At 63.6% G+C, this 57399-nt stretch carries 47 protein-coding genes and 3 pseudogenes (1 of these 50 only partly in view); 35 read left to right on the top strand and 15 right to left on the bottom strand.

The features are described 5' to 3' along the window. The 5 genes and pseudogenes from ACTHN9_RS11270 to ACTHN9_RS11250 all read left to right on the top strand — a co-directional run. Nucleotides 1–34: pseudogene (locus ACTHN9_RS11270) on the top strand (type II toxin-antitoxin system RelE/ParE family toxin); it begins 324 nt to the left of the window's first position. Further along, nucleotides 31–372 (top strand): helix-turn-helix domain-containing protein, encoded by a 342-nt coding sequence (locus ACTHN9_RS11265; protein WP_440536839.1) that lies wholly within the window; start codon nucleotides 31–33, stop codon nucleotides 370–372. The pseudogene ACTHN9_RS11270 and the gene ACTHN9_RS11265 overlap by 4 nt, the downstream one beginning before the upstream one ends. Nucleotides 373–488: 116 nt before the next feature. After that, nucleotides 489–1643: an NHL repeat-containing protein gene (locus ACTHN9_RS11260; RefSeq protein WP_440536838.1), complete on the top strand. Its 1155-nt coding sequence runs from the start codon at nucleotides 489–491 to the stop codon at nucleotides 1641–1643. A 105-nt stretch (nucleotides 1644–1748) separates the two neighbouring features. Beyond that, nucleotides 1749–1946: an addiction module antidote protein gene (locus tag ACTHN9_RS11255; protein ID WP_440536837.1), complete on the top strand. Its 198-nt coding sequence runs from the start codon at nucleotides 1749–1751 to the stop codon at nucleotides 1944–1946. A gap of 446 nt (nucleotides 1947–2392) precedes the next feature. Continuing rightward, complete coding sequence (locus ACTHN9_RS11250; protein WP_440536836.1) at nucleotides 2393–3724, top strand: MFS transporter; 1332 nt, start codon at nucleotides 2393–2395, stop codon at nucleotides 3722–3724. Between the two features lie 61 nt (nucleotides 3725–3785). On the opposite strand, the gene ACTHN9_RS11245 is transcribed toward ACTHN9_RS11250, so the two are convergent. Then, on the bottom strand, nucleotides 3786–4550 hold the full coding sequence (locus tag ACTHN9_RS11245; protein WP_440536835.1) for an IclR family transcriptional regulator: 765 nt from the start codon (nucleotides 4548–4550) through the stop codon (nucleotides 3786–3788). A 209-nt stretch (nucleotides 4551–4759) separates the two neighbouring features. Between ACTHN9_RS11245 and sauS the strand changes: the two genes are divergently transcribed. From sauS to ACTHN9_RS11230, 3 genes are all read left to right on the top strand, one after another. Then, nucleotides 4760–6205, top strand: a complete 1446-nt coding sequence (sauS, locus tag ACTHN9_RS11240) for an acylating sulfoacetaldehyde dehydrogenase (RefSeq protein ID WP_440536834.1) — start codon at nucleotides 4760–4762, stop codon at nucleotides 6203–6205. Beyond that, entirely contained in the window at nucleotides 6202–7962 is a 1761-nt protein-coding gene (locus tag ACTHN9_RS11235; protein WP_440536833.1) for an AMP-binding protein, read from the top strand. The genes sauS and ACTHN9_RS11235 overlap by 4 nt, the downstream gene beginning before the upstream one ends. A gap of 126 nt (nucleotides 7963–8088) precedes the next feature. Further along, the gene (locus ACTHN9_RS11230; RefSeq protein WP_440536832.1) at nucleotides 8089–9471 is read left to right on the top strand and encodes an MFS transporter; all 1383 of its coding nucleotides are present in this window, start codon (nucleotides 8089–8091) and stop codon (nucleotides 9469–9471) included. Between the two features lie 141 nt (nucleotides 9472–9612). On the opposite strand, the gene ACTHN9_RS11225 is transcribed toward ACTHN9_RS11230, so the two are convergent. Then, nucleotides 9613–11250: a GMC family oxidoreductase gene (locus tag ACTHN9_RS11225; RefSeq protein WP_440536831.1), complete on the bottom strand. Its 1638-nt coding sequence runs from the start codon at nucleotides 11248–11250 to the stop codon at nucleotides 9613–9615. A gap of 372 nt (nucleotides 11251–11622) precedes the next feature. On the opposite strand from ACTHN9_RS11225, the gene ACTHN9_RS11220 reads away from it, so the two are divergent. Further along, nucleotides 11623–12642 carry an AAA family ATPase gene (locus tag ACTHN9_RS11220; protein ID WP_440536866.1) on the top strand — a complete coding sequence of 340 codons (1020 nt, stop codon included), beginning with the start codon at nucleotides 11623–11625 and terminating at the stop codon, nucleotides 12640–12642. Continuing rightward, entirely contained in the window at nucleotides 12639–14363 is a 1725-nt protein-coding gene (locus ACTHN9_RS11215; RefSeq protein WP_440536830.1) for a cobaltochelatase CobT-related protein, read from the top strand. The genes ACTHN9_RS11220 and ACTHN9_RS11215 overlap by 4 nt, the downstream gene beginning before the upstream one ends. Nucleotides 14364–14423: 60 nt before the next feature. Here the strand turns inward: ACTHN9_RS11215 and pta are convergent, their stop codons facing one another. The 3 genes from pta to ACTHN9_RS11200 form a co-directional block, all read right to left on the bottom strand. After that, nucleotides 14424–15464, bottom strand: coding sequence for a phosphate acetyltransferase (gene pta, locus ACTHN9_RS11210; RefSeq protein ID WP_440536829.1), 1041 nt, complete (start codon nucleotides 15462–15464; stop codon nucleotides 14424–14426). Nucleotides 15465–15606: 142 nt separating this feature from the next. Further along, complete coding sequence (gene xsc, locus ACTHN9_RS11205) at nucleotides 15607–17424, bottom strand: sulfoacetaldehyde acetyltransferase (protein WP_440536828.1); 1818 nt, start codon at nucleotides 17422–17424, stop codon at nucleotides 15607–15609. 173 nt (nucleotides 17425–17597) lie between these two features. After that, entirely contained in the window at nucleotides 17598–18002 is a 405-nt protein-coding gene (locus tag ACTHN9_RS11200) for a nuclear transport factor 2 family protein (protein WP_440536827.1), read from the bottom strand. Nucleotides 18003–18562: 560 nt separating this feature from the next. Between ACTHN9_RS11200 and ACTHN9_RS11195 the strand changes: the two genes are divergently transcribed. Genes ACTHN9_RS11195 through ACTHN9_RS11185 form a run of 3 tightly spaced genes read left to right on the top strand, consistent with a single transcriptional unit; the run spans nucleotide 18563 to nucleotide 21227 of the window. Further along, nucleotides 18563–19387: an ABC transporter permease gene (locus tag ACTHN9_RS11195; RefSeq protein ID WP_440536826.1), complete on the top strand. Its 825-nt coding sequence runs from the start codon at nucleotides 18563–18565 to the stop codon at nucleotides 19385–19387. A gap of 24 nt (nucleotides 19388–19411) precedes the next feature. Next, the gene (locus ACTHN9_RS11190) at nucleotides 19412–20431 is read left to right on the top strand and encodes a taurine ABC transporter substrate-binding protein (RefSeq protein WP_440536825.1); all 1020 of its coding nucleotides are present in this window, start codon (nucleotides 19412–19414) and stop codon (nucleotides 20429–20431) included. A 58-nt stretch (nucleotides 20432–20489) separates the two neighbouring features. Continuing rightward, on the top strand, nucleotides 20490–21227 hold the full coding sequence (locus ACTHN9_RS11185; protein WP_440536824.1) for an ABC transporter ATP-binding protein: 738 nt from the start codon (nucleotides 20490–20492) through the stop codon (nucleotides 21225–21227). Between the two features lie 15 nt (nucleotides 21228–21242). Here ACTHN9_RS11185 and ACTHN9_RS11180 read toward each other — a convergent pair whose 3' ends face one another. Then, a complete protein-coding gene (locus ACTHN9_RS11180) occupies nucleotides 21243–22058 on the bottom strand; it encodes an IclR family transcriptional regulator (RefSeq protein WP_440536823.1) in 816 nt (271 codons plus the stop codon). A 284-nt stretch (nucleotides 22059–22342) separates the two neighbouring features. Between ACTHN9_RS11180 and ACTHN9_RS11175 the strand changes: the two genes are divergently transcribed. The 6 genes from ACTHN9_RS11175 to ACTHN9_RS11150 all read left to right on the top strand — a co-directional run bounded on the left by ACTHN9_RS11175 (nucleotide 22343) and on the right by ACTHN9_RS11150 (nucleotide 30379). Then, nucleotides 22343–22480, top strand: coding sequence for a hypothetical protein (locus ACTHN9_RS11175; protein WP_440536822.1), 138 nt, complete (start codon nucleotides 22343–22345; stop codon nucleotides 22478–22480). A 2-nt stretch (nucleotides 22481–22482) separates the two neighbouring features. Continuing rightward, the gene (locus ACTHN9_RS11170; RefSeq protein ID WP_440536821.1) at nucleotides 22483–23895 is read left to right on the top strand and encodes an NAD(P)/FAD-dependent oxidoreductase; all 1413 of its coding nucleotides are present in this window, start codon (nucleotides 22483–22485) and stop codon (nucleotides 23893–23895) included. Between the two features lie 222 nt (nucleotides 23896–24117). Beyond that, a complete protein-coding gene (locus ACTHN9_RS11165) occupies nucleotides 24118–25545 on the top strand; it encodes an amino acid permease (RefSeq protein WP_440536820.1) in 1428 nt (475 codons plus the stop codon). A gap of 143 nt (nucleotides 25546–25688) precedes the next feature. Next, entirely contained in the window at nucleotides 25689–28640 is a 2952-nt protein-coding gene (locus ACTHN9_RS11160; RefSeq protein WP_440536819.1) for a molybdopterin-dependent oxidoreductase, read from the top strand. Further along, a complete protein-coding gene (locus ACTHN9_RS11155; RefSeq protein ID WP_440536818.1) occupies nucleotides 28637–29377 on the top strand; it encodes a 4Fe-4S dicluster domain-containing protein in 741 nt (246 codons plus the stop codon). Before ACTHN9_RS11160 ends, ACTHN9_RS11155 begins: the two co-directional genes overlap by 4 nt. Before the next feature lie 54 nt (nucleotides 29378–29431). Next, nucleotides 29432–30379, top strand: a complete 948-nt coding sequence (locus ACTHN9_RS11150; RefSeq protein ID WP_440536817.1) for a dimethyl sulfoxide reductase anchor subunit family protein — start codon at nucleotides 29432–29434, stop codon at nucleotides 30377–30379. A gap of 12 nt (nucleotides 30380–30391) precedes the next feature. Here the strand turns inward: ACTHN9_RS11150 and pdxR are convergent, their stop codons facing one another. Both pdxR and ACTHN9_RS11140 read right to left on the bottom strand, forming a co-directional pair. Continuing rightward, entirely contained in the window at nucleotides 30392–31924 is a 1533-nt protein-coding gene (gene pdxR / locus ACTHN9_RS11145; protein WP_440536816.1) for a MocR-like pyridoxine biosynthesis transcription factor PdxR, read from the bottom strand. Between the two features lie 93 nt (nucleotides 31925–32017). Continuing rightward, nucleotides 32018–33001, bottom strand: a complete 984-nt coding sequence (locus ACTHN9_RS11140) for a LysR substrate-binding domain-containing protein (protein WP_440536815.1) — start codon at nucleotides 32999–33001, stop codon at nucleotides 32018–32020. 218 nt (nucleotides 33002–33219) lie between these two features. Here ACTHN9_RS11140 and ACTHN9_RS11135 point away from each other — a divergent pair, with 218 nt between their 5' ends. Continuing rightward, nucleotides 33220–34560, top strand: a complete 1341-nt coding sequence (locus ACTHN9_RS11135; protein WP_440536814.1) for an MFS transporter — start codon at nucleotides 33220–33222, stop codon at nucleotides 34558–34560. Between the two features lie 71 nt (nucleotides 34561–34631). After that, nucleotides 34632–36197, top strand: coding sequence for a sulfatase-like hydrolase/transferase (locus ACTHN9_RS11130; protein WP_440536813.1), 1566 nt, complete (start codon nucleotides 34632–34634; stop codon nucleotides 36195–36197). Nucleotides 36198–36286: 89 nt separating this feature from the next. Here ACTHN9_RS11130 and ACTHN9_RS11125 read toward each other — a convergent pair whose 3' ends face one another. The 3 genes and pseudogenes from ACTHN9_RS11125 to ACTHN9_RS11115 all read right to left on the bottom strand — a co-directional run. Beyond that, a complete protein-coding gene (locus ACTHN9_RS11125; RefSeq protein ID WP_440536812.1) occupies nucleotides 36287–36412 on the bottom strand; it encodes a hypothetical protein in 126 nt (41 codons plus the stop codon). 346 nt (nucleotides 36413–36758) lie between these two features. Continuing rightward, nucleotides 36759–37268 (bottom strand): DUF1269 domain-containing protein, encoded by a 510-nt coding sequence (locus ACTHN9_RS11120; protein WP_440536811.1) that lies wholly within the window; start codon nucleotides 37266–37268, stop codon nucleotides 36759–36761. Nucleotides 37269–37479: 211 nt separating this feature from the next. Beyond that, nucleotides 37480–38409: pseudogene (locus ACTHN9_RS11115) on the bottom strand (bifunctional enoyl-CoA hydratase/phosphate acetyltransferase); the annotation flags it as partial. A 353-nt stretch (nucleotides 38410–38762) separates the two neighbouring features. Here ACTHN9_RS11115 and ACTHN9_RS11110 point away from each other — a divergent pair. Further along, nucleotides 38763–38975 carry a DUF2964 family protein gene (locus tag ACTHN9_RS11110; protein WP_440536810.1) on the top strand — a complete coding sequence of 71 codons (213 nt, stop codon included), beginning with the start codon at nucleotides 38763–38765 and terminating at the stop codon, nucleotides 38973–38975. A 6-nt stretch (nucleotides 38976–38981) separates the two neighbouring features. On the opposite strand, the gene ACTHN9_RS11105 is transcribed toward ACTHN9_RS11110, so the two are convergent. Continuing rightward, nucleotides 38982–39896, bottom strand: coding sequence for an LOG family protein (locus ACTHN9_RS11105; RefSeq protein WP_440536809.1), 915 nt, complete (start codon nucleotides 39894–39896; stop codon nucleotides 38982–38984). 329 nt (nucleotides 39897–40225) lie between these two features. Between ACTHN9_RS11105 and ACTHN9_RS11100 the strand changes: the two genes are divergently transcribed. The 10 genes from ACTHN9_RS11100 (at nucleotide 40226) to rbsD (ending at nucleotide 50039) form a co-directional block, all read left to right on the top strand. Further along, nucleotides 40226–41116 (top strand): LysR substrate-binding domain-containing protein, encoded by an 891-nt coding sequence (locus tag ACTHN9_RS11100; protein ID WP_440536808.1) that lies wholly within the window; start codon nucleotides 40226–40228, stop codon nucleotides 41114–41116. Nucleotides 41117–41261: 145 nt separating this feature from the next. Next, nucleotides 41262–42563 carry an MFS transporter gene (locus tag ACTHN9_RS11095; protein WP_440536807.1) on the top strand — a complete coding sequence of 434 codons (1302 nt, stop codon included), beginning with the start codon at nucleotides 41262–41264 and terminating at the stop codon, nucleotides 42561–42563. Between the two features lie 137 nt (nucleotides 42564–42700). Then, nucleotides 42701–43264 carry a hypothetical protein gene (locus ACTHN9_RS11090; protein ID WP_440536806.1) on the top strand — a complete coding sequence of 188 codons (564 nt, stop codon included), beginning with the start codon at nucleotides 42701–42703 and terminating at the stop codon, nucleotides 43262–43264. After that, entirely contained in the window at nucleotides 43261–43635 is a 375-nt protein-coding gene (locus tag ACTHN9_RS11085; RefSeq protein ID WP_440536805.1) for a hypothetical protein, read from the top strand. The genes ACTHN9_RS11090 and ACTHN9_RS11085 overlap by 4 nt, the downstream gene beginning before the upstream one ends. Nucleotides 43636–44005: 370 nt before the next feature. Next, entirely contained in the window at nucleotides 44006–44965 is a 960-nt protein-coding gene (locus ACTHN9_RS11080; RefSeq protein WP_440536804.1) for a sugar ABC transporter substrate-binding protein, read from the top strand. Between the two features lie 82 nt (nucleotides 44966–45047). After that, on the top strand, nucleotides 45048–46622 hold the full coding sequence (locus tag ACTHN9_RS11075; protein ID WP_440536803.1) for a sugar ABC transporter ATP-binding protein: 1575 nt from the start codon (nucleotides 45048–45050) through the stop codon (nucleotides 46620–46622). Next, nucleotides 46619–47617, top strand: a complete 999-nt coding sequence (locus ACTHN9_RS11070; RefSeq protein ID WP_440536802.1) for an ABC transporter permease — start codon at nucleotides 46619–46621, stop codon at nucleotides 47615–47617. Before ACTHN9_RS11075 ends, ACTHN9_RS11070 begins: the two co-directional genes overlap by 4 nt. Before the next feature lie 25 nt (nucleotides 47618–47642). After that, nucleotides 47643–48680, top strand: coding sequence for a LacI family DNA-binding transcriptional regulator (locus ACTHN9_RS11065; RefSeq protein WP_440536865.1), 1038 nt, complete (start codon nucleotides 47643–47645; stop codon nucleotides 48678–48680). Continuing rightward, nucleotides 48677–49627: a ribokinase gene (rbsK, locus tag ACTHN9_RS11060; RefSeq protein ID WP_440536801.1), complete on the top strand. Its 951-nt coding sequence runs from the start codon at nucleotides 48677–48679 to the stop codon at nucleotides 49625–49627. The genes ACTHN9_RS11065 and rbsK overlap by 4 nt, the downstream gene beginning before the upstream one ends. 13 nt (nucleotides 49628–49640) lie before the next feature. Then, nucleotides 49641–50039, top strand: coding sequence for a D-ribose pyranase (gene rbsD, locus ACTHN9_RS11055; RefSeq protein WP_440536800.1), 399 nt, complete (start codon nucleotides 49641–49643; stop codon nucleotides 50037–50039). Nucleotides 50040–50126: 87 nt separating this feature from the next. Here rbsD and ACTHN9_RS11050 read toward each other — a convergent pair whose 3' ends face one another. Together ACTHN9_RS11050 and ACTHN9_RS11045 are read right to left on the bottom strand one after the other, a co-directional pair. Further along, nucleotides 50127–50867 carry a sulfite exporter TauE/SafE family protein gene (locus ACTHN9_RS11050; protein ID WP_440536864.1) on the bottom strand — a complete coding sequence of 247 codons (741 nt, stop codon included), beginning with the start codon at nucleotides 50865–50867 and terminating at the stop codon, nucleotides 50127–50129. Nucleotides 50868–50926: 59 nt separating this feature from the next. Further along, nucleotides 50927–51568: an isochorismatase family cysteine hydrolase gene (locus ACTHN9_RS11045; RefSeq protein WP_440536799.1), complete on the bottom strand. Its 642-nt coding sequence runs from the start codon at nucleotides 51566–51568 to the stop codon at nucleotides 50927–50929. A gap of 573 nt (nucleotides 51569–52141) precedes the next feature. Between ACTHN9_RS11045 and ACTHN9_RS11040 the strand changes: the two genes are divergently transcribed. From ACTHN9_RS11040 to ACTHN9_RS11030, 3 genes are all read left to right on the top strand, one after another. Beyond that, nucleotides 52142–53146 (top strand): glycoside hydrolase family 26 protein, encoded by a 1005-nt coding sequence (locus tag ACTHN9_RS11040; RefSeq protein WP_440536798.1) that lies wholly within the window; start codon nucleotides 52142–52144, stop codon nucleotides 53144–53146. Nucleotides 53147–53310: 164 nt separating this feature from the next. Next, a complete protein-coding gene (locus ACTHN9_RS11035; RefSeq protein ID WP_440536797.1) occupies nucleotides 53311–54813 on the top strand; it encodes a hypothetical protein in 1503 nt (500 codons plus the stop codon). 550 nt (nucleotides 54814–55363) lie between these two features. Beyond that, entirely contained in the window at nucleotides 55364–57142 is a 1779-nt protein-coding gene (locus tag ACTHN9_RS11030) for a hypothetical protein (RefSeq protein ID WP_440536796.1), read from the top strand. Nucleotides 57143–57258: 116 nt separating this feature from the next. Here the strand turns inward: ACTHN9_RS11030 and sdhB are convergent. Then, nucleotides 57259–57399: pseudogene (gene sdhB, locus ACTHN9_RS11025) on the bottom strand (succinate dehydrogenase iron-sulfur subunit); the annotation flags it as partial.

Below are 57399 nucleotides of genomic sequence, written 5' to 3'. Positions count from 1 at the left end.
GGTAGATGCATTGGAAAGGGAGTCACGGACATGAGCAAGGTAGCTACGATCGACGGCATCGGCATTGAGCAAGGCAGTGACAATCCCTACGCGGACCTAGGCTATCCAGAAGCCGATGAGATGCTTGTCAAAGCGCGGCTCGCCCATGAGATCGGCGAAATCGTTAAGCGTCGCCATCTGACGCAGCAACGAGCGGCCGAGTTGCTAGGGATGCCGCAACCGAAGCTCTCGGAAATGCTGCGCGGCAAGTTTCGAGGCATCAGTCAAGCCAAGATGATCGAATGCCTGAACCGGCTCGGGCGAGACGTCGACATCGTGGTGAAGAAAACCAAACGGCGTACGGTGGGCCATACGCATGTGGTAGTAGCATAATGCGCGTCTTTTCGTAAGCTCGATTTGTGGCGGATCCCGTCAATCGACAGCCATTGCTCGTTACCTGTGGCATTGAGAGCAAGGCCACGCAGGCTTTTAACCCTTCGACAAAAAAAATGAATCGAAATCACACGCTTAATCCCCAACCGTTTCGCCTGATCGGCCAATTCGCCATGGCCGGCGCACTCGTTTTCGCACTGGCCGCCTGCGGCGGAGGAAATGCGAGCCCCTCGACCACCGCATCGACCACCGCACCGTCCACTGGTACGCCTTCGGCAACGGTCGTCGCGGCTCAGGTTTCCACCGTGGCGGGATCGGGCGCGCCAGGCTCGGCAAACGGCGCGGGCACCGCGGCGACGTTCAACGACCCGGCCTCCATCGCTATGGGTGCCAACTCGAACCTCTATGTGGCCGACACGGGCAATAGCCTGATCCGAAAGATCGATGCGAGCGGAAACGTCACCACGGTGGCGGGATCTAGCAGCCAAGGGGCGACGAACGGGCAAGGCACGGCTGCGTCGTTCGCTTTGCCGAACGGCATCGCCGTCGACGCAAGCGGCAATCTCTATGTGGCCGATTCCGGCAATAACGAGATCCGCAAGATCGACGTAAGCGGCAATGTCACGACGCTCGCGGGATCGGGCACGAGCGGTGCCGTCAACGGCCGCGGCGCGGCCGCATCGTTCAATTTCCCGACTGCGGTCGCGGTCGACACGAGCGGCAATGTCTACGTGGCCGACACGTTCAATCATGCAATCCGCAAGATCGATCCGAGCGGCAACGTCACCACGCTCGCGGGTTCCGGTGCCAAAGGTTCGGCCAACGGGCTCGGCACGGCCGCCTCGTTCAACACCCCGCGCGGCATTGCCGTCGACGCAAGCGGAATCGTGTACGTGGCCGATTCGGGCAACAACCTGATTCGCCGCATCGACGCGAGCGGCAACGTCACCACGCTGGCGGGGGCCGGGACCCAAGGCGCGGCTAACGGGCAGGGGACGGCGGCGTCGTTCAACGGTCCGTTCGGCGTGGCCGTCGACGCGAACGGGAATGCTTACGTGGCCGATGCGTCGAATAACCTGATCCGCAAGATCGATGCGAGCGGCAACGTGACTACGCTCGCGGGGTCCGGCGCGGAAGGTGCCGCGAACGGTCAAGCGACGGCCGCGTCGTTCAACTTGCCGCACAGCGTGGCGATCGATGCCAGCGGCAACGTGTACGTGGCCGATACGCCCAACAACCTGATCCGCAAGATCGCGCCAGCCCACTCCTAACGCGCGATCGCATAGCCAGCCGGGAAGGTGACAGCCTGGGAACGGTCGTTTTCAGGCTTTTCAATTCCCGCTCGCAGGTTTTAGCGAATGAACTGGGAGAGCGAAATGGCCGAAAAGTTGTCGACCTACGATCCCGCCGAGGATCTAGGCAGCGAGGAAGCGCTCGCGGTATTCATGGTGGAAGCGTTCGAAACGAACGATGCGGCGTATATCGCGCACGCCCTGGGGGTGGTAGCACGCGCCAAGGCCATGACCCAAATCGCAACGGAGACTGGGCTCTCGCGCGAACGGCCAAGTTGCTAGGGATGCCACCTGGGCTACGCATTACGAACTACAAGAAACGCACGGTGATCGCCTTCGCAGTAGAAGCCGAGTGCGTGGCTATCATCCTCGTGTTTTACGGTGGTCAGGACTACCAAGCAATCTTGCACGCCGATACCGGCTTCGAGCCGACCGTCGAGAGATGATGCAAGGTCCGTAAAACCGCGCTCCGTCCCCCATCCGTCCAGCCCGCTCCCCAACCCCCAAACTGAAACGTTTTTCCCTCTTTCGTCCCAGAACGCTCCCCCTTGTCCAAATTCCCTTGAACGGTCGATTTCGGCTCAGTACATAGAAACCAACGACCGAGTCGTGCCAAGCGGCGTCGAGCCGCAAGGTACGGCAACCGCCCCGGAGGAGACGACCAAGGGGCGCCCGTCCAGTCGCGCGAATGCGCGGCCTGGACACTATTGGACAGGAGGAGCCGTTTCATGACGTCCGATCCGCGTATCGATTCCCGCATGATTCGCCGCGTCGCATTCGCCAGCGTGATCGGCGCGACAGTCGAGTGGTACGACTTCTTTCTCTACGGCGTCGTAGCCGGCATCATCTTCAACAAGCTCTATTTCCCAGCCAGCGATCCGCTCGTCTCTACGTTACTCGCCTATACGACGTTCGCCGTCGGTTTCGTCACACGCCCCATGGGCGGCGTGCTGTTCGGACACTTCGGCGATCGCATCGGCCGCAAGTCCGCGCTCATTCTCACGCTGTTCATCATGGGCATCTCCACCGCGGGCGTCGCCTTCGTGCCGACGTATGCCCAAATCGGTATCTGGGCGCCGATCCTCTTGCTGTCGCTGCGCGTGTTACAAGGGATCGGCCTCGGCGGCGAGTGGGGCGGCGCCGTGTTGATGGCTTACGAATACGCGCCCCCCGACAAGCGCGGTCTCTATGCGAGCTTGCCGCAAATCGGTTTGTCCATCGGCCTGTGCCTCGCCTCCGGCATGGTCGCGGCCGTCTCGCATCTGCTCTCCGAACAAGCGTTCTTCGCATGGGGCTGGCGCGTGGCCTTCGCCGCGTCGTTACTGCTGGTGATGATCGGCCTGTACATTCGCCTCAAGGTGATGGAAACGCCCGAGTTCACCGCGCTCAAACGCACGCGGCGCGAAGCGAAGCTGCCGTTCGCCGAGATGCTGGCGAATTACCGCCGCGAGTTGGTGCTCGGCATGGGAGCACGCTATATCGATGGCGTCTTCTTCAACGTCTTCGCGGTGTTCTCGATCGGCTATCTCACGCAGCACATCAAGATGGACCGGACCGACGCGCTCCTCGGCGTGATGATTGCCGCGCTCGTCATGTGCTTTTTCATTCCGTTATTCGGCCGCCTTTCCGACCGCGTCGGCCGCGCACGCATGTATGCGTGGGGATCGCTGATTTGCGGCGTGTCCGCCTATCCGGCGTTCTGGCTTATCGAAAGCCAACCGGGCAACACGCTGCTGATCTGGATGGCCATCGTGATTCCGTTCGGTATCTGCTATGCGATGGTCTACGGGCCCGAAGCCGCGCTGTTCGCGGAGCTGTTCGATGCCAACGTGCGTTATACCGGCATCTCTTTCGTTTATCAGTTCTCCGGCATTTTCGCGAGCGGCCTCACGCCCATCGTCGCGACCGCGCTTTGGAAAGTCAGCGGCGGCAAGTGGTGGACGATATGCGCCTACGTGTTGTTCTCCGCGATCGTGTCGGCGTATTCGGCAAGGGCCATCGAACGCGGCCGGCGCGGGCGGTTGCCGTCGAGCGAAAAGCCCGTCGTTAGCGCATCGTGACGTGCGGTAAAGCAGCACGCGTGCATCGCGCCGTTCGATGCGGTGCAATGCGGTGCGGCACTCAAGCGCGAAACGTCTTGGCCGTCTCTTCGGCCGCGTGACGTAGATCGGGCTCGAACGCCAGCAGATCGTCGAGCGTCACGCGCCCGACCGGTGCCTGCACGGCGATCGCCGCGCAGGCACGATTGCGGTCCAGCATGACGGGAACCGCAATCGCGATCAATCCCTGCAAGTGCTCCTGATCGTTGATCGCGAGGCGCCGCCGGCGGGTCGCCGCGAGTTCTTTGCGTAGTGCGTCGCGATCGGTGATCGTCCGATCCGAATAGGCGCGCAGCGGCAAGGTTTCGATCATGCGCTCGCGTCGATCCTTCGGCAAGAAGCTGATCAGGAGCTTGCCGCTCGCCGAGCAGTGCAAGGGCACATGCGATCCGGGCCGCAAGTGCATCCGCAGCGGCCATTCGGTCTCGACGCGGTCGACGTAGACGACGTCGTTGCCCGAGAGCATCGTCAAGTTGCAGGTCTCGCCTACTTTCGCCACGAGCTGTTCGAGCAAGACGTGGCGCGCCGCGGCCGGGCCGGCGTGCATGAGCACGTTGACGGCCAGCATCCGCACGCGCGGAGAACATTCGTAGAGCCGATCGCCGGCGCCGCGGGTAACGAGCCACGCGTCGGTCAATTGCACGAGGATGCGGTGCACGGTCTGTTTCGGCAGCTCGAGCGCATTCACGAGGTCCGTCATGGAAAGCGGGTGCCCCGCTTGCGCCAGCGTTTCGAGCACCCGAAACGCCCGCACCGCCGCCGCATTCGATTGATTCGACGTGGACATCGTGTCTCCCGATTGTCGCGGTCGCTCCGCCGCGTCCCTCATTGTGTATCCGATCTTGCGTTTTTCGGGACTCGGGGAAGTCCCGAAATTTGCGCTTTTCGCCGCGCGATCGGGCGTAGTCGGCAAATGCTCGGGAAACGGGACTCGCCGCGCCGATGCGACGAATAGATTGGCACTACCGCCAATTCATTCGATCGGGAGTGCCGCGTATGAACGTTAGGGCCACAGCAGCCGAAACCGCCGGCGTGCCAGCACAGGAAGAAACGAACGAACGGATCGCCGCGCTCGTTGCCCGCGCCCGCGCGGCGCAGCGAGCGTTCGAATCGGCCGGTCAAACGACGCTCGATACGGCAGCCGCGGCTGCCGCTTGGGCCATCATGGAGCCCGAGCGCAATCGCCGCCTTGCCGAACTGGCGGTGCGCGATACTGGACTCGGCAACGTCGACGACAAATTCCGCAAGAACTACCGCAAGACGCTCGGGTTGCTGCGCGACTTGCACGGGCTGAAAACCTGTGGGGTCATTGCGCGCGATCCGCGCAAAGGGATCGTCGAAATCGCTCGCGCGGTGGGCGTCGTGGCAGCAGTGACGCCTTCCACGAATCCGGCGGCCACGCCCGCGAACAAAATTGTCAATGCGCTCAAGTGCGGCAATGCCGTCGTCGTTGCCCCTTCGCCGAAAGGGTATTCGTCGTGCGCGCTGTTGGTCGAGTTCATCCACGCGCAGTTCGAGAAGGCCGGGCTCGACCCGGCGCTCGTGCAGCTCCTGCCCGAGCCGGTCAGCAAGGCGGCCACCGCCGCGTTGATGCGCGAGGCGGATCTCGTCGTCGCCACGGGCTCGCAGGCGAACGTCCGCATGGCCTATGCGAGCGGCACGCCGGCGTTCGGCGTGGGCGCGGGCAATGTCGCGTCGATCGTCGAGGGCTCCGCCGATGTGGGCGAAGCGGCCCGCAAGATCGCGCTCTCGAAGACGTTCGACCATGCGACGAGCTGTTCGTCGGAAAACAGCGTGGTGATCGAGGCGGCAGTGTACGACGCGATGCTCGACGCGTTGCAACGCAACGGCGGCGTGCTGCTCGACGCCGCGCAAAAGGCGCGGCTACAAGCGGCGATGTGGCATGACGGCAAGCTGTCCGAACGCTGCACCGCAAAATCGGCCGTGCATATCGCGCGAACGGCCGGGCTCGACGAAGTGGCCGCGTGCGAACCCCGCTTCCTGTTGGTGGAGGAGACCGGCTTCGGCGCGGATCACCCATTCTCGGGAGAAAAGCTCGCGCCCGTGCTGGCGGTCTATCGGGCGCGGGACTTCGCCGACGCGGCGAATATCGTGCGCGGAATCTACGGCTACATGGGCGCTGGGCACTCGGTGGGGCTGCACACGGCGCAACCCGAGCTAGCGGTTGCGCTGGGCGAACGGTTGCCGGTTGCGCGCGTGATCGTCAATCAAGCTCACTGTCTCGCGACGGGCGGCAACTTCGATAACGGCCTGCCGTTTTCCTTATCGATGGGCTGCGGCACATGGGGCCGCAACAACTTCTCGGGCAATCTCGATTTCCGGTACTACCTGAACGTGACGCGTGTCGCCTATCCGATCGCGGAGCACGTGCCGGAACTGGAAGACGTACTCGGCGACTATTTTCGGAGGATCGGTCGATGAGCGCGCTCATGACAGTGCGCGCGCTGATCGACGCGCGCGCCATCCAATACCCGAACAAGCCGTTCTTGATTGCAACGTCAGAGAACGACAACGACAACGACATCGGCAACGACATCGACAACGGCAACGGCAACGGCCCCACGCAGCGGGAAGACGAGGTGGTGACCTTCGCCATGCTGCGCGAGCGTTGTCGCGAACTCGAGGCGCGTTTTCGCGGCGCCGGGATCATGCCGGGAGAGGTCGTCTCGGTGTTCATGGGCAACGGCCTGCAGACCGCCACGTTGCTGCTCGGCGCGATGTATAGCGGGTTGATTGCCCATCCGCTGAATTTGCTGTGCCAGCGATCGCAACTGCGCTATATCGTCGAGCATTCGGATACGCGGATGATTTTCTTCTGCGACGAGACAGCCGATGCGCTCGACGCCGTGCTGACCGAGCGGCGGCAGGAGGGTGCCGCGACGACATGTGCGCTCGTGCGGACGGCCCCCGACGCGCTCGAATTGCCCTCGTTGCCGGTGGTGCCGGTGGTGCCGGTGATCGAGCAAGTGCTGGCGGACCGATGCGCGGCGCCGGTTTCCTCCACGGGGGACGCGGCGGGCGCGTCGCACTCGAATGGTGCCGGCGATACCTGCCATACCGACGATCGCGACGATTGCGACGATTGCGACGATACCGACGATACCGACGATACCGACGATTCCGCCCGAGCCGCGTTGCTCATGTACACCTCCGGCACGACCGGAGCACCCAAGGGCGTGCTGCTGAGTCAACGCAATTTGCTGGCGAATGCGCGCCAGATCGGCATCGAGCATCGGCTAGGTGCCGAGGACCGCGTGCTCTCGTCGTTGCCGCTTTATCACATCAACGGTTTGGTCGTCACGCTCCTCGCGCCGCTGTACCACGCCGGGTCGGTGGCGATGACGCCGCGCTTCTCGGCACGCACGTTCTGGCGCGACGTGGCGCGTTACGGATGCACTTGGATCAACGTCGTGCCGACGATCGTCGCGTATCTGCTAGGTGGCGACGATCCGCACGGCTTCGATCTCTCGGCGCTGAAGTTTTGCCGCAGCGCCTCGGCGGCGCTGCCGGCCGATCACCACCGTGCGTTCGAGGCGCGTTTCGGCATCGGCATCATCGAGACGATGGGGATGACCGAAACCGCCGCGCCCGTCTTCAGCAACCCATACGAGCCGGCTCGGCGGCGCATCGGCAGCATTGGGCTGCCCTCGGGCAGCGAAGCGAAGGTCGTCGATCGCGAAGGGCGCGAATGTGCGGCGAACGAACCGGGCGAAATCGTCTTGCGCGGCGACCAGGTGATGCAGGGCTACTACAAGCGCCCCGAGGAGACGGCGAAAGCCTTCACCGCCGATGGGTGGCTGCGCACGGGCGATCTCGGCTATCGCGACGATGAGGGTTACTTCTACATCAACGGCCGCTCGAAGGAGTTGATCATCAAGGGGGGCGAAAACATCGCGCCGCGCGAGATCGACGAAGCGCTGCTGCGCCATCCGGGCGTCCTCGATGCCGCCGCCGTCGGCGTGCCCGATCCCGCCTACGGTCAAGAGATCGTCGCGTTCGTTGTTCCGCGCGCGCTCGCCGGCCCCGGCGCACCCGATGCCGACGAGCTGCGCGCGCATTGCCTGCGCGAACTCGGTCGATACAAAACGCCGAAGGAGATCCGGTTTGTGAGCGAGTTGCCGCGCGGGCCGTCGGGCAAGGTGCAGCGGCTGAAGTTGGTGGCGCCGGCGCCCGATTGACGGCGGCCGACGGAAGCACCGCCGAGGTGGCGGCAGGCGGCCCGTAGCCCATTAGCCGCCACCGATAGCGACATCGCAGTCGTCGAACACGACGGCTCAAGGACAAAGACGGTAGGAGACAACAGCATGAAACAGCGTGCGCAGCGCGTCAAAACGCGTCATATCATCTTGGCGGTGATGTGCCTCATGTACTTCATCTCTTATATCGATCGCGTCAACATCGCGGTCGCCGGACCGCTGATTCGCCATGAGATGGGGCTCTCGACCGTGCAGCTCGGCCTCGTATTTTCGGCGTTCGCCTATCCCTATGCGGTGATGCAGATCGTCGGCGGCTGGCTGTCGGACAAGTTCGGTCCGAAGCTCGTGTTGACCGTGCTCTCGCTGATCTGGGGCGCGGCGACGCTCGCGACCGGATTCGCCGGCAGCGTCGCGATGCTCGTGGCGCTGCGCTTTACGCTCGGCATCGGCGAGGGCGGGGCATTCCCCACGGCCACGCGCGCCTTTACTTACTGGATGCCGGTTTGCGAACGCGGCTTCGCACAAGGGATCACGCACAGCTTCGCACGCTTGGGCGGTGCGGTGACCCCGCCGCTCGTGCTCGCGGTGGTGGTGGCGGGCGGGTGGCGCGACGCCTTCATTTTGCTGGGCATCGTAAGCCTCGCATGGACAGTGCTTTATCTGTTCGTGTTCACGAATTCGCCGGAGCAAAACCGCCGCATTACGTCCGAGGAAACCGCCGAAATCGGCTATCGCGTGGGCGATTGCGAGCGGGCCAAACGCATGGCCACGCCGTGGCGCAAGCTGATTCGGCGCATGTGGCTCGTCACGTTCGTCGATTTCTGCTACGGCTGGCTGTTGTGGGTCTATCTCACCTGGTTGCCGTCGTATCTGAAAGAGTCCCGCGGCTTCGATCTAAAGCATCTCGCGCTATTCACTGCTTTGCCGCTGCTGGCCGGTGTCGTGGGCGACACGCTCGGCGGCGTGGTATCGGACCGCATTTTCAAAGCCACCGGGCGGCTGCGTCTCGCGCGTTGTTCGATTCTCGTGGTGGGCATGGGCGGCTCGCTCGCGTTCCTGTTGCCGATGATTTCGGTGTCCGATCCGTTGACGGCCGTGTGGCTTCTGAGTGGATCGTTCTTCTTTCTCGAGATCACGAATCCGGTCCTGTGGACGCTGCCGCTCGACATCGCCGGTAAGTATGCGGGAACGGCGGGCGGCATGATGAATACGGGCTTCGGCGTGGCGGGAATGATTTCGCCGGTCGCATTCGGCTATCTGATCGAGCACACGGGCAGCTACAACGTCCCGTTCACCGTATCGGCCGCGTTGCTGGCCCTGGGCATCGTCGCGGCGCTGTTTATCGATACCGATCGCACGGTCGAAGCCGACGAGGCGCGCGAGCGGCTCGAAGGGAGCGCGCAAAACGGCGCGTTCGCTTTTCTCGATGCGGTGCCTGCGGTGCGGATCGAGCGGCATACGCTGCGGCGCCCGCTTCGGTGGCGCCGATGAGCCGAAGGTGATCGACGCGGCCCGGATGCGGCGCGGATGCGATCGGTTTCCTACGAAGCCGATCGCATCGAATCGTGGATCGGCCGCGACAGACGCGGGGAGCGGCCAGTCGCGGCACGGGTACGCGGTGGCGGGGCAGGATCAGGTACTGGCTTCGGCGTGTTCGCGACTAGAAAGAGCAGGAGAGGTCGCGTCTTCGAGGATCATGTCCGCGGCCTTCTCGGCGATCATGATGACGGGCGCGTTCGTATTGCCCGAGACCAGCTCCGGCATGATCGACGCGTCGACCACGCGCAGATGGGCCACGCCGTGCACGCGCAGCCGCTCGTCGACCACCGCCGAGGCATCGCTGCCCATCTTGCAGGTACCGGCGGGATGGTAGATCGATTGGCTGAACTGCCGCGCCGCATCGAGCAATTCGGCGTCGCTCTGATACTGCGCGCCGGGGGTGAACTCGGAGACGATGTGCTTCGCGAGCGAAGGGGCGGCGGCGATGCGGCGGGCCACTCGAATGGCGTCGACGACGACAGGATGATCGCGCTCGTCGGACAAGTAACGAGCGTGGATGGCCGGGTAGGCCAGCGGATCGGCCGAACGAATCTCGACGCACCCGCGGCTGAACGGCCGCAACTGGCAGACGGACGAGGTAAATGCGGAGAACCGGTGCGCGCCTTGGCCCGGCTTGTCGGCGCTGAGCGGCTGCATGTGGAACTGGATGTCGGGGCGATCGACGTCGGGGCGCGAGCGCGTGAAGATGGCGACCTGGCTGGCGGCCAGTGTGAGCGGCCCGGTGCGCCACAGCGCGTATTGCATGCCGATCCAGGCTTTGCGCAACGGGTGATTGACTTCGTCGTTGAGCGTACGCTCGCGCGTACGAAAGACGAGCCGGACCTGCAAATGATCCTGCAAATTGCGCCCGACGCCGGGCAAGTCCAGCCGCACCGGCACGCCTGCGCGCTGCAGCAAGGGCGCGGGGCCGATGCCCGAGTGCTGCAGGATCTGCGGTGAGCCGATCGCGCCGGCCGCAAGGATGACTTCGGCTCGGGCCCGGACGACGTGACGCTCGGCGCCCCGTCTATATTCGACGCCGATGGCTGTCCTGCCTTCGAACAGGATTCGACAGACCTGCGCCTGCGTGACGACTTGCAAGTTGGCGCGCCTGCGTGCGGGTTTCAGAAAGCCCTTTGCCGTACTCCACCGAAAGCCCTGGTAGGCGGTTTGCTGATAGTAGCCGACGCCTTCCTGGCTGGCGCCGTTGTAATCGGCATTGGCGGGGATACCGACTTCCTGCGCCGCGGCGATGAAGTGCTCGGCGATGGGGCGGCGCAGCCGCAGGTCCGACACTTTCAATGGTCCGCCCACACCGTGGTAGGCATTCGCGCCGCGCTCCTGATCTTCGGATTTTTTGAAGTAGGGCAAGACATCGGCATAGCGCCAGCCGCGATTGCCGAGTTCGGCCCAGCGATCGCAGTCTTCGCGTTGGCCGCGCACATAGAGCAACCCATTCAACGAACTCGAGCCGCCCAGCACTTTCCCGCGCGGCCAATCGATGCGGCGGCCGGCGACGCTAGGATCGGGTTCGGTGCGATAACACCAGTCGAACCTTGGATCGTGCATGGTCTTGAAATAGCCGACGGGCACGTGAATCCACGGATGGGTGTCGGCGCCGCCGGCTTCGAGCAGTAGGACCGAGTGGCGCGAATCGGCGCTCAAGCGATTGGCCAACACGCATCCGGCCGAGCCTGCGCCCACGATGACATAGTCGACTTCCTGTTCCATGAAAAACGTCTCCTGACGAGCCGAAGTTGATCGGGAAACTGCATGGCATCGTGCTCGATGAATTCAATGTCACGGATGATGCGCGGCTTCGCAAGAGAGCCGGGCGTTTGCACCGCGAAGTGAAACGGAATGTGTCGATTTCGGATCAAAAACACCTGCGTAAGCAGGCTGGCCGCAGCGTGCCGGGTACGATGACACGGTGCCCGATTCGTTTGCGTTGCCGACACTGCCTACAAGGCGACCGGCCGTGCTGCTGGTCCAACCGAAAGGTCGCGTCTGGCGCTTTGACGCCGTTGCGCGCGACGCTACGCTCGAGATCGACTCGAAAATTGACTCTGGCGGCGATGCCGTTGCAAGGAGAATGCCGTGACGATGGATGGGATGCAGGAGGCGCCGCATCGAATGGTGTCGGTGCGCGATTGCTTCGGCCTCGATTCGAATTTGAGGGTGCCGATGTTCGATCAGCGCGACGACCACGTGCCCGAGATCGATACGGCTTACCGCTTCAATGCGCAAGTCACGCTCGCCATCCTGGCCGGCTTCACGAACAACCGGCGCGTGATGGTACAAGGCCTGCACGGCACCGGCAAATCGACTCATATCGAACAGGTCGCCGCGCGCTTGAATTGGCCCTGTGTGCGGGTCAATCTCGACGGCCATATCAGTCGCCTCGATCTCGTGGGCAAGGACGCCATCGTCGTACGGGACGATCGGCAAATTACGGAATTCCAGGAAGGCATCGTGCCCTGGGCGTTGCAGCGTCCCGTCGCGTTGATCTTCGACGAATACGATGCGGGCCGCCCCGATGTCATGTTCGTGATTCAGCGGATTCTCGAGCGCGACGGCAGCTTGACGCTGCTCGACCAGAACCGCGTGATTCGTCCGCATCCCTACTTTAGGTTGTTCGCCACGTCGAATACGGTCGGGCTCGGCAATCTCAATGGGCTTTACCACGGCACGCAGATGCTGAACCACGCGCAAATGGACCGCTGGAACGTGGTGGCGACACTGAGCTATTTGCCGCCGGAAGAGGAAGCGGACATCGTGCTCGCGCGCGTGCCCGAGATGGCCGACGAGGCCGGGCGCGCGCTCGTCGAATCGATGGTGGCGATGGCCGCGCTGACGCGCAAGGGCTTCGCGACGGGCGATTTATCGACGCTGATGTCGCCGCGCACGGTGATCTATTGGGCGGAAAACTATCAGATCTTCCGCGACCTTGAACTCGCGTTCGCGTTGACGTTCCTGAACAAGTGCGACGAGGCGGAGCGGTCCGTCGTGCGCGAGTACTACCAGCGGTGCTTCGATGTCGAGCTTGGCGATGAGGCGGCGAGAGCAGCGAACGGCGAGGCGGAGGGATTTTCCTCCCGCAGCGCGCCGCTGTCGGCGCCATGAAGCCGGGACGCGAGGCATGGGGTACGCCGGCTAGCCGCGAACAGCTATGCGCAGCGGTGGTGCGCGCGTGTACTGGTGACGCCGCATTGCACTATCTCGGCGGGCGTCTGTGCCGGCAACTGCGACCGTTGCCGTTGTTTGCTCCGCATCTGCGCAGCGACCCGCATCAAGACGATTTCGCCTCGTTGCGCGGCGCGGCCGACTGCGCCGCCATGCGGCTCGTGCATTCGGACGCCGCCTTGCATCGACGGCTATCGCCCGATGCGTATGTCGAGCGTCTGCTATTCGAGATGTTCGAGCAAATTCGTTGCGAATCGCTGGCGCCGCCGGGCATGTCGGGGATCGCCGCGAATCTGCGTTATCGCTTCGAATCGTGGTCGCGCGCCTATCATCGTTCGGGGCTCGCTGACGATCATCTCGGCATTCTGATCTATACGGTGCTTCAAATCGTATGGTCGCGCGTGACGGGCTGGCCGGTGCTGGAAGCGACCGAAGACGTCATCGAAGCGACGCGCGCAGGTATCGTGCCGACGATCGGTACGTATTTGGCGCGCTTGCGCCGGACCCGGCTCGATCAGGGCGCCTATGCGCAGCCGGCGCGCGAATTGGCGCATTGCGTGGCATCGATGCTCGACGATGCCGGCGCACGTTCGATGGCCGACGCGAAGGCCGATGCGCGCGACCCCGACGACGCGTTGACGTCGTTCTCGCTATGGGTCGATTTCGATGAATTCGACGGGATGCTGGGCGGCGGGCAAGCGCCGCAGGTCTCGCGCGCAACGCGTGGAGTCGAGCCGCATTACCGCGCCTACACGACGCAGTTCGACCGCGAGGTACGCGCCGGGGCGCTCGTGCGGCAGGCATTGCTGCGCGAATATCGCGACCGGCTCGATCTGCGGATCGCCGATTGCGGTTTTCATCTCGCGAGAATCGCGCGGGCGCTGCAGGCCGCCCTGGCGGCGCCGCAACGCGACGGGTGGTCGTTCGGCGAGGAGGACGGCCGTATCGACGGACGGCGGCTGGCGCAAATCGTCAGCTCGCCAGCCGAGCGGCGCGTGTTCGCGCGAGAGCGAACGAGGCCGCGCGGCGATTGCGCGATCGGGTTTTTGATCGATTGCTCCGCTTCGATGAAGGCGCATGTCGAAGCCGTTGCGATCCTCGTCGACACCCTCGTTCGCGCTTGCGAGCGCGCGGGACTGACCACCGAGATCCAAGGTTTTACGACGCTGGCTTGGAACGGCGGCCGCGCGCGGCAGCAATGGCTCGCGCAGGGGCGGCCGCCGCGTCCGGGACGTCTGAACGAAAGCTGCCATCTGGTGTTCAAGAGCGCCGACGACAGTTGGCGACGCGCACGCGAGCCCATTGCCGCCTTGTTCAAGGCCGATTTGTTCCGAGAAGGCGTGGACGGCGAAGCGATCGATTGGGGCTGCGAGCGGCTGAACGCGCACGCGGCGACGCGACGCATTCTCGTCGTCCTATCCGATGGCAGCCCGATGGACGGGGCGACGTCTCAAGCCAATGGGCCGTCGTATCTCGACGATCATTTGAAAGCGGTACTGGCACGTCACGAAACGCTGCGCGACGTGGAAGTGGTAGGCCTCGGCATGGGCTGCGATTTAAGCGCGTTCTATCGGCACTGCACGACGGTCGATCCGCACGCGCCGCTCGACACGAAGCGTTTGCTCGACATCGTCCAGTGGATCGGACGGCGGCGCGCTTAGCCCGTGGTTAGACCGCGGAGAGTCCGCGGTTAGCCTCTATCGCGCGCCGTTCCGGGAAGTTTATGCCGCGTGAGGTTCCGTCGAGTGCCGCGCGTCGCGTTCGCGAGCCGCTTGGGCCTGCACGGCAGTCACGGCGATTACGTAGACGATGTCCTCGCTGCTGCACCCACGCGACAGATCGTTGGCCGGGTAGTGCAGCCCTTGCAGCAGCGGCCCGATCGCCTTCGCTCCGCCGATGCGTTCCGCGAGCTTGTAGCCGATATTGCCGGCATCGAGGTTCGGGAAAACCAGCACGTTCGCATGCCCGCCGACCTGGGAGTGCTCGATCTTGCGCTCGGCGATCTCGGCCACGATCGCCGCATCCAACTGAACGTCGCCGTCGATCGCGAGGCCGGGGCGTAACGCCTTCACCCGCTGCGTCGCTTCGATCACCTTATCGACATGCGCGTGATGCGCACTGCCGCTCGTCGAAAACGAGAGCATGGCCACGCGCGGCTCCTCCATCAACAAGCTGCGTGCACTATCGGCAGCAGCCATCGCGATTTCGGCCAACTGCGCGGCGTCCGGATCGACGACGAGTGCGCAGTCGGAAAAAATCAGCCCGCCTTTGTAACGATGAAACGGCTCGCACAGCATCATCAAGAAAAAGCTCGATACGAGCTTGAACGACGGCTCGACGCCGATCAGTTGAATCGCCGTGCGCACGACATCGGCGGTCGTATGCACCGCACCCGCGACGGAGCCGTCCGCATAGCCGCAGCGCACCATGAGCGCGGCGAACACGAGCGGCTTGAGTGCTTCTGCTTGCGCGAGCGCTTCGGTCATGCCCTTGGCCGAGCGCAGTGTCACAAGTTCGGCAACGAAGCGCGCGCGCCAGTCCGATGTCGCGGGGTCGATCAGCGCGATGTCGTCGAGCGGTAGCGATTCGCGCGCCGCACTCGCGCGGATGGTATCGGGATTGCCGACGAGTGCGATACGCGCGATGCCTTCGCGGTGCGCGCGCACGGCGGCCGCAAGTACGCGCGGATCCTCGGCTTCGCACAGCACGATACGCATCGGCGAGATGCGCGCGGCTTCGATGATGCGGTTCAGGGCTTTCATAACGTCTCGACTCGAAAGAAGGGAAGCACGTCCGTTAAAAAAAATGCGGCCCGAGCGGGCGGATCGAACCGCCGTTCCGGCCGCACGCCGCGGACCGCGGCGGCCCGCTAGGCGGGCGCGCGGCGATCCGAAGATCAGACGATCAGACGTAATCCTTGTATTTATCGAGCAGGCGCACCGGCTTGGCCAACGCATCGCGACGGAACGGATCGCCCAATTCGCGCGTACACATGATTTCGATAATCGTCGTCTTGCCGTCGTTCATTTGCATGTCGATGGCGCGTTTGAGCGCCGGCCCGACGTCTTCCAGCCGGTCCACGACGATGCCTTCGGCGCCCATGGCCCGCGCAATGGCCGCGAAGCTCTGGTTGTCGAGTTCGCCGGCCACGAAGCGGCGGTTGTAGAAGTCGACCTGGTTCTTCTTTTCCGCACCCCACTGCCGGTTGTGGAACACCACAGCCGTGACGGGAATGCCATGCCGCACGCACGTCATCGTTTCCATGAGGCTCATGCCCCATGCGCCGTCGCCCGCATACGAGACCGCCGGGCGATGCGGGGCCGCCACCTTCGCGCCGATGATGGTGGGGAACGCATAGCCGCAATTGCCCCAGCTCATGGCTGCGAAGAAGCTGCGCGGCTTGTTGAAGCGCAGGTAGCTATTGGCGACCGAGTTGATGTTGCCGATGTCGGTCGACACCATGACGTCTTCGGGCATCGCCTTCTCGAGTTCGCGCAGCACTTGCCGCGGGTGCAGGTATTGGCCGCCGTTGAAGGTGCGCTCGTGCTTCTGCTCCTCGATCATGTCGAGGCTGTAGGCATCGAGTTCGTGCGTCCAGCCGTCGAGTTCTTTTTCCCAAGCGGCTTTTTCGGTGGCGATTTGATCGGCGCGCTCGCTGCGGGTGGCGTCGCTGGCGAGCTGACGATCGGCCAAGCGCTGCGTCAGCGCAATGGCCGAGGCTTTTGCGTCGCCGCAGATACCGACGGAGATCTTCTTTACGAGGCCGAGCATTTTGTGATCGGCATCGATCTGGATAATCTTCGCTTCCTTCGGCCAATAATCCATGCCGTGCTGCGGCAACGTGCCGAACGGCCCGAGGCGCGAACCGAGCGCGATCACGACGTCGGCGCGCGAGAGCAGCTTCATCGCGGCCTTCGAGCCTTGGTAGCCGAGCGGTCCGCACCACAACGGGTGGTTGGCCGGGAACGAATCGTTGTGCAGGTAGCTGTTGACGACAGGCGCGCCGAGCCGTTCGGCGAGCGCCTTGCATTGTTCGATGGCATCGGCCATCACTACGCCGCCGCCCGAGATGATCACGGGAAACTTCGCTTGCGCGATCAGATCGGCCGCTTCATTGAGGCTTTGTTCGCCGCCGGGGCCGCGATCCAGTTTGCGCGGCTGCGGGATGTCGACTTTGACTTTGCCGTAAAAGTAGTCGCGCGGGATATTGAGCTGCGTCGGGCCCATTTCGGCTTGGGCGCGGTCGAAGCAGCGGGCCGTGAATTCGGCCATCCGTGCCGGATGCGTGACATGGCCCTGGTATTTGGTGAATTCCTGGAACATCGGCAACTGGTTCGCTTCCTGGAAACCGCCGAGCCCGATACCCATCGTCCCGGCTTCGGGCGTGACGATCACGACGGGACTGTGCGCCCAATAGGCGGCCGCGATCGCGGTCACGCAATTGCTGATGCCGGGGCCGTTTTGACCGATCACGACGCCATGGCGGCCCGACACGCGGGCATAGCCGTCGGCCATATGGCCCGCACCTTGTTCGTGGACCACCGGGATCAGGCGAATGCCGGCCGGCGCGAAAATGTCCATCGCGTCCATGAAGGCGGAACCCATGATGCCGAACATGTCGGTGACGCCATTGGCGGCAAGCGTTTCGACGAACGCTTCGGAGGGCGTCATGTCCTGGGGGCCGTTAGCGGTCGTGCGTTGGGGGCGGGTTTGGTCGCTCATGGAGTGTCTCCGGTCGTCGTTTAGCGGAATGGATGATTTCCGATCCTATGCAACGCTTAAATCGGGTCAAGCCGTTCCGCCCTGCGATGACGAAATTGGAATGAAATGAAATGATTCGTTTCAAAAGAGGCGGCCGCGCGGTGTACCGCATGCGGCCGCGCAGGGGTGGTGGCTCAAGCGGGTTGCTTTGGCCGCTCTTTGCGGAACGCCCGCTTCACGGCGATGAGCCCATCGCGAAACTCGAATAGATCGCAGCCTTCGGCTTCGATGCGCCAGCCTTCCGTGTGCGTGCCCGTAAAAACCCATTCGGAGACGCCGCGCTCGCCGATGACGGAGTGACGCCCACGTCCCCAGTGCGCATCGGGGAATGCGGTAAAGACGGCTTCGAAAGCCATACGGACGGCGTCGCGGCCGACGAAGCGGGTCCCATGAACATCGGGCCCCGCGGCGGCGTCGAACAGACAGTCCTCGGTCATGAAGCCCATCAGCGCGTTGGTGTCGTGTCGGTTGAAGGCGTCGGAAAACGCGGCGAGCGTGTCGGCCGTGACGGCGCTCGGGGCGAGGGACGTTTCTGTCATCAGTGTCTCCAGAAGGATGGTGGCAGGCCGTAACCGCAGCAACACACGGCGGGCCCATTGGATAGGGAATACGTTAATGGCCGAGCGCACACGCCGGTAGCGCCAGTTTTGCGCTTTCGCTTGGTCCAGCGCGGGCCGGGCGGCTGGGCGCCGGTGCGGTCGGCGCGGTCGGTGCGCCGGTGCGCCGGTGGCGACGCCCTAGGGTGTGCTGGACCCATCGGATTCTTTCGCCTGGCACTACCGGCTCTTTTAATGATTGACAATGCTTGACTAAACGGGCGGACCGGCCAATGCGTAGGCCGGCTCGCGGCAAGGCTGCCATTCGCCAATGTGGGCGCTGACTATACTTTTGGATACAAGCGAATCCGTTGCGGTGGAACGCCAGCAAGCCGCCCCCGTTCATCGATTTTTATGTTGGTATGGGCACACAGAGGCCCAACTAGCTCACGCGTTCGCGCGACCGTTTGCATGACACAGCGCATCGAACGTCGCGAGTCCGATATCTGCAACTCTAGGAGACAGCAGTGAGAGCGAGAGCACTATTTGAGCATGGCAAATCGATGAAACGGCCGGCGCGGCCCCCCGGCGAATCGAGCCTGAAGGTGCGTTTGGCCCATTCCAGCGCGAAATCCTATGGATTGACGGCCGCCGTCTTGGCGGTTGCGGTGCTGTTGTGGCAGGCCGTATCGATGGCGGGCATCTTCCCTTCGTTCGCCTTGCCTTCGCCCGTTGCCGTCTGGCAGTCGTTCGTCGAAATCGTGCGCAACGGATATGGGGGCCAGTCGCTCATCAGCGACATTCTCATTAGTTGCTTTCGCATCGTCATCGGCTTTGTCGGCGCGGTCGCGATCGGCGTGCCGGTGGGGCTCCTGATGTCGCGCAACAAGTTCATCTTCGACATCATCGATCCGTTGCTTCAGTTCGTGCGGCCGGTCCCGCCGCTCGCCTATATCCCGTTGCTCGTCGTTTGGTTCGGTATCGGCGAGTTGCCGAAGGCGATCCTGATTCTCGTCGGCACGATCCCGGTCATCATCATCGGCACGATGTCGGGGGTCAAAAGCACGCCGGGGCTACGCATTGCGGTGGCCCGCACCTTGGGCGCAACCAACGCGCAAATCTTCCGACGTATCGTGCTGCCTTCCGCCATGCCCGAGATTTTCACGGCGATGCGCGTCGGGATCGGCGTGGCCTGGACCTGTCTGGTCGCCGCCGAGCTGATTGCCGCGAGCAGCGGGCTCGGGTGGCTCGTTCAGTTCGCGGGGCAGGCGCTGCAAGTCGGCATCGTGATCGTGGGCATCGTCATCATCGGGGTGATCGGCTATGCCATGGAGCTGGCGATCCGCCAGCTCGAGAAGTGGGTCGTGCCCTGGCGTGGGCATGACTGAATTCACCTATCGAGGAGACAAGACATGAAAACGAAATTCGCCATCCAAGGCGCAGCCGCATCGCTGCTCGTGGCAAGCGCCCTGGCGGCCGGCATCGCCGCCGCTCAAAGCAAGCCGCAAGTCATCATCGGTTACGAGGACAACGGTGCGGACCCCTACATGGTGTCGATGGCCGAGCATATGTTCGAGCGCCACATGAACGCCGACGTCGAGTACAAGATGTTCAGCTCGGGCCCGGCGGCCATGAGCGCGCTCGCATCGAACAGCCTCACGTTCATGTGCGGTATCGGCGTGCCGCCGCTCGTCACCGCCATTGCACAGGGCTTGCCGATGACGATCGTCTACAACCAGGAGCGCTATACGAATGCGGCCGGCATCGTGGTCAAGCCGGAGAGCGGGATACACGACGTCGCTGGGCTGCAGGGCAAGAAGATCGCGATCGTTGCCGGATCGCAAGCGTCGTTCGAATTGGCGACGTTCTTGGCCGAGGCGCATGTTCCGTATGCGTCGGTGACGCAAATCAACATGGCGCCGCCGCAGATGCGCACCTCGTGGGTGACGGGCGCGATCGACGCGGCGATCGTATGGGATCCGGTGTTCAGCGCACTGCACACTGCGGGCGGCAAGGTCATCAAGACCGACGGCGATCTGCCGCGCGGCGCATCGAGCTACAACGTCTGTATCGCCAACGGCGACTGGGCCAAAGCCCATCCCGAACTCGTGCGCGGCTTCGTCGCGGCGCTCGACGAAGGGTATCGCGTCACGCAATCGAATCGCGATCGTGCGATCGCCGAAATGGCGCACCAAACCGGCGTCACGGTGCCTGTCGCGCAAAGCGAACTGGCCGGCTACGAGCTGTTCTCCGGCGCCGACCAAACGACACCCAAAGTCATGGGGTCGGGCGCGGGCGTGACGAAATCGGCGACCTACGAAACGTTGGTCAATACGGCTAAGGTGCTCAATTCGATCGGCCGGATTCAGACCGTTCCCAGCAGTTTCGAGGCGAACGTTGCACCGCAGTATTCGCAACCGCTTGCGCATTGAATCCGTCGAATCCATCGAATCCATCGATTCCATTGAGCCTGTCCCGTAGGAGACGAACTTGAACATCGTCATCGATTCTCTGTACAAGACGTTCGGCGCCACGGCTGCGCTCGAGAACATCAATCTTCAGTTCCAAGGTGGGGAATTCGTCACCGTGCTCGGCGCGTCGGGGTGCGGGAAGACCACCTTGCTGCATTTGTTGGCGGGTCTCACGTCGCCTTCGAGCGGCAACATCTTCGTCGACGGCGAGGTGAAAAACGAGCCCGGTGCGGACCGCGTCGTCGTCTTCCAGCAGGCCGGGTTGTTCCCCTGGCTCACCGTCGAAGAGAACATCGAGTTCGGACTGTCGCTGCATGGCGTTCCCAAGGCGGAGCGTCATCGCGCCTCGGCGGACATTTTGCATACGATCGGACTCGAGGCCTTCGCGCGGCACAAGCCCTATGAGCTGTCGGGCGGCATGCAGCAACGCGTCGCGATTGCGCGTGCGCTCGTCATGCGCCCGAAGGTGTTGCTGATGGACGAACCGTTCGGCGCCTTGGATGCGCAAACGCGCAGCGCGATGCAGACCTTCTTGACTGCGCTGTGGGAACAATTGCAATGCACGATCGTCTTCATCACGCACGACATCGATGAGGCCGTGTTCATGGGCACGCGCTTGGTGGTGCTTTCCTCGCGGCCCGGGCGGGTGGCGCTCGATGTGCCGATCGAACTTGCGCGTCCGCGCACGCCCGAGGTCGCGTTCGAGCCGCATTTCCTGGAACTGAAAAAACGCGCGATGGACATCCTCGCGCATTAGGGCGATTTTGTCTCGCTAGCCCGGTTCGTTCGCATGCAGTAGCGGAGCGAGGCGGCGCGCGGCCTCCTTCATTTTCGGCACGGTCTTGAGCAGATCGTCGAGTGTGGCGCGCGCAGTCGGGGCATGAACGGCCAGCGCCGCAAGCGTATGACCGGCGCTCGGGTCCTTGATCGGCACGGCTACCGCGACCATGCCGCGCACGAACTCTTCGTTGTCGATACCGACGCCGCGCGTGCCGAGGCGGTCGAGTTCGGTCGCGAGCGAAGACGCGTCCGTCAACGTCCGATAGGTCATTTTCTTAAGCGTCATGCGCGAGAGCATCGCCTTGCGTTCGAGGGGCGACATCTGCGCTAAGAACAGCTTGCCGCTGGCCGTGCAATGCAGCGGCACGCGCATACCCGGCCGCATTTCCAAACGCAATGGTTCATTCGTTTCCACGCGTTCGATATAGAGGACCGAATCGTTGTCGAGCGCCGTCAGATTGCAGGTTTCGCCGAGCACTTCGACCAGTGCGCGCAACACGGAACGGCATCCGCGCGTGAACGTGTTGTTGGCCAATGCCGCCAACGCGAACTGCGCCGCGCGCGGGCCGAGCGCAATGGAGCGATCGTGGCCGCGCGAGTCCGGCATATGCAGCACATAGCCGCGCTGTTCGAGCGACTCGATCATCCTGAGCAGCGTGGCTTTGGGAATATGCAGCCTTGCCGACAGTTGCGACAAGGTATAGGGCTGTCCGGCCGAAGCGAGCGTTTCGAGGACGGCGAGGGCGCGCAATACGCGTGCGTCATCGACGGGCGCGGCATCGGACGTTCGATCGGAAGGGGCGGCCATACGTCATCCGTGCGTGGAAAGCGATCGCGAAAATGAACCATTTCGTTTCGGATTCATAGCGTGAGCCAGGAAACGCGGCCTGCCTATGCTCGTTTATGCCGATGCCGCATCGAGCAAGCGGCGTCTCGACGGGTTGGCATGGCAAGCCGCTGCGCACTGGTCCAAGCGAATGGCGCCCACTGGTCCTACCGAGCCGAAATTGGCCTCACTAGACTTTCTTCAACCGATCGCGCATCGAAGCAGCGCTCGCGCGAAACACAAAAGAGACCGATCAGGAGGAAGGCATGGCCAACAGGTGCTCCGCAGCGCCCGCCGACGCGGTGAGCGTTCACCGCCCGCCCGCGCGCTCGATGCGGTTGAGCGATGCCGTCGTGCCGCGCAAAGTCATGGGCGGCGCCTCCGTCAATCATCAGGAGCCCTAAGCATGGAATACAGCACAGTCGAACGGACCGCGAACGGGTTTGCCGCGCGCACGACGGACCGGCGTTACGATCCGACCTACGATCCGCTCGTTTCTCCGGGGCCGGGTCATGGCAAGGACTATGCGCCGACCTACTGGGTCGCGACGGCCGGCCCGGCGCCGGCCGACGACGGGCCGATCACGAAGGATGTCGACGTCGACGTGGCGATCATCGGCGGCGGCTATACGGGGCTGGCCACCGCGCTGTGTCTCGCGCGCGAGCATGGCATCAAGGCGGTGGTGCTCGAAGCGAACAAGACCAGTTGGGGCTGCAGCAGCCGCAACGGCGGGCAGGCGCAGAACGCGTCGGGGCGCTTGTCGCGCTCGCAATGGATCGAGCGCTGGGGCAAGGACGTGGCGCTCAAGATGCACGACGAGATACTGGAAGGCTTCAATCACTTCAAGTCGTTCCTGGGCGAGATCGATTGCGATCCGCAGCCCGGCGGCCATTTTCTGATTGCACATCGCCCGCGTATCATGGAACAGCTCGCGGCCGAAGCGAAGGTATGGCGGGACGTGTTCGGCTATCCGTCCGAACTGATCAGCGCTCAGACGTTTCGGCGCGAGTTCCTCGACGATCACGAGGCCGCCGGCGCACTGCACGAGCCCGAAGGCATCGGCATTCATGCGCTGAAGCTCGCGTTCGGCTACCTGCGGCTTGCGCGCGCCGCAGGCGCGAAAGTCCACACGAGCAGCCCGGTGGTCGGATGGGAAACGATCAATGGCGTCCATCATTTGCATACGCCGGGCGGCATTGTTCGCGCCCGTGCGGTCGGCATTGCGACCGGGGCCTACACGGCGCAGACGTTGCACCCGTCGCTGCGCAGCAAGGTGATGCCGATCTTGTCGAATTCGATGGTCACGCGCGTGCTGACCGACGCCGAGATCGCCGCATGCAACTTCCGCACGACGCAGGTACTGACCGATACGCGGACGCTGCGTTTTTACTATCGCTTTTTGCCCGATCGTCGTCTGCAGATCGGGAGCCGCAGCGCGATCACCGGACACGATGCGCCCAATCCGCGGCATCTGGATTTGCTCAAGGAAGGGATGGCGCGCAAGTTTCCGGCGCTGCGCGGGGTCGACATCGATTTCTCGTGGTGGGGCTGGGTGGATGTCAGCCACGACATGATGCCGCGTGTCTGCCAGCCCGATCCGAGGCAATCTGTCTATTACGCGCTCGGATACGGCGGCAACGGCGTGTCTTACTCGCAGCAGGCGGGGCGCAGGCTGGCCGAGCACATCGCGGGAAAGGGCCGGCGCCTGACGCTGCCGATCTTTACGAGCCCGTTGCCGGGACATCTGTTTGCGCCGTTCCGCCGGATCGGGCAACGCATGTTGTACGCGCAATACTTCAGGCGCGACGAACGGCCTTGAACCGAGTGCGCCGTTGAACGCCAATCTTTCGCGCACGCCCGGCGCATGATAGCCGGGCGTGCCGCCCCCGATTACAACACCAATGAGTTCGTAGACCTATCCATGCGGCGGCGTGCGCAGGCGCGCTTGCGCGCTTATCGCGAACTGCGGTCAGCCGCGCTCGACCGGCAGTTCGGCGCCTTCGCATGAACGGGGTACCGATCGATACGATATGGAGAAGACATGCAACCCTCGATGGACCGAAGTGACCTCAAGTGTGGGCTCAAGCAGCGTCATATGACGATGATCGCGCTCGGCGGCGTGATCGGCGCGGGCCTGTTCGTCGGCAGTGGCGTCGTGATTCAGCAGACCGGCCCCGCGGCGATCTTGTCTTTCTTGATTACGGGCGCGCTGGTAGTGCTCGTCATGCGAATGCTGGGTGAAATGGCCTGCGCCATGCCCGCGGTGGGGTCGTTCTACGAGTACGCGCGGCTGGCGTTTTCCAATTGGCGCGGGCCCGGCCGCCTCGCGGGTTTTGTCACGGGCTGGATGTACTGGTATTTCTGGGTCATCGTCGTGGCGTTGGAAGCCGTGGCCGGCGCCAAGCTTGTCCAGTTCTGGCTGCCGGACATGCCGGCATGGCTCATTAGCCTCGTGCTGCTCGTTGTGCTCACTGCAACGAATCTGATATCGGTTGCGAGCTACGGCGAATTCGAATTCTGGTTCTCGTCGATCAAAGTCGGCGCCATTATCGTTTTTCTGTTTCTCGGCGGCCTCTATGTCTGCGGCCTCTGGCCCGCCGCGTTACACACGAGCGCCGTTTTACCGACGTTGCTGGGTCATGGCGGCTTCATGCCGCTCGGCATCGGGCCGGTACTGAGCGGAGCGGTGGCCGCGACCGGGTTCTACTTCGGCGCCGAGATCGTGACGATCGCCGCCGCCGAAGCGCGCGAACCCGCCCGGGCGGTGGCGAAGGCGACCAACTCGGTGATCACGCGCGTCCTGGTCTTTTACGTCGGCTCGGTCGCGCTGGTAGTGGCGCTCGTGCCGTGGAATTCCGCACGCATGGCCACGCCGTATGTCAGCGCGCTGCAAGTCATGGGACTGCCCGCTGCCGCGCACATCATGAATGCGATCGTGTTGACGGCCGTGCTGTCGGCGCTGAACTCGGGCCTTTATGCGGCATCGCGCATGTTGTTTGCCTTGACGCGCAACGGCGATGCGCCCGTATGGATCGCCAAGGTGAACAAGCGCGGGGTGCCGGTACGGGCGATCCTGCTCGGCACGCTGTTCGGTTACGTCTCGGTGGTGATGTCCTACCTATCGCCCGATACCGTGTTCGCCTTCCTCGTCAATTCGTACGGCACCGTGGCGATCTTCGTCTATGTGCTGATTGCTTTTTCGCAGTTGCGCCTGCGCAGCCGCCTCGATGCAGCCGCCGCGAACAACCTGCGCGTCAAAATGTGGGCTTTCCCGTATCTGACGTGGCTCTCGATCGCCGGCATGATCGGTATCCTAATCGCCATGGCGTTCATCCCCGATCAGCGAAAACCGCTTTGGCTCGGCGTCGCGAGTTTGGCGCTGCTGCTCGTCGCCTACGCGCTGTTCATCGGCCGTCGCCGAACAAGGCAAGTCGATGAGCACGAACTCGCCACTTATCCACCCCGTTGAACTATCGCTGCCGCCGATAGTTTCGATCGTCGAATACGACTTTTAGCGAACGGCGCCGCCTCATACCATAGGGACTTCGAAGGGCGGTGCCCGTGCGTCGAGATCGACGTCGGGGCGCCGCCGGCCGCGAACGAGGAAGCACGATGGACCACCAAGCCCGCACGCAGAACGAGAAGCTCGAGATCAAGACGACCACCTGCTATATGTGCGCTTGCCGCTGCGGCATCCGCGTGCATTTGCGCGATGGCGAAGTGCGCTATATCGACGGCAACCCCGAGCATCCGCTGAACCAAGGCGTCATCTGCGCGAAAGGCTCGTCGGGGATCATGAAGCAGTATTCGCCGGCACGGCTGACGCGGCCGCTGTTGCGCAAAGCCGGCACGGAGCGCGGCGAAGCGCAGTTCGAGCCCATATCGTGGGACCGCGCGTTCGACATGCTGGAAAAGCGCCTTGGGCATCTGCGCGCCACCGACCCGAAAAAGTTCGCGCTGTTCACGGGCCGCGATCAGATGCAAGCGCTGACCGGTCTGTTCGCGAAGCAATTCGGCACGCCGAACTACGCGGCGCACGGCGGCTTTTGCTCCGCGAACATGGCGGCCGGGATGATCTATACGATCGGCGGCTCGTTCTGGGAATTCGGCGGGCCCGATCTCGACAGCGCGCGTCTGTTCTTCATGATCGGCACGGCCGAGGATCACCATTCCAATCCGTTGAAGATCGCTTTGTCGAAATTCAAGCGAGCGGGTGGGCGCTTCATTGCGATCAATCCCGTGCGCACGGGCTACGCGGCGATTGCCGACGAATGGATTCCGATCCGGCCCGGCACCGACGGCGCCTTGTTCATGGCCTTGATTCGCGAGCTGATCGAGAGCAATGCCTACGACCGCCCCTTCGTCGAGCGTTATACGAACGCCGGCGAACTCGTGGATCTGCGAGAGGAGAGCGACACGTTCGGGTTATTCGTCCGCGATGCCGAGGCCCCGGAAGTCAATCCGTTGTTTCCGCAGAATCATCTTTGGTGGGATAAGCGGACGAACCGCGCCGTGCTCCATCATGCCGAAGCGGCGGAGCCCGCGCTCGACGGTCGCTTTGCGCTTGAAGATGGCACACCCGTCGCGCCGTCGTTCGCTTTGCTGCGCGAGCAAGTGGCGCATTGCACGCCGCAATGGGCGGCCGAGATTACCGGCATCGACGCCGAAACGATCTCGCGCATCGCACGCGAGATGGCGACGGTGGCGCGCGAGCAGCGGATTGTGTTGCCGATCCAGTGGACCGACTCGTGGGGCAAAACGCACGATACCGTGGAAGGCGCGCCGATCGCTTTTCACGCGATGCGCGGCCTCGCGGCGCATTCGAACGGCTTTCAGACGATCCGCGCGATGGCCGTCTTGATGTCGCTGCTCGGCACCATCGACCGGCCCGGCGGCTTCCGTCACAAGGCGCCGTACCCGCGTGCGGCACCGCCGTCGGCTAAACCGCCCAACGATCCCGCGGTGATCAAACCGAATACGCCGCTCGCGACGGGCCCGCTCGGCTGGCCCGCGGCGCCAAGCGATTTGTTCGTGCACGAGGACGGTTCGCCCGCGCGCATCGATAAAGCGTTTTCGTGGGAGTATCCGCTCGCGGTGCATGGGCTCATGCATTCGGTCATTACGAACGCATGGCGCGGCGATCCCTATCCGATCGACACGCTTTTGATCTTCATGGCGAACATGGCGTGGAATTCGTCGATGAATCCGGAGCAAGCGCGCAAGATGCTCGTCGACAAGCGCGAGGACGGCGAATACAAGATTCCGTTCCTCGTCGTGTGCGATGCATTCGAATCGGAGATGACGGCGTTCGCCGATCTGATCCTGCCCGATACCACGTACCTCGAGCGTCATGATGTGATGTCGGTGCTCGACCGTCCGATTTCCGAATTCGATGGCCCGGTGGATTCGGTGCGGGTGCCGGTGGTGCCGCCCACGGGCGAGTGCAAGCCGTTCCAAGAAGTGTTGATCGAACTCGCCAGCCGGTTGAAGTTCCCCGCATTCACGACGCCGGAGGGCGAACGCAAGTTTCGCGATTACCCCGATTTCGTCGTCAACTTCCAAACCGCGCCGAATTCCGGTACGGGCTTTTTGATCGGTTGGCGCGGCAAGGACGGCACCAAAGCTGTCGTCGGCGAGCCGAATCCCAATCAGTGGGAGCAGTACGCGAAGCACAATTGCGTGTACCACCACCGCATGCCCGAATCGCTGCAGTACATGCGAAACTGGAACGGCCCCTATATGCAATGGGCGGTCGATAACGGCATGCGCAAATTCGGCTTGCCGATCATCATCCAGCTCTACTCCGAAGTCATGCAGACATTCCGTCTGGCCGCGCAAGGCAAGACGAAAGGGCGTCAGCCGCCCGATCATTTGCGTGGGCGCATCGAGCGCTATTTCGATCCGCTGCCGTTTTGGTATGCCCCGCTCGAGCGCGACACGACCGATCTCGAGCGCTACCCGCTCGCGGCGATTACGCAGCGGCCGATGGCGATGTATCACTCGTGGGATTCGCAAAATGCTTGGCTGCGCCAGATTCACGGCGAGAACCATCTATTCGTGAACCCCGCGATGGCCGTGCAAGCGGGTATCGAAGACGGCGGCTGGATCTACGTCGAATCGCCATGGGGCAAAGTGCGCTGCCGTGCGCGCTATAGCGAGGCGGTGGAGCCCGGTACGGTTTGGACGTGGAACGCGATCGGCAAGGCGGCCGGCGCGTGGAACTTGGCGCCGAACGCGGGCGAATCGCAACGCGGCTTTTTGCTCAATCACGTGATCACCGACGAACTGCCGAGCGATACGCGTGCGGGCGAGCGGATGTCCAATTCGGATCCTGTCACCGGGCAAGCGGGTTGGTATGACGTGCGCGTGCGCATCTATCGGGCCGAGCCCGATGCCGCCACCACCTTGCCGCAATTCGCGCCGATGCAGCCAATGCCCGGCTCGACAAGCGTGCTGCAGCGCGTGCAGGCCTATTTCGCCGGCAAGGGCGAATTCGCGGCGCGGTTAAAGCGCGCGGCCCGCTTCGATGGGGTGCAAAACACCGGAAATGGAGACCCACAATGACCCAAATGGCCCTCGTCATCGATCTGAACGTCTGCGTGGGGTGCCATGCGTGCGTGACGAGCTGCAAGGAGTGGAACACGTCGGGCGAGGCGGGTAGCCTGACCGACATCCGGCCTTACGACGACGATCCTTCCGGCACGTTCTTCAACCGCGTGCAGACCTACGAGGCGGGCGTGTTTCCGATGACGGACACGATCCACTTTCCGAAATCGTGCCTGCATTGCGAAGACCCGCCCTGCGTGCCGGTGTGTCCGACCGGTGCGAGCTATAAGCGCAAGTCGGACGGCCTGGTACTCGTCGATTACGACAAATGCATCGGTTGCAAATATTGCGCATGGGCATGCCCCTACGGCGCGCGCGAACTCGACGAAGGCCGCAAGGAGATGACCAAGTGCACGCTGTGCGCCGATCGGATCCACAACGAAGCGCTGCCCGAGCGCGATCGCAAGCCGGCATGCGTGCTGGCCTGTCCGACCTCGGCGCGGATCTTCGGCGATATCCACGATCCCGAATCGGACGTGTCGCGCGCGATTCGCGAGCGCGGCGGCTATCAGCTGATGCCGGAGTGGGACACCAAACCCTCGAATCATTACCTGCCGAGGGTGAAGACCGAACCGTCGTGCGGCTGCGGCAAAAGCGGCGGCTGCGGCGGCGGGGCAACAACGGCCGAGGGGTCGTTCGAAGCACGGTTCGAGCGCGGCGAGGTCGATCTCGCGGCCTTGGCGGTGCAGCGCTGAACCGAGCGCGACACGAGCGCGACACGTTTCATTCACCGTATCGACGGAGTGCCCATGCGGCCTGCATTTTCAGTCATTTTTCTCACGACGCTCTGCGGCGCGGCCCAAGGGCTGCTGCTCGCCTTGGTCGCGGTCGAAGCGAGCGCGCGTCTCGCGAGTCTTTACGTGCCGTCGGGGTTCTATGTGTTCGGCGCCGCGCTGGCGGTCGTGCTTGGGACGCTCGGTCTGGCCGCGTCGTTCTTCCATCTCGGGCATCCCGAACGCGCGTGGCGCGCCATCGCGATGTGGCGCACGTCGTGGCTCTCGCGCGAGTGCATCGCGCTACCGGTGTTCTTGTCGCTTTGCACCGCCTACGGTGCCGCGCATTGGGCAGGCATGAGCGGGACGCTGGCGATCGGCGCGCTCGCCGCGCTAGCGAGCCTCGCGCTGTTCGTCTGCACCGGCATGATCTACGCATGCTTGCGCTTTCTGCAGGAATGGGCGAGCCCGCTGACGCTCGTCAACTTCGTGCTGCTCGGCTGTGCGTCGGGCTGCACGTTGGCGACCGCCTGCGCGGCGTGGCTTGCGCCGGCACTCGTCGGCAAGCTGGCGTTATGCGCATGCGCGCTGACGCTGGTCGGATGCGCGACGCGTCTTGCCTCGCTCCTGCGCAATGCGCGCCTCAAGCCTAAATCGACGGTGCAGAGCGCGACGGGGATTCGCCAGGCGAAGGTCGAGCAAAAGTCGCGCGGCTTCACGGCCAGCGCGTTCAACACGCGCGAATTCTTTCACGGACAAAGCGGCGGCACGCTAAGGCTCGTCAAAATCGGCTTCTTGATGGGGGCGTTCGCCGTGCCGTTCGTTCTGACGGGCGCGGGGGCGCTCGCGCCGCAATCGGCTGCGGCCGCTGTCGCGTTGGGCGCCGCGTTCGTCGTTCAATACGCGGGCCTGCTCGCCGAACGCTGGTTCTTCTTCGCGGACGCGCGTCATCCGCAGAACATCTACTATCAGCGGGCCTCCTAGCCGCGTCCCCGCTCAGGCGTTGCGTTGCTGGGCGTGCACGCATTGCGCGAGCGCTCGCACGCCGGGCTCGATCTTCTCGGTTGCGATCGCCGAGAATCCCATGCGGAAGTAGCGGCGTGCCTGCGCGTCGTCGTTCATGAAGAACACGTTGCCCGGTTCGATGAGCACGCCGACCGCCTGCGCATCCGTGGCAAGGCGTTCGGCATCGAGCCACGCCGGGCCCTGAACCCACGACGACGCACCGCCCGTAATCGGCACATAGCGCGCCTCGGGAAGATGCCGATCCAGCGCCGCCATCAGCGCTTGCGAGCGTTCGCGGTACGCATGCGCGAGCCGCCGCAGCAGCGCATCGTGGTGCCCCAGCGCGAGGAACGTCGCGAATGCGCGCTGCACGTAGCCGACCGGATGCCGCACCATCAACCGCCGCAGTGCGCGCAACTCGCGTATCAGCTCGCTCGGCCCTACCACGTAACCCAGCCGCAGCCCCGGCGCGAAAGTCTTCGATAAGCTGCCGACGTAAATCACGCGGTCGGCCGTGTCGAGACTTTTCAACGCGGGGTGGGGCGTGCCGGAAAACGTGTTCTCGCTCTCGTAGTCGTCTTCCACGATGACAAAGTCATGCCGCTGTGCGGATTCGAGCAGCGCACGGCGGCGTTCGAGCGGCATCGTCGCGGTGCTCGGGCATTGGTGGCTGGGCGTCACGTACAGGTAATCGCAGCGGGCAAGTTCGCCCTCGAGCGCCTCGGGCGCCAGGCCGTTGCTGTCCACGGGCAGCGACAGCAGTTGCGCGTTGCGATTCTCGAAGATGTTGCGCGCATCGGGATAGCCCGGGTTTTCGAAACCGACCGTCGTGTCTTCGTCGCACAGCAAATCGGCGATCAGATACAAGGCTTGCTGGCAGCCGTTCGTGATGATGATTTCCTCGGGCTTCGCGAAGACGCCGCGCCGCGGCAGCACGCGCGTGCGGATCTGCTGAATCAGCGATTCGTCGTCGCGTTCGATCAAGTCGGGTGCCCAGTTGCGGATCTCCATGATCGACAGCGCTTTCATGCAGCACTCGCGCCAATCGTTGGTGGGAAAGAGCGATTGGTCGAATTGGCCGTAGATGAAGGGGTATTCGTAGTGCTGCCAATTCGCGGGCTTGACGATATTGCGCTGCTGCGAGGGCGGATGCGCGATGCGCTGCCGCCAAACGGGGCGGTGCTCGGTGTCTTCCTCGCCGGCAGAGGGCGCGAGCTGAGCGGTGCCGCTCACGTGCGGTAAGCCGCGCTGCATCTCCGGGTTCACGAAGTGTCCGCTGCGTTCGCGCGAGATCAGATAGCCTTCTTCGACGAGCATCTGATAAGCGAGCACGACGGTGTTGCGGGCGACACCAAGCTGATCGGCGAGGTCTCGGCTCGAAGGCAGGGCGACATCGGGCGGCAGTTGCCCGTCGAGCACGGCGGCTACGAGCATCTGCCGGATCTGATCTTGCAGGCTTGTTTTCGACGCCGGCGACCGCGTGAATCGCTGGGCCCACAAGGCGGTCGGGGTACGGCTCGGCATGTTGGCTCCAATGCTCCAATGCGTAGGGGCAAACGTTGCTCGTCGACGCGAAAGCCCGGCGTACGAGCATGATAAATCCGGCACGCGGCCGCTTCAAACCGGCGCCTGCTTGGCCGCGTCGCTCAGGCAAGCGCGAAACAGCGCGGCGGCCGGCGTGTCTCTCGCACCGGCGCGCCAGGTGGTGCTCACGGGGCCGAGCGCGGCGCCGAGGCTCAGCGGCAAGACCGTCAACGTACCGGCCGCTTCGTGATGCCGAGCGAGCGACCGCGGCAGCAAGCCGAGCATCGGATACGACTGCAACATGCCGACGTTGGCGTCGATCACGACCGATTCGACGATGTTCAGCGGCGAGGCGATGCCATGCGTCTCGAGCACCGACAACAAATGCCGATGCATTGGGGCGCCGGCACTCGGCACGATCCACGCTAGCCCGGCCAGGTCAGCCCACTTGAGGCGCTTGCGGCGCGCGAGCGGATGCGTGCCTGCCACGACGATCACCGTGGGGTCGTCGTACAACGCTTCGCTCGCGAACTCGGGCGCGGCCAGCGCGCGGGTCGAGCGCCCGACGATCATGTCGAGCCGGCTCGCGCGCAGCGCCGGCACGAGTTGATCGAGCGTGCCTTCGTGCAAAGAGACCGTGGCGGTGGGCGCGCGCTGCTTGAACAGGGCGATGGCCGCGGGTATCAGGATCGGCGCGGCAACGGAGAGCACGCCCACTTCCACGCGCCCGCCGGTGCCGCTGGACATGGCGTGCAATTCGTCGCCGGCACGCTGCGCCAGCAAGAGCAGTTCGCGCGCATGACGGATCAGGCATTCGCCATGGAGCGTGGGGCGAATGCGGCGGCCATCGCGCTCGAACAGCGGCACGCCGATGCCTTTCTCCATCTCGCCGAGCATCTTCGATACGGCGGGCTGGGTGACGTTCAGCGCGGTCGCCACCTTGCCCACCGTTTGACGCTCGGCGAGCGCCACGAGCAACTGCAGATGACGCAGCTTCAGCTGACGGGAAAAGTAGCTTTCGATGGCGGCGCGATCGAGCGGCGCGAGGGCGTTGGCGCGAGGAACGGCTGAAGCCACGACATATAACCTTTATCTCATAATTGCACGGCAATATCTCATTGGACCGTCGCCGTGTAAATCGGGAAAATCGACGAGGCCTGCCAAGACGGGCATGGCCAAGGCGGGTAGCTGGCGCGATCGACCGCTCGAGGCGGCCCCATCATGAAAAGACGACACGACAAGACAAGACATGCCGTTGCCCGCGAGGGCTCGGCCGTCGCCAGGAGGACAGCCCCATGCCGAGCCATCCCGCGCTGCCGCGCGCGAACCGCCGCGCGATCGTCGCCAGTACGATCGGCAATGCATTCGAGTGGTACGACTTCATCGTGTTCGGTTTCCTGTCCGTCGTCATCGCGCGGCAGTTCTTTCCATCGTCGGATCCGACGGTATCGATGCTGCTGACGACGGCGACCTTCGGCAGTGCCTTCTTGATGCGCCCGATCGGCGGCATCTTGCTCGGCATCTACGCCGACCGCGCCGGGCGCAAGGCTGCGCTATCGCTGGTGATTCTCTTGATGACGTTGTCCTCGGCGATGATGGCGTTCACGCCCGGGTACGCGACGATCGGCATCGCCGCGCCGATCATCGTCGTGTTGGCGCGTTTGCTGCAGGGCCTCTCGGCCGGCGGCGAGTTCGGTAGTGCCACGGCGATGTTGATCGAATACGCGCCGCCGCATCGGCGCGGGTTTTACGGAAGCTGGCAGAACTTCGGGCAGTTCGTCGCCGCGGTAACGGCCGCGCTGATGGGCGCGCTCGTCACGCGCGGCCTGAACGCCGACGCACTCGATGCGTGGGGGTGGCGCATTCCGTTTCTGTTCGGGTTGCTGATCGGCCCCGTCGGTTTTTATATCCGCACTCGGCTGCACGAACCGCCGGCCTACGAGGAGAGCGCCGACGCGCGCTCGGCTTATGCGGCGCCGCCGCAAGCTTCATCCACGTTGGCCCGGGTATGGCGGGAGCACCAGGCGGCGCTGTGGATCGCATTTGGGCTCGTCGTCGCGAGTTCGGTCGCGCAGTACGTGTTGAACGTGTACTTGCCCGTGTATTCGGTCCGGCAACTCGGGCTGCCGGTGTCCGCCCCGTTTACCGTGCTCGTGGCGACCGGCACGTTGCGGATGATCCTCACGCCGCTGTTCGGCCTACTCTCGGATCGTATCGGGCGCAAGCCGGTGATGGGGACGTCGATGGCGCTGTACGTGCTCACGATCTATCCGCTCTTCGTGTGGTTGGTGGCGGGACCGAGCTTGTCGCGCTTGCTCGGCGTCGAACTCGTCTTCGCCGTGTTGATGGCCGCCGCGTTGGGACCGGCATCCACCGCGCTCGCCGAACTCTTCCCGGCGCCGGTACGTGCAACGGGGCTGTCGATCTCGTACAACGTGGCGACCACGTTGTTCGGCGGCTTCTCGCCGTTTCTCGTCACGTGGCTCATCGCCGTCACGGGCAACAAGATGATGCCTGCCTACTTTGTTACGGCGGCCATGATCGTCGGGCTCGTCGCGCTATGGCCGATGCCCGACCGCGTGCGGCGCACAGCCCACGCGCGGCTCGAGGCGCGCGACGGCGCGCTGGGGCGCTGACAACGCGGCGGTTTAGTTTGTTTGCTTGTTGCCCCTTCGTTTTTCGATTCCCGCTGATTTAGGTCCCTACGATGTCGTCGATTCGCAACGTGCTGTTCGTGATGTGCGACCAACTGCGCGCGGACCATCTGTCGTGCTACGGCCATCCGTATCTCGCCACGCCCAATATCGATTACTTGGCGCGGTACGGCGTGAAGTTCGATCGCGCGTTCGTGCAGTCCGGCGTGTGCGGTCCGTCGCGCATGTCGTTCTATACGGGGCGCTATGTGGCCAGTCATGGGGCGACGTGGAATCGCGTGCCGCTCTCGGTCGACGAAATCACGCTCGGCGAATACCTCGCCGAACGCGACATGCAGCTGGCGCTCGTGGGCAAGACGCACGTCATGCCGGACGATCGCGGGATGAAGCGTCTGCAATTGGATGGCGGCAATGCGTTGAGCGCCTTGCTGCGCGAGGGCCATTTCGCTTTGGTCGATCGCTACGACGGGCACCATGCGGAGCCGGCCGGCGGCTACGCGCGCTATCTGCGCGAGCGAGGCTACGACAGCCGCGATCCGTGGAGCGATTACGTCGTCTCGGCCGAAGACGAACACGGCCGCATCGTCAGCGGATGGCAAATGCGCAACGTGCATTTGCCGGCGCGCGTGCGCGAGGCGGATTCGGAAACAGCGTATGCGACCGATCAGGCGATTCGATTTATCGAGGCGCAGGGCGAGCGGCCGTGGACGATGCACTTGTCGTATGTGAAACCGCACTGGCCGTACATGGCGCCGGCCCCGTATCACCGCAAGTACTCGTTCGACCAATGCTTGCCCGTGCGGCGCGCGCAACGCGAGCGCGCGGCGCCGCATCCGGTCACACGCGCCTACTTCGAACAGGAGGAATGCGCGAACTTCATGCGCGACGAAGTGATCGCGAAGGTACGGCCCGCGTACCAAGGCCTCATCGCTCAACTCGACGATCATCTGGGCCGGCTCTGGGAAACGCTGGAGAGGCTCGGGCGCTGGCAGGACACGCTGATCGTCTTCACGGCCGATCACGGCGATTTTCTTGGGGACCATTGGCTCGGAGAAAAGGAATTGTTCTACGACACCGTGCAGCGCGTGCCGTACATCGTCTACGATCCTTCGCCCGAGGCCGACGCCACGCGCGGCAGCAGCGATAGCCGTTTTGTGGAAGCGATCGATACGGTGCCGACGATCCTCGACGCGTTGGGTATACCGATTCCCGAGCATCGTATCGAAGGGCGTTCGTTGCTGGCGCTGACACGCGATATCGACCCGCACTTGCCGTGGCGCGACGCGGTGTTCTCCGAACTCGATTACGGCTATCGGCAGGCGCGGCAAATCCTCGGGCGCCGCCCCGACGCGTGCCGCGGCTGGATGGTGCGGACCGATGCCTGGAAATACATTCATTGGGAAGGCTATGCGCCGCAGCTCTTCAACCTACGCACGGATTCGGAAGAGTTCTTCGACCTGGGAACCGAGCCTGGATTCGAAGGCGTGCGGCGGGCCATGCGCGAGCGCTTGCTGAGTTGGCAACTGGGTTTGCGCAACCGCACGACGGTCACGCTCGACGATGTCGAGCGCGGCACGCACCAGTACAAGAACGCCGGGGTGTTCTACGGGGTATGGTGAACGACGGTGCGTCGTTCGCGAATCGCAACGTCCGCAACGAATGCCTGATCGGCTGTTAACGACGCCGCATGACAGACCGCCTCGTGTTTTCAGCCTCCAATGTGTTGCAGCAGGAAATGCAGCGCTTGCATCACTGCATCCTGCATTTCGGTGGGCCTCAATTTGTACGCGAGCATGAGCGGACTGCTCAATATGGCAATCAATAGATATTTCATGTTGTCCTCCTCACGGTGGGGGGATCGTGAGGTTATGCGCCGAATGACAGCATCTACCGTGCCATTGGCTCGCCCGCTATACGGGACGCGCCATCGCGGTCGATGACCCTGCGCGAGGGCGCGAATCGCCACGCGAGACGTTTCGGTCGCGAAACGTTAGGTCGCGACGCGGGCGGTCTTCGCGTGACGTCGACGACGACGGCTCGCGCAGCGCGTGCACGTCATCGGGAACGTCCGCGGGAAATCAGGCGTGGTGCGGCTTTGGGGAAATCGCGAGCATGCGGTCTTTAGGTCACGTCGCGCACGAAAGCGTCGCAACGACGAAACGTCGAGGCCGCACGGTATCTCAAGGAAAGATCGGCGTCGTGGGCTCGGCGCCGCGCAGGTCGGCTTGCGGGAAGTGCTGCGCCACCAATTGCTCGATTTCGTGCTCGCGCGAGGCCGGTACGTCGGCCATCAACAGCAGTTGCCCGTCGCGGATCGCGTCGCGGAAACGCGCGAGGCGAGCGTTGGGTTCGTCCACCCCGATCATCGCCGCCGTCCACGCGCCGAAACCGGCTCCGGCAAGCGTCATCGCCACGACGGCGCCGCCCGCGATCGTCAATCCCGCCGGCGGAAAGGCCAGTGCGACGAGGCCGAGAAACGCGCCTGTTGCACCGCCTAGCGCGACGCCGCGCTCCAATGCATGGACCACGTCGCTGCGTTGCAGCAGCGACGCCTCGGGCAACGCTTCGAGCGCGACGCTGTGATTGGCGAGAACGTGAATATGGTGCCAGGTGATGCGGGCCCGCAGCAGATCGTCGACGATGGCCTTCGCAATCGCCGGATCGGGCACGAGAAAATAAAGGCGCCTCATGATGATGTGCTCCTCGATCGAGCGCTCATCGTCCGAAGCGGGACGATGATATTCATCATAGGCGTTATCGGCGCATTTAAAGGTGCTCGGACGTACGTGGAAGGCGATGGGCTTTAACGCTGTCGATGCATAGAGAGAGTGTCGGCGTTTCGTCGGCTTCGGATTGCGTCGTTCATTGCGTTCACGGTTGCGCGCCTTAACGCGCGACTCCTCAGACAGAATTTCTCGAATGCATGGCGTGTTCGGCGACGAGCTTGGCCAGCGCAGCCGACGCCAAGCGTACCCGCAGCGAATCGGCGCGGCTCGTGAGAATGATCGGCAAGCGCGCGCCGAGGACGAGCCCGGCGCCGTCGGCACCCGCGAAATACATCAGCTGTTTGGCGAGCATATTGCCCGCTTCGAGATCGGGCACGAGCAGAATGTCGGCGTGGCCCGCGACCGGCGAGACGATGCCTTTCGTCTCGGCCGCGGCCAGATCGACGGCATTGTCGAACGCTAGCGGTCCATCGACGATACCGCCCGCGATTTGTCCGCGCATGCCCATGACCGTGAGCGCGGCGGCATCGAGCGTGGCCTGCATCTTGGGATTGACCGTTTCGACGGCGGCTAGGACCGCGACACGCGGTCGATCGACCCCCATCGTCCGAAGAAAATCGATCGCGTTCTGGCAAATGTCGCGTTTGTGCTCGAGCGTCGGCGCAATGTTGATCGCCGCGTCGGTGATCACGAGCGGCCTTCCGTAGGCCGGGACGTCCATGGCATAGACGTGGCTGATGCGCCGCTGCGTGCGCAAACCCGAGCCCGGGGCGACCACGGCGCAGAGCAATTCGTCGGTATGCAGGCTTCCCTTCATCAACGCCGCGACTTCCCCGGCCGCGCCTAACGCCACCGCGCGCGTGGCGGCGGCATGGCTATGTTCCACCGCTTCGATCGCGATGCCCTCCAAGCTGAGCCCCGCCGCGTCCGCAGCCGCGCGGATCTTCGCCTCAGGGCCGATCAACACGGGATCGAGCAGGTTTTCGTCGCGAGCCTCCACGCTGGCCCGAATCGCCTCCGGGGTACACGGGTGCACGACCGCGGTGCGCAGGGCGGGGCGGCGGCGCGCCTCGCGAATGAAGGCTGCGTAGCGGTCGTGGCCGTGCCCCGCTGCCTCGCGGCGCGCCAAATGGTCGAACAAGCGGCCGCGCAACACGTTCTCGTCCGCGGCATCCGTCTTCTCGTGCGCGTCCATCTGGCGTCCTCAGGTGTAGTACGGGGCACCGGCCCACTGTACCGATCCCACGGCGCATCGATCTGACGTAAATCAAGGGAAACCGGCGAGGCGATGGCAGGCGCGATTGACCCATGTCAATCGCGCGGCCGCGCATGCGCAGACGATAGAGCCTGAGGCTCGGGCGCGGGTGTCGGCGACAGTGCTCAGGAACAATGGCCTTGCGCGGTCCGACGATGCCGGCACTGTCTCAACCCGAGAACGTCTAAGAGAAAGGTGCGATTATGCGAGCGAAGTATCGGATCGGTTTGTCGACGGCGGCGATATTCGTGGCGATCCTGGGCATCGGGGCCGCGATCCACGGTCTCCTGTTCGATCGGGAAATCGTCCTGCGCTATGGCGCGGCAGCCGTGATCGGCGGCGTGGCCGCATTCGTCATGCTGCTCAATCCGTTGTCGGGTATCGACGACGAACCCGGCAACGATCCGAGGAAATAAGCGCGCTCAACCTTCGCCGCGATCGCTTGCCGGCTCGTTCGAGTCGTACCACGCTGAAATCGCCTGCCAGATCGCGTCGGCGGATTCGGCAAACGTCAGCAAGGCGGCATCGGTCGGCGCGATCATGCCTTCGTCGACGAAAAACTCGAAATCGATCGCCCGCCGCCAATAGGATTCGCCGACGAGCACCACGGGCAGCGCCGCGATCTTGCCGGTCTGGAGCAGCGTCAACACTTCGAACAGCTCATCGCAGGTGCCGAAGCCGCCGGGAAAAAACACGGCCGCCTTGGCGCGTTCGAGTAAATGCAACTTTCGAATGGCGAAGTAGTGCAGTTTGAAGCACAGGTCGGGGCTGATATACGGATTCGGATGCTGTTCGCGCGGGAGCGAGATGTTCAGGCCGATGCTCGGCGCGCCCGATTCGAATGCGCCGCGATTGGCCGCTTCCATGATGCCGGGGCCGCCGCCCGTCACCACGGCGAGCTGCGGCAGGCCCCGCGTGGCGCGCCGGCTGCCGACGAGGCGGCCGAATTCGCGGGCGATCGGGTAGTACCGGCTCGTGTCGAGCAAGCGCTTGGCGATGCCGACTGCGCGTGCGCGATCGGCGTTGGAGGGCTCGCCCGCTAGGGTCCGCTCGGCGGCCTCGAGCTGTCGTTTGGCAGCCTGCGGCTCGATCAAGCGCGTGCTGCCGTAGACGACTACCGTGTGCGCGATGCCTCGGCGCTGCAAGATCTCCTCCGTCTTCCAGAAGTCGAGCTGCAAACGCACGCCGCACATCTCGGGGCGCAACAGAAAGGCTTTGTCCTCGTCGGCTTGCCGGTAGCTGGGGCTGGCCATCAGCCTTCGCACGCGCTCGCCGGCTGCTGCGTCGGCTTCGGCTGCTGCTTCGGCTTCATTTTCATAGGGGGTAGGCTCGCTCATGGGCCGCCTCGCGCATTCGGTGAACCGGATAGACGGCGCTCGGTTGCGGTCGCCGTCGGTTCATCATCGCGTGGCAGGGCCGCGCTCGCCTGACCCAGATCAAGGTAGCGTCACGCCGCGAACGCCTATTACCAGATTCATGTCGATGCGTAACCTACTAGTTTTGACAGGTCGCGAGTTCCGAAAAGGTGGGTAATGATCCGCATATTTTTCGGCACTATGCCGATTGCGTGGCGGCACGCCTATGCGGTCACGGGACAGACCGCGGCGTGCCGAGCGCCCGGCGCCGCATCCAAGCGGCGCGGCTGCCCGACTGGTCGACGATAAAGATGAAAATCAATCCACTCCCACCGCTTCAATATCTGGTCGCATTCGACGCGGCCGCAAGGCTCGGCAATTTCACTCGAGCGGGCGACGAGCTGAACGTCACGCAAGGCGCGGTCAGCAAATCGGTCATGAAATTAGAGAACTTCCTCGGTGTCGCTTTATTCATTCGCGATGGCCACTCGTTGCGCCTCACGATGGCCGGTCAGCAATACGCGCAATTCGTGCACGACATGCTGGTCGACTGCTCCGAGTTCACCGCCAAACTCATGAAGGACCCCGGGCCGCAAAAGTTGACCATCGCCTCGGCGGCGGGCACCGCGAATATGTTTCTGACAGACCGAGTGACGTCGTTCGGTCGCGCGTACCCCGACATCACCGTCCGCATTCTCGTTCGCGATGGCTTATTGCATCTGAATACGTCCGAATTCGATGTCGGCATCTATTACGTTCGCGACGTCATGCCGCCGGGCCTGGCCGGCACGCGGATCATCGAGGAAGAGGTCGGCGCCTACTGCGCACCGTCGTTTCTGAACGGCGCGCAGCTCCACCCCGACGAATTGCTCGAGCAGACGTTGCTCGTCGCCGATGAACAGCAACGTCAGTGGATGGGCTGGCACAACTGGTTCAAGCTGACGGGCGCTAAATCGACACGCCCGAAGAAAACGATTACATGCAATAGCTATCCGCTTTTGCTGAACCTTGCCTTACGAGGGCAGGGGATCATTCTCGGCTGGGACAAGATGGTGACGCCGATGGTTGAGGCCGGCCAGTTGGTCAAGGCATCGAAGGCGACCGCCACGTTCGGCGGTGCGTATCACCTGCTTTGGCCGGCGGAGCGCCGCCATACGGCGGCTGTCAGCGCATTCAAGAATTGGATCCTCGAAAACCGATAGGCGACGTGCTCGCTTTCCCTTCAACCATTCCTTTTCGTCGGAGCAGACCGAAAATAATTCCGAGTAAGAATTCGCGGGAATGCCATAGCATCTGCAACAGCAGATTTCCTGAGAGAGTAGGTGACAATAATAGATAAGGATTTCCATGCAAAACGTATCGCTTTATATGAATGACGTCGCCGTAGGCTCCGAGGCTGCGAGGCGACGCGCCGTGCTGGCGGTGATCATCGGGAACGGGTTCGAGTGGTTCGATTTCATTTCGTACAGCTTTTTTGCGATCGTGATCGGGAGGCTGTTCTTTCCCGCCGGGGACCCGAACGTATCGCTGCTGCTGTCCGTGTCGACGGTGGGTGTCGGTTTCTTCATGCGGCCGGTCGGCGGGCTCGTGCTCGGCGCACTGGCGGACAAGGCCGGCCGCAAAGTGGCGCTGACGATCACGATCGCGCTGATGACAGCCGGCACGGCTTTGATCGCGTTCGCGCCGACCTACCGCCAGGCCGGCTTGTTGGCGCCGGCGATCATCGTGCTGGCCCGGCTGCTGCAAGGGTTCTCCGCGGGCGGCGAGATGGGGGGCGCCACCGCGTACCTCGTCGACCGCGTGCCGGGCGAGCGGCGCGGCTACTACACGAGCTGGATTCAAGCGAGCATCGGTTTCGCGATTATCTTGAGCGCCGCGCTGGGCACGACGATCGTCAATGGGTTGTCCGCCGATCAGATCGAAGCGTGGGGCTGGCGCATTCCGTTCCTGTTCGGCCTGCTGCTCGGGCCGGTGGGTTTGTACATCCGCACGCGCCTCGTCGAATCCGACCATCTCGATCGATCGAGCCGCGAGTCGGCGCCCGTGCGCGATATCGTGCAGCACGGTTCGCTGCCCGTGTTGGTGGGATTCGGGCTCGTCGTGTTCTGGACGGTTTGTTCGTACGTGTTGCTGTTTTATATCCCGACGTATGCGGTCAAAGCGCTCAAGCTCGCGCCCTCGACCGGATTCGTCGCGGTGTTGGTCGGGGCGACGATCGTGCTCGTGGCGACGCCGGTGTTCGGCCACCTGTCGGATCGATTCGGCCGCAAGCGCTTTCTCATTGGCGCGCCGATCGCCGCGATCATGCTGGCGTATCCGCTGTTCGGGTATGTCAACCGTCATCCGGGACTCGAGTCGCTAATCGTTTTCCAACTGTTCTTCGGGTTCGTGATCGCGTGTTACGAAGGGCCGATCTTGGCGTCGATCAGCGAGCTGTTTCCGTCGCGGGTGCAGTCGACCGGCATTTCGATCGCCTACAACCTCGCCGTGATCACGTTCGGCGGGTTCTCCGCCACGATCATCACCTGGGCCATTTCGGCAACCCATAACAACCTGGCGCCCGCGGTCTATGTGATCGCGACCGCTTCGTTGAGCCTGCTGGCCGCGATCGCATGGCGGCCTATTGGAGCCGGCGAAGCGAGCCGATGAGCGCGACGGCAGGCGGGGCGGATCGGCGCACAGGACGGCACGTGACGGCGCCGGCCGCTCGGCCTGGGCGACGTGCTGTTTTGCGCCCCGGCTCGGGGCGCGTCATGAAACAGTGAGCGACGGTCGCAATGTCATTTATGTCGAACAATGAATCGCTATTCGGCGAATCCGACGCGAAAGCGCGCACGGTATTTCGACGGCTTGGCCACCGCGCGCCTAAGCGCAAGCGGCAGGTGCCGGCACCGGCGCATCCGGTTGCGCGCGACGGCTGCGCGACCGTCGAAGAGATGTCGCGCGCTCAGTTGATCGGATACGCGCGGGAACTCGATGTCGCGCTGGCGCGTCTGACGGCGCAGCTTGCCAAGCCGCTAGGGCAGGCCTTCAAACTCGCGCGTGCGTGCGCGCATCGGGGCGAGTTGGGCGTAACGACCGCGTTCGATCCGTCGGGTGCGGACATCGGCGGCTACGACAGCGCGTTTCACGTCGTCTTCGAGGTGGCGCAGCAGGCCTTGCGGCGCGCCGCGGCCGATTCGCAAGTCGAACGGCAATTCGCGCGCTTGCATCCGGAGGCGGCCGCGGCGCTCGTCGCGCTGCGCCGCGACGTGCTGCGCCACGCGCGCGATTGGCCCCATGCGGCGCGGCGAGATTACGAGCGCGATTTCGTGGCCGCAGCCCACCATTGCGCGAGCAGCGTCGAATGAATCTGCGCTCGGTCAGCCCTAGCACCCCTACGAGCCCTAACGCTTCGGCCGTGGACATCGGCATCGAGCGCGAGACCCCGATGGAGACGACGCAAGCACTCGAGCGCTCCCTGCGCGCCCATGCGGACGCCGTGTCGTATCTCGGCGCGCGCACGGCCGTGCTCACCCGGTTCTTGGATGCGACGTTGCCGCACCTCACGGCGGCGCAAAGCCAAGCGATCGCTGCATCGCTGCGGCTCGCCATGCAAGACGCCATCGCCGCGACGCAAGCGCCGGATCAGTCCGCTAGACATCGCGCGACCCTGCGCGATTACGCGGGCGCCGTGCTCGAGTTGCTGGAGTGCCGAAGCGCCGGATTGTCCGGGGCGTAACGGCCGTCACTAGCCATAACGGGCCCATCCCATTCGGCGGTCGGCCGCACCGCCGGCACGCGCGCTCCGACCGAGCCACTCTCGCCTTCCACGCATCGCCCCTGCCGCGCGGCGCCTCCCCGCAAGGCGCCGCGAACCCTCACACGTCATATCGCTACGCGCATGGCGCACTGCACAACGTCCGATGGTTGACTTTGGATGGCGGCTCCTCGAACATTCGATCCGCAACCGGTTGCGCGAACGAGTTCGCCGTGAATTGACGGACGTTTGTTGCGCAACCGGTTGCGCAACCGGTTGCGGAAATCCCAATCGCGAGCGGAGCAGATAGTCGTCACAACAACCACATCGAACGATTTTCAGGAGACATCCTATGAAGACCCCCGTCCGTCGCCGCGTGCTCGCCGCATGCATCGGGTTGGCCGCCGCCGTTATGTTGCCGATGGGCGCCCACGCGCAAGATACGGCACACCGACCGAAGGTCGCGCTCGTCATGAAGTCGCTCGCGAACGAGTTCTTCCTCACGATGGAAGACGGTGCGAAGGCTTATCAGAAGCAACATGCCGCCGATTTCGATCTGGTGTCGAACGGGATCAAAGACGAAACCGATACGGCCGCGCAAATCCGTATCGTCGATCAAATGATCGTTTCGAAGGTCGATGCGATCGTGATCGCCCCGGCCGATTCGAAGGCCATGGTGCCCGTCATCAAGAAAGCGATCGACGCGGGCATCATCGTCGTGAACATCGACAATCGTCTCGATCCGGACGTGCTGAAGTCGAAGGGCATGACGGTGCCGTTCGTCGGTCCGGACAACCGCAAGGGCGCACGCCTCGCGGGCGATTATCTCGCCGCGAAGCTCAGCCGTGGCGACGAAGTCGGCATCGTCGAAGGCGTCTCCACCACGACGAACGCGCAGCAGCGCACCGCCGGTTTCAAGGATGCGATGGATAAGGCCGGTGCCAAGGTCGTCTCGGTGCAATCGGGCGATTGGGAAATCGACAAGGGCAACGCGGTGGCGTCGGCGATGCTCAACGCCTACCCGAATCTGAAGGCGCTGCTGTGCGGTAACGACAACATGGCGCTCGGCGCCGTCGCCGCGATTCGCGCGGCCGGTCGCGCAGGCAAGGTGGCCGTGGTCGGCTACGACAACATCGCCGCCGTGAAGCCGATGCTGGCCGACGGCCGCGTGTTGGCGACCGTCGATCAGTTCGCCGCCAAGCAGGCCGTGTTCGGTATCGATACGGCGCTGAAGGCCATTCGCGAGCACAAGAAGCAAAACGAGCTGGCGAGCGTGGTCGAAACGCCGGTCGAACTGATCGTGAAGAAGTAACGAAGTCGGTCGGTTCGACGCATGGCCGGGGCGAAGCGCGGGTTCGCGGCTTGCCCCGGTCTTCGCTTGCGAAGGAGGGGGCATGACAGCAGTTTCTACGGGCGGCGCACGCGGCGCGCCGCCGGGTGAACCGGTACTGACGGTCGCCGGCGTGGGCAAGACCTACGCGGTGCCGATCCTCGCCGGCATCGATCTCTCGCTGAACGCGGGAGAAGTCCTTGCGCTCACAGGCGAGAACGGCGCGGGCAAGAGCACGCTGTCGAAGATCGTCAGCGGTCTCGTTGCGCCGACCTGCGGCGTCATGCACTACCGCGGGCAGCCGTACGCGCCCGCGAGCCGCAAGGACGCGGAAGCGCTCGGCGTGCGGATGGTGATGCAGGAGCTGAACCTGCTGCCCACGCTCTCGATCGCCGAGAACCTGTTCCTGAACTGCCTGCCGGCCGTGAAAGGGATCGGCTGGATCTCGCGCAAGCGCCTGCGCGACGATGCGCGCGCGGCGATGGCGCGCGTCGGGCTCGAATCGCTCGATCCCGATACGCTCGTCGGCGAACTCGGGATCGGCCACCAGCAACTCGTCGAAATCGCCCGCAACCTGATCGGCGATTGCCGTGTGCTGATCCTCGACGAACCCACCGCGATGTTGACGGGACGCGAGGTCGATCTGCTGTTCGGTCAGGTCGAGCGGTTAAAGCGCGAAGGGGTGTCGATCGTCTACATCTCGCACCGGCTCGAGGAATTGGCGCGCATCTCCGATCGGATCGCCGTGCTGCGCGACGGCAAGCTCGTGAGCGTCGGTCCGATTGCCCAATACACGACGGAGCGCCTTGTTACGCAGATGGTCGGCCGCGATATCGGCGAGACGATCGATTTCGGCGAACGCACAATCGGTGCGCCGATGTTGCGCGTGAACAAGCTTACGCGCGGGGCCGCCGTGCGCGATGTCTCGTTTGAGGTCAGGCGCGGGGAGATCTTCGGCATCAGCGGGTTGATCGGCTCGGGGCGCACGGAACTGTTGCGTGCGATCTTCGGCGCCGATCCGAAGGATAGCGGCTCGGTGTCGATCGGCGCGGCGTCCGAGCCCGCGCGGATCGGTTCGCCGGCCGATGCCGTGAAGCAAGGCATTGCCTTGATTACCGAAGACCGCAAGAGCGAGGGGTTGATGCTCACGCAGTCGATCGCGTCGAACCTCGCGCTGAACAACTTCGGTGCCGTCTCGCGCTTCGGCTGGGTCGACGGCGGCCGCGAACGCGCGCTCGCCAAACGGCACATCGACGCGATGCGGATTCGCTGCGCCGGCGAACAGCAGGCGGTGGGCGAACTCTCGGGCGGCAACCAGCAGAAGGTGGTGATCGGCCGCTGGCTCGAACGCGACGCCGACGTTTTACTGTTCGACGAACCGACGCGCGGCATCGACGTCGGCGCGAAATTCGAGATCTACAGCCTGCTCGGCGAAGAGGCGAGGAAAGGCAAGGCCCTCGTGGTCGTATCGAGCGAACTGCGCGAGCTGATGCTCATCTGCGATCGCATCGGCGTGATGTCGGCCGGCAAGCTCGTTCGAATTTTCGATCGCGACGAATGGACCCAAGACGATTTGCTGGCCGCGGCTTTTTCCGGCTATGCAAAACGTGACGCACTATTGACGAGAGAAGCATCATGACGATTTCCTCCAACACGCCCGTCGAGGTCGCCGCGCCCGACGTCAAGAGCAAGACGCGAGTGGAACTGACGAGCTACCTCGGCCTCGTCGGCGCGCTCGTCGCGATGATCGCGCTGTTTTCGGCGCTCAGCTCGCACTTCTTCACGTACGAAACGTTCGTGACGATCGCCAATCAGATTCCCGATCTCGTCGTCATGTCGGTGGGCATGACGTTCGTGCTGATCATCGCCGGCATCGATCTGTCGGTCGGTTCGGTGCTCGCGCTCTCGGCGTCGGCCGTGAGCGTCGTCGCGTTGCAATGGCACTGGAGTGCGATCCCCGCGGCGTTCGCCGGCCTCGTGGTGGCCGCGCTGGCCGGCAGCTTGACGGGATTCGTCACGGTCGCGTGGCGCATTCCGTCGTTCATCGTCTCGCTCGGCGTGCTGGAAATGGCACGCGGGCTCGCCTATCAACTGACCAATTCGCGCACGTCCTATATCGGCAGCACGTTCGACTGGCTGGCCAATCCGTTCGCGGCTGGCATCTCGCCCGCGTTCCTGATCGCGATGGCCGTCATGGTGGTGGCGCAGCTCGTGCTGCGCCGAACCGTGTTCGGCCGCTGCCTCATCGGTATCGGCACGAACGAGACGGCGGTACGGTTGGCCGGTATCGATCCGCGTCCTTACAAGGTGATCGTCTTCGCGCTCATGGGTGCGCTCGCCGGGTTGGCTTCGCTGTTCCAAGTCTCCCGTCTCGAAGCGGCCGATCCGAACGCCGGCGTCGGCATCGAATTGCAGGTGATCGCCGCGGTCGTGATCGGCGGCACCAGCCTCATGGGCGGGCGCGGCTCGGTCATCAGCACGTTCTTCGGCGTCCTGATCATTTCCGTGCTCGCCGCAGGCTTGGCGCAGATCGGCGCCAACGAGCCGACCAAGCGGATCATCACCGGCATGGTGATCGTGATCGCGGTCGTGCTCGATACCTATCGCAGCCGTCGCGGCGCAAGCCGCGCATAATGGGCGCTAGAACACGGGTGCGATGATGTGGACGATTCGAGACGTAGCGAAGCGGGCGGGCGTGTCGTACACGACCGTGTCGCACGTGCTGAACAACACGCGCCCCGTCAGCGAGGAAAAGCGCGTGCGCGTGCTGGCGGCGATCGCCGAGATGAACTATGTGCCGTCGGCACCGGCGCGCTCGCTCAAAGCGAAAACCACGTCGACGATCGGCTTGGTCGTGCCGAACAATACGAACCCGTACTTCGCGGAATTCGCGCGCGGGATCGAAGGATCGCTCAAGCGGCGCGGCTATTGCGTCTTCTTGTGCAATTCCGACAATAACCTCGTGACGCAGCGCGAGTGTTTGCGCGCGCTGCACCAGAATCGAATCGACGGGCTGATCGTGGCGTCGGTCGGCGACGACGAATCGGTCGCCGACGATTTGCGCGCCGTGCGCGTGCCGGTGGTGATCGTCGATCGTCCCATCGCCGGGCTCGATGCCGATCTCGTGCAGATCGACCACGAGGCCGGTGCCATGCTGGCGACGCATCATCTGCTCGATCTCGGTCATACCCGTATCGGCTGCATTGCCGGCGAGCCCGATACCGTGGTGAGCGCGATTCGCGTCGCCGGCTTTAAGCGCGCGATGGCGGAGCGCGGCATCGAGGTGTTGCCCGGTGCTATCGTAGAGGGCAATTTCACGTGCCCGGGCGGTTACGCCGCGGCGCGCGCGCTGTTCGAGACCGTGAGCCCGACCGCGATCTTCGCGAGCAACGACATGATGGCAATCGGCGCGCTGCGGGCGGCGGCCGAGCGTGGCCTGCGCATTCCGGCCGACTGTGCGATCGTCGGCTTCGACGACGTCGAAATGAGCCGGTACGTGTACCCGGCATTGTCGACGGTCGGCCAGGCGATATTGCGTCTAGGCGACGCGGCTGCCACGACCTTGCTCGAACGGATCAATGGAACGGTGACCGGTCCCGCGCGCACGCTCCTGATCGAGCCGCGCCTGCTCGTGCGCGAATCCAGCGCGGGCTCGGCCGCGCAAGCGGGACGTCCCTCCAATCCAATCGCCCCATGACATCGATGAGTACAACTGCAGTGCAACAACGAGCCGGCCGCGTGACGGTGGTCGGCAGCTTGAACATGGATCTCGTGATCCGCGCGCCGCGTTTGCCGAAGGAAGGCGAGACGCTGGCTGGCCGATCGTTCGTCAACGTGCCGGGCGGCAAGGGCGGCAATCAAGCCGTGGCGGCGGCGAGATTGGGGGCCCAGGTCGCGATGATCGGGCGCGTCGGCAACGACGACAACGGCAGGCAACTGGTGGCCGGCCTGTCTCGCGACGGTATCGACTGCGCCGGTGTGGCGACCGATCCGGCGTTGCCGACCGGGGTGGCGATGATCGTGGTCGACGATGCCGGGCAAAACGCGATCGTCATCGTCGCGGGCAGCAACGGCGCGTTGACGACGGCGGCGATGGCCGAGTACGAACCTGCCATCGCGCAGGCCGATGTGCTCGTCTGCCAATTGGAAGTGCCGGGCGAGACGGTGCTCGCTGCGATGCGCGCGGCGAGACGGCTCGGCCGAATCGTCGTCTTCAATCCCGCGCCCGTGACCGGACCGCTCGAGCGCACATGGCTCGAATGCGCCGATTTCCTGATTCCCAATGAAGTGGAAGCATCGGTGTTGTCGGGCGTCGAGGTCGATTCGCCGGAAAGCGCGGGGCGCGCGGCGAGGGCGTTGCAGCAGGCCGGCGCGCGCAACGTGATCATCACGCTCGGCAAGCGCGGCATCGTGGTGCTGACCGAGGGTGCGGGCGACGGCGGCCAACACTACATTCCCGCGCAGGTCGAAGCGGTCGACACGACGGCGGCCGGCGATACGTTCGTGGGCGGATTTTGCGCGGCGCTCGCGGCCAAGCGCTCGCTCGACGAGGCGGTGCGCTTCGGCCAGGCCGCGGCGGCGCTATCGGTGACGCGCGCCGGTGCGCAGACGTCGATTCCCTATCTGCACGAAATCACTCTCTAGGCTGTCATCGGAAATGAAGAAGACGGAGCTGCTCCATAGTGCGTTGTCGCGCCTCGTTGCAACGTTGGGCCACGGCGATAAGGTGCTTGTCGCCGATGCGGGGATGCCGGCTCCCCACGGATCGGCGGTGGAAATCATCGATCTCGCGTTGACGAACGGGGTGCCCGATATCGCCACGACGATTCGTGTTCTGCTCAGCGAAATGCAGGTGGAATCGCACATCGTGGCGAGCGAAACGCTGGCGCGCAACGATGCCTGGCTCTCGAGCGAATGGGCGGGCCGGATCGGGTCGCGCCAAGTCGTCTCGCACGAGGAACTGAAGCGACTGTCGCACGAAGCGCGTGCCGTAGTGCGTACCGGCGAGTGCACGCCCTATGCGAATCTCATGCTGGTGGCGGGCGTAACGTTTTGATCGTGCGTGAGCGGCATGCGCGGCCGCGGTGCCGTAGGGCGTGACAATCGCGTGGCCGATTCTCCCCGGTAGGGCGACGGCCGAGGGTTAGCCGATCGGTTTCAGGAAGAGTCCGATAGTCAATGCAACGCCGATGCAGACGATGGCGATACGCAGGACGCGCTCGTTCACGCGGCGCAGCGCCCATACTCCGGCTAAGCCGCCGACGATGGCACCGGCACCGAGTGCGATAGCTTCGCGCCAGTGCAGTTGCGACGACGTCACGAAAATCGCGACCGCAGCCGCATTCATGACTCCGGCCAACGCGTTCTTGGTGGCGCCCGCATTGCGCGTGGGCAGCCCGGCCATCGTCAGCGCGGCCATCATCAAAAAGCCGATGCCGCCGCCGAAATAGCCGCCGTAGATCGCAATCAAAAATTGAGCGAACGCGGCGGCGGGCGGCGAAAGATGCGTGCTCGTCTCATTGGTTTTGCGAAAGAAGCTGCCCCAGGCGAACACGGCGGTGGCGAACAGGACGAGCCACGGAACGAGGTGGGAGAACACCGAAGAGGGTGTGACGAGCAAAAGAATGCCGCCTATCGCGCCGCCCACGACACTGACGCCGAACAGAACTGAAAACGGCAATCGGTTCGCGCCGCAAACCAGGCGTCGCCCGGCCACGCCGGACATCACTTGCCCCGGAAAGAGCGCGACGGTGGAGGTGATATTGGCGGCGAGCGGCGTCATGCCCGATACGATCAGGGCGGGCAGCGTGACGAACGAGCCGCCGCCGGCGAGGGCATTTTGCAGACCGGCCCACAGGCCGGCGACGATAATCAGCAGGAGCAGCATAGACGAACCGGTAGGTAACGGGAAATGCCCGATGCTACCTTAACCGCGCTGCGCGTTCAGGCCAGCAAGCGTTTGGCCTCCGCGAGCGACAGGACCGTCGTGCGCGAATCGAACGCCGTGGCGAACAAATGTTCGTGCACGATCGGATCCGGGTCGTAGCAACAGTCCTTGACCGTGTAGAGGCGATAGTCGGCGTCGCTCGCATAGGCCACCGACGACAGCACGACACCGGTGGACGCGATGCCCACCATGATCAACGTATCGACGCCTCGGGCGGAAAGGCGGACTTGCAAATCGGTACCGAAGAAGACACTGGCTCGATGCGCGAGGATCAGCGGTTCGTCGGCCCGCTGGCCCAGTTCCGGCGCCAGCCTGTCGTCGGTAAACAGGCCGAGGCGTTTGATACCTTGGCCGTTCTTGTTCGATGGGCTGATCTCCGAATAGTCGGGACCGAAGCGCAGATTGGCGAAATAGACGCCAACGCCTTTGGCACGCGCCGCGTCGCAGAGCTGGCGCGTATTGGCGAGCAGTGCCGGCGCGACAGAGGGGAAGAGCCCGAGAATGTCGGTTTGATAGTGCATGACGAGGAGCGCCGTTCGCGCGGGCTCGATCGTCGGTGGCGCCGCGGCGGCGTGCTGCCCGGGTTCGCGGCTCGTTTTGTCCTCTTCGGGGCTTGTCGAACTCATATCGACTGCCATTGCGCCTCCTCGTGCGTTGATGGGGATGGGAACGACTTTAATCGAAACATCGCGCCCGCGGCATGTCTCTCAGTGCGTTCAGCGATTGCCGACCTGCAAAAACGATTGATTTCATCTCTTACGATACGATCCTTTCCTTGGTAGTTCGACAGGTCTGTTTATTTCAGGCGATTTTTCATTGCTCGGATCGATAGGCACGTAGTGCCTTTCATTTCGTAATCGAGTAAATGCGAAAAAAATGGAAGTCACCGCAATGCGTTCGACGTGTGGTGCAAGGGGAGCATCGATGAAGTGACTGATCAGTGCTGAGGTCGCTCGGTACGGTAAAAATAAAGAGATATCTGAAATCGATTTTTGTTTTTCGATGAAGCTAATCTCGTATAAAGTGACGACCGGCATGACGATGCGATAGATGGCATCGCTTACCGAGCGGTATCGTGCGCTATTTCGTTCGTTCTGTACCTCGGCGTCGGATTTGCAACGATCGCTCTGGTGATCGCTTGTTTCGCGCGAGTGCCATTCCTAGCCCTTTCCCGAAGTCCGCTCATTAGAACGAATTCTTTGGAGATCCCTATGAAGAGGAACTTACTCCGTCAGATCGCCGTTTGCGCCGCCTTGATGGCGGGCGTATGTTCGGCCGCGCATAGTGCGGCCCTCGGTCTACACGCGGGCCGCGACGATCGGATCTCGCAATACGACGATTTCGGCACGTGGCTCGGCAAACCGGTCATGTACCGCGTGACCTTCGCCGATGCAGCTTCTTGGGACAGCATTGCGTCGCCCTCCGCCCTGAGTACGGGCACTAAGCCGTGGTTGGCGTCGAACCCGTCGCGCTACGAGGTCGTCACCATCCCGTTGATGCCGGACCCGCCCCATACCGATGCAAAAACCAACGCCAATATCGCAGCGGACGACGCCACGCTTGCCGCTATCGCCGCGGGCACCTACGACCCTTACTTCCGCGAACTCGCGCAAAATTTGGCGACCAAGACGGGCGCGCCGCAACGCATCATTGTGCGTCTCGGCTGGGAATTGAACGGAAACTGGTACACATGGAACGCGTTGCATGCGCCGGCTAGCTACGCCGCGGCATACCGGCATGTCGTGCACACGATGCGCTCGGTATGCAACGTCCTGCGCTTCGAATGGAATCTTGCGCGCACGGGAAGTCCGACCTCCACGGGAAAGCCGCTGGAGTGGGACAAGGCTTACCCTGGCGATGACGTCGTCGATATCGTTTCGATGGACGTCTACGACGAATACAACACTGGCTGGAGCGATGTGATGGGCGGCGCCTACGGGTTGGCGGCCTTTCGTCAATTCGCGCGCAAACACGGCAAGTCGGAAGCCTATACGGAATGGAGCGTGTCGACCCATACCCACGGACACGGCGACGATACTGCGTTCGTCCAGGGCATGCACGATTGGATCGCCGCGGGCGGTGCCAATGTGCTTTACCACGGGTATTGGAATACGTCGGCTGGCGGCCCGAATGGCGTGATTTATAGCGACTCGAATTCAATGCCCGTCACGGTCCCCAACTCATCGGCGTTGTACAAGAAATTGTTCGGCCGATAAACGACCACCCCGCGATCGCGGGCGCACGGCACGTTGGATCGTGCCGTTGGGGAAAGGCAATTCGAACGTCGGCGGGACGGGCTGCCCGCCGACAAACGCAGTGAATCTCGATGCATCCCGGGCATACTATGGCTTTCCGTTTATGCCCCACACCGAATCGCGCGATGTCCAAGCCGCCTAAAGCCACCAACCATCCCGAATACGTGATCGAAGGCGATGCCGTCATTCGCCTCTCGCGCCGTATGCCGCTATGGGACAAGCATGACCGTCCGCTGCCGATCGCTTGTCCGAGCGCGTTTCGCTGTATCGCCGGACGTTGGTTCACCGACGGCGTCCACGTGATCGTGCAGGCACAGCACGGCAGCGACATCGCGTACGAGTTCTACTACCGGATCGAAGACGCGGATCTCGCCACCTTCGAAGTGCTCAACCAACGCTATGCGCGCGATGCGAATCAGGCTTATTACATCCGCGGCAAGACGATCCGCACGCGCAGCCCGCAGGCATTCCGGCCGCTCGTCTACGAGAGCTGGCGCTGGTCGGACGAGGGGCCGTTGGTTCAGGTCCAGCGCGCGCACGAGTTCTACGCCGTGGATAGCGAAGCGGTGTATCTGAACGGCAAGCGCATCGCCGGCGCAGACGGTGCGAGTGCGGTGGGCTTCGAATCGGGCTACTTGGCCGACGCGCAACGCGTCTACTACTTCGGGCGGGCGACGGATCTCGACCGCGCGAGTTTCACGTGCGGACTGAACGCCGACGGACGGCTCGTCTTCACGGACCGTTTCGGCCCGATCGAGGACGGCAAGCGCGAGACCGCGCTCGATCGGTGCATCGCCGACGAATGGCGCCCGTTTTTTACCGCACGCCCCGAGTTGACCGACTACTGGTGGCACGCCCTGCAACAGCCGTCGCAGCCGACGGCAGCCGTCGAGTTTCACGGCATACGCCTGGCCGGATTGGATAGCGCGAGCTTCGCCGCACACGAACTCGACTACGGCTACGCGGCACGCGGCATCGTGTGCGGCGACGCGCACGGCATGCACTGGCTGCACGAATACACGCAAGGCCCCTCGCGCCTGGAACGGATTTCCGACCGGCCGATCGCCGCGCTGCATGTGCTGGGTCGCCGCTACTTCACCGATGGCGTCACGGTGTTCTACACGCCGAATCATTACGAGACCCCGCGGCCGCTGCGCCGCACGGATCCGGCCGACTTCCGCGTCCTGCAGCATGGCTGGGCACGCGACCGCAGCCGCGCGTTTTATCTCGGAGTCGTCAAGAAGGGCGTCGACCCCGCGCGATTGCGGCTGGAAGGGTGCTACGCATGGGATGGCGAACATCTGTTGTGCGACGGCAAGCCCCTCAAAATCGACGCGCCGCAGGCCACCTTCCAGGTGCCGCACCCCGCGTTCCTGCTCGCCGGGGACAAGCTGTTTTGCGGGCGCCGTCCGGTCTCGGCCAAGCGCGTGCATCTGCCCACGCTCGAATTCCTCGGCGACGACTTCGCGCGGGACCGAGCGCACGCCTATGTCGTCACCTACGAAAGCCTCGTCGAGATCGACGGCGCCGATCCGGCCACGTTCCGAGTGATCGAGCCCGGCATCGCGCAGGACGAGGCGCGCCGCTACGACGCGAATGCGCTGCGCAAGGCGTTGCGAAACGACTGATTCACGGCAGTTCATTTCGCATGATGCAAGTTAAAGCGATCATATAGATTACAAAATCGTTAACGATTCGAGTGGCGATATTTTCTAGAGATAGGGGTTTTCGGCCAAAGCCACCTATGTTATCGACTTGCAATGCATGACGCATTGGTAATCCGGTGAACAGAACGGATAATCCGCTTGCAGTCGATTAATCGTCCTTGCCGCTGCTTTTCCGAGGCGATGGGAGAAGTGTCTACGGCGCAAGAATGGTTTGTCTACACAGCGACTGCAAGCGCTGCCGAACTCACTGACAAGTGAGCCTAAACGGCGGAGCGTGACGATGTTCCAACACGGATATCAAACGATGAAACTTCTGAAAGATTTTCCCGGATCCACGCCTTATCGTACTCGCACTGTAATCGATTTCGATCGCGCGCATTCGCATGCTTGCGCCGGCCATTCGGCATGCGATGGCGCCGAGCCATTTATCCCCGAATATCGACGCTGCGTGGCATTGGCGCTTTTTGCATTCGCTAGCGTTGTTTCGACGGGGGCGAATGCGAGCAGCGCCATGACTTGCTCGGCAGCCAAAACCGTGGCGGGCGGCACGCCCAATGGGCTGATCTCGGCCGTGACGTCCATGCCCGACCCGGCCGGTTTGGTTCCCGTGGGGCAACCGTTCACGATCCAATTTGTTACGAACGCCCCTAGCGCCGATAGTGTCAGTTGGTCGGTGCAGGACTACGTCGGCAATATTCGCGGAAGCGGATCGTTCGCCGTGCCGGCCGGCGCGCAAACATCGACGATCTCCTGCACGGGTACGGCAAGCGGCTATTTCGCGCTGACGAGCACGTTGAGCGGCAGCGGCGGGACGTTGCCGCGTGCCGGCACGCGCCCGGCCGGCATCGCGACGTTCGGCGTGCTGCCGAACGTTTCGTCGGTGCTGCCGGCCGCCACCTTCACGAGCCAAGACCAGCATCGCTTCGGCATGCAGGGCGAGAGCGACAAGCCGCAACTGCTCTCGGATTTGGGGGTGACGCAAGCGATCGACGGGCGCGGGTTGTCGTGGATGGAGCCCACCAAGCCCAACTCGTGGACGCCGTCGCTGGCTCAAGTGGCGCCGGTATTCAAGAGCGGCAACGTCGCTCGCCTTGTGCGCCTGGACGGCATTTCCGCTTGGGCGAGCCCTACCGGCCAAGCGCAAGACGACACCTACGCCCCCACGGATCTGACGTACTACCAGAGCTACATGGCGCGGGTCGGTACCGAGGCGGAGCAGATTCGCGCCGCGTACTTCCCGAACATGTCGAACAACTACTACCAAGTGACGTGGGAGCCGCAATGGGCGGACACGCAGGCCAATTTCGTCGCGATGTATGCCGCAGTCTATAAAGGCGTGCACTCGGCGGATCCGCGCGCGGTGGTGATGGGCGTGACGAGTCCCGATCCCGGCACGAACGGCTCATGCTCATGGTGCACCGGCACGATGTTGCAGACCTATGCCTCGCTCGGCTTGATGAGCTATCTCGATGGGATCACGACGCACAGTTACTATTCGAATATCCACGCCCCAGAGCACCCGCCGGAAGAGAACGATACCGCCACCGACTCGTACGATCTGCATTTTGCGCTCGATCATCAAATGCAAGATCTTCGCGCCAAGATGCAATCGCTCAGGCCCAATATGCCGCTCTGGTCTACCGAGGTCGGCGTCGGTTATGACCCGGGGATCACCTACGATTCGGGGCCGTCCGCGAACCAGCTATTCGCGCAGGCCGCGGTTGCGGCGCGCGCCAACTTGATCGTCCTGGGCGAGGGGGCGCAGGTCACCTACTTCTTCTACGGTTCCGACTACCCAAGTGAAATCGGTTACGGCTCGTTCTTCGACACCGTCGATCCAACCGGCGATATCCATGCGACGAATCTGAGCCCGAAGCCCGAGGCATTGGCGTTCGCCGCGATGACGCGGATCATCGATGGGACGGAGACGCTCGGACGCCTGAACGCGCTGCCTTCGATGGTCTATGGCTACGCCTTCCAACGGCTCGGCGGCGGTCGTGTGATTACGGCCTTGTGGACGCACAATCCGGCAAATTGGATTGCGCCGACCTCTTCCTCGCCGGGCGTGTACAGCGCCACTGCAGGTAAGAGTTACGCGCTGACCGTCGATTCGCCGGGGACGAGTGGCAAGGTGACCGTGTTCGATCTGATGGGCAACGCGACGCAGGTGGCCTATACGAACGGGGTAGTGAATCTGGCGCTGACGGAAGCGCCGATCTACGTCGTGTCGTCGAACGCCAGTGTCATGAAGGCGAACGTGACCGCGCCGGTCGGTTATACGGGGCAGTGATCTAGCGCGAAGGAGCGCGAGGAAGCAGGTAGGGATAGCCCTTGCGCACGCTCGAATTCGTCGTCGACGAATTCGAGCGTGGCCGGGTGAGTCTTATCGACCCGGCGTCGTTTCCGTTAAACCGTACGACGCACCATCAATTCCTTGATCTTGCCGATCGCCTTCGTCGGATTGAGGCCCTTCGGGCACACGTCGACGCAGTTCATGATCGTATGGCAACGGAACAGACGGTAGGGATCTTCGAGATTGTCCAGACG

Source organism: Trinickia sp. (genome assembly GCF_051953405.1).
GTDB lineage: Bacteria > Pseudomonadota > Gammaproteobacteria > Burkholderiales > Burkholderiaceae > Trinickia.
Note: the sequence above shows the minus strand (reverse complement) of the source record. Positions and strands in the feature narration are given on the sequence as shown.

Excerpts from the sequence above, each read along its gene's own strand:
- ACTHN9_RS11105 (WP_440536809.1), bottom strand. The coding sequence starts at position 39,896 with ATGAGCGAGCCTACCCCCTATGAAAATGAAGCCGAAGCAGCAGCCGAA.
- ACTHN9_RS11125 (WP_440536812.1), bottom strand. The coding sequence starts at position 36,412 with ATGAAATATCTATTGATTGCCATATTGAGCAGTCCGCTCATGCTCGCG.
- pdxR (WP_440536816.1), bottom strand. The coding sequence starts at position 31,924 with ATGCCGAGCCGTACCCCGACCGCCTTGTGGGCCCAGCGATTCACGCGG.
- ACTHN9_RS11030 (WP_440536796.1), top strand. The coding sequence starts at position 55,364 with ATGACTTGCTCGGCAGCCAAAACCGTGGCGGGCGGCACGCCCAATGGG.
- ACTHN9_RS11120 (WP_440536811.1), bottom strand. The coding sequence starts at position 37,268 with ATGAGGCGCCTTTATTTTCTCGTGCCCGATCCGGCGATTGCGAAGGCC.
- ACTHN9_RS11265 (WP_440536839.1), top strand. The coding sequence starts at position 31 with ATGAGCAAGGTAGCTACGATCGACGGCATCGGCATTGAGCAAGGCAGT.
- xsc (WP_440536828.1), bottom strand. The coding sequence starts at position 17,424 with ATGAGCGACCAAACCCGCCCCCAACGCACGACCGCTAACGGCCCCCAG.
- ACTHN9_RS11040 (WP_440536798.1), top strand. The coding sequence starts at position 52,142 with ATGAAGAGGAACTTACTCCGTCAGATCGCCGTTTGCGCCGCCTTGATG.
- ACTHN9_RS11130 (WP_440536813.1), top strand. The coding sequence starts at position 34,632 with ATGTCGTCGATTCGCAACGTGCTGTTCGTGATGTGCGACCAACTGCGC.
- ACTHN9_RS11085 (WP_440536805.1), top strand. The coding sequence starts at position 43,261 with ATGAATCTGCGCTCGGTCAGCCCTAGCACCCCTACGAGCCCTAACGCT.
- ACTHN9_RS11180 (WP_440536823.1), bottom strand. The coding sequence starts at position 22,058 with ATGGCCGCCCCTTCCGATCGAACGTCCGATGCCGCGCCCGTCGATGAC.
- ACTHN9_RS11230 (WP_440536832.1), top strand. The coding sequence starts at position 8,089 with ATGAAACAGCGTGCGCAGCGCGTCAAAACGCGTCATATCATCTTGGCG.
- ACTHN9_RS11195 (WP_440536826.1), top strand. The coding sequence starts at position 18,563 with ATGAAACGGCCGGCGCGGCCCCCCGGCGAATCGAGCCTGAAGGTGCGT.
- pta (WP_440536829.1), bottom strand. The coding sequence starts at position 15,464 with ATGAAAGCCCTGAACCGCATCATCGAAGCCGCGCGCATCTCGCCGATG.
- ACTHN9_RS11035 (WP_440536797.1), top strand. The coding sequence starts at position 53,311 with ATGTCCAAGCCGCCTAAAGCCACCAACCATCCCGAATACGTGATCGAA.
- ACTHN9_RS11250 (WP_440536836.1), top strand. The coding sequence starts at position 2,393 with ATGACGTCCGATCCGCGTATCGATTCCCGCATGATTCGCCGCGTCGCA.
- ACTHN9_RS11045 (WP_440536799.1), bottom strand. The coding sequence starts at position 51,568 with ATGGCAGTCGATATGAGTTCGACAAGCCCCGAAGAGGACAAAACGAGC.
- ACTHN9_RS11255 (WP_440536837.1), top strand. The coding sequence starts at position 1,749 with ATGGCCGAAAAGTTGTCGACCTACGATCCCGCCGAGGATCTAGGCAGC.
- ACTHN9_RS11155 (WP_440536818.1), top strand. The coding sequence starts at position 28,637 with ATGACCCAAATGGCCCTCGTCATCGATCTGAACGTCTGCGTGGGGTGC.
- sauS (WP_440536834.1), top strand. The coding sequence starts at position 4,760 with ATGAACGTTAGGGCCACAGCAGCCGAAACCGCCGGCGTGCCAGCACAG.
- ACTHN9_RS11075 (WP_440536803.1), top strand. The coding sequence starts at position 45,048 with ATGACAGCAGTTTCTACGGGCGGCGCACGCGGCGCGCCGCCGGGTGAA.
- ACTHN9_RS11135 (WP_440536814.1), top strand. The coding sequence starts at position 33,220 with ATGCCGAGCCATCCCGCGCTGCCGCGCGCGAACCGCCGCGCGATCGTC.
- ACTHN9_RS11065 (WP_440536865.1), top strand. The coding sequence starts at position 47,643 with ATGTGGACGATTCGAGACGTAGCGAAGCGGGCGGGCGTGTCGTACACG.
- ACTHN9_RS11150 (WP_440536817.1), top strand. The coding sequence starts at position 29,432 with ATGCGGCCTGCATTTTCAGTCATTTTTCTCACGACGCTCTGCGGCGCG.
- ACTHN9_RS11215 (WP_440536830.1), top strand. The coding sequence starts at position 12,639 with ATGAAGCCGGGACGCGAGGCATGGGGTACGCCGGCTAGCCGCGAACAG.
- ACTHN9_RS11070 (WP_440536802.1), top strand. The coding sequence starts at position 46,619 with ATGACGATTTCCTCCAACACGCCCGTCGAGGTCGCCGCGCCCGACGTC.
- ACTHN9_RS11245 (WP_440536835.1), bottom strand. The coding sequence starts at position 4,550 with ATGTCCACGTCGAATCAATCGAATGCGGCGGCGGTGCGGGCGTTTCGG.
- ACTHN9_RS11235 (WP_440536833.1), top strand. The coding sequence starts at position 6,202 with ATGAGCGCGCTCATGACAGTGCGCGCGCTGATCGACGCGCGCGCCATC.
- ACTHN9_RS11220 (WP_440536866.1), top strand. The coding sequence starts at position 11,623 with ATGGATGGGATGCAGGAGGCGCCGCATCGAATGGTGTCGGTGCGCGAT.
- rbsD (WP_440536800.1), top strand. The coding sequence starts at position 49,641 with ATGAAGAAGACGGAGCTGCTCCATAGTGCGTTGTCGCGCCTCGTTGCA.
- ACTHN9_RS11200 (WP_440536827.1), bottom strand. The coding sequence starts at position 18,002 with ATGACAGAAACGTCCCTCGCCCCGAGCGCCGTCACGGCCGACACGCTC.
- ACTHN9_RS11100 (WP_440536808.1), top strand. The coding sequence starts at position 40,226 with ATGAAAATCAATCCACTCCCACCGCTTCAATATCTGGTCGCATTCGAC.
- ACTHN9_RS11095 (WP_440536807.1), top strand. The coding sequence starts at position 41,262 with ATGCAAAACGTATCGCTTTATATGAATGACGTCGCCGTAGGCTCCGAG.
- ACTHN9_RS11080 (WP_440536804.1), top strand. The coding sequence starts at position 44,006 with ATGAAGACCCCCGTCCGTCGCCGCGTGCTCGCCGCATGCATCGGGTTG.
- ACTHN9_RS11160 (WP_440536819.1), top strand. The coding sequence starts at position 25,689 with ATGGACCACCAAGCCCGCACGCAGAACGAGAAGCTCGAGATCAAGACG.
- ACTHN9_RS11170 (WP_440536821.1), top strand. The coding sequence starts at position 22,483 with ATGGAATACAGCACAGTCGAACGGACCGCGAACGGGTTTGCCGCGCGC.
- ACTHN9_RS11110 (WP_440536810.1), top strand. The coding sequence starts at position 38,763 with ATGCGAGCGAAGTATCGGATCGGTTTGTCGACGGCGGCGATATTCGTG.
- ACTHN9_RS11260 (WP_440536838.1), top strand. The coding sequence starts at position 489 with ATGAATCGAAATCACACGCTTAATCCCCAACCGTTTCGCCTGATCGGC.
- ACTHN9_RS11225 (WP_440536831.1), bottom strand. The coding sequence starts at position 11,250 with ATGGAACAGGAAGTCGACTATGTCATCGTGGGCGCAGGCTCGGCCGGA.
- rbsK (WP_440536801.1), top strand. The coding sequence starts at position 48,677 with ATGACATCGATGAGTACAACTGCAGTGCAACAACGAGCCGGCCGCGTG.
- ACTHN9_RS11090 (WP_440536806.1), top strand. The coding sequence starts at position 42,701 with ATGTCGAACAATGAATCGCTATTCGGCGAATCCGACGCGAAAGCGCGC.
- ACTHN9_RS11175 (WP_440536822.1), top strand. The coding sequence starts at position 22,343 with ATGGCCAACAGGTGCTCCGCAGCGCCCGCCGACGCGGTGAGCGTTCAC.
- ACTHN9_RS11190 (WP_440536825.1), top strand. The coding sequence starts at position 19,412 with ATGAAAACGAAATTCGCCATCCAAGGCGCAGCCGCATCGCTGCTCGTG.
- ACTHN9_RS11165 (WP_440536820.1), top strand. The coding sequence starts at position 24,118 with ATGCAACCCTCGATGGACCGAAGTGACCTCAAGTGTGGGCTCAAGCAG.